At 69.4% G+C, this 57,671-nt stretch carries 43 protein-coding genes and 1 pseudogene (1 of these 44 running past the window's edge); 18 read left to right on the plus strand and 26 right to left on the minus strand.

Features of this window, described 5'->3' with window-relative positions:
• Positions 1 to 4,940, minus strand: the 5' portion of a protein-coding gene (locus tag ACFYZZ_RS38450) for an RHS repeat-associated core domain-containing protein (protein WP_389186587.1). Its footprint begins 2,191 nt before the window's first position; the window shows 4,940 of its 7,131 coding nt (coding positions 1-4,940); the start codon lies at positions 4,938 to 4,940; its stop codon lies beyond the left edge, outside the window.
• 372 nt (positions 4,941 to 5,312) lie between these two features.
• Here ACFYZZ_RS38450 and ACFYZZ_RS38455 point away from each other — a divergent pair, with 372 nt between their 5' ends.
• Positions 5,313 to 8,519, plus strand: coding sequence for an FG-GAP-like repeat-containing protein (locus tag ACFYZZ_RS38455; RefSeq protein WP_389186590.1), 3,207 nt, complete (start codon positions 5,313 to 5,315; stop codon positions 8,517 to 8,519).
• Positions 8,520 to 8,621: 102 nt separating this feature from the next.
• Here the strand turns inward: ACFYZZ_RS38455 and ACFYZZ_RS38460 are convergent, their stop codons facing one another.
• The gene (locus tag ACFYZZ_RS38460; protein ID WP_389186593.1) at positions 8,622 to 9,026 is read right to left on the minus strand and encodes an ATP-binding protein; all 405 of its coding nucleotides are present in this window, start codon (positions 9,024 to 9,026) and stop codon (positions 8,622 to 8,624) included.
• A 201-nt stretch (positions 9,027 to 9,227) separates the two neighbouring features.
• Here ACFYZZ_RS38460 and ACFYZZ_RS38465 point away from each other — a divergent pair, with 201 nt between their 5' ends.
• Both ACFYZZ_RS38465 and ACFYZZ_RS38470 read left to right on the plus strand, forming a co-directional pair.
• Entirely contained in the window at positions 9,228 to 10,079 is an 852-nt protein-coding gene (locus ACFYZZ_RS38465; RefSeq protein ID WP_389186596.1) for a helix-turn-helix domain-containing protein, read from the plus strand.
• Positions 10,076 to 10,273 (plus strand): DUF397 domain-containing protein, encoded by a 198-nt coding sequence (locus tag ACFYZZ_RS38470; protein WP_389186599.1) that lies wholly within the window; start codon positions 10,076 to 10,078, stop codon positions 10,271 to 10,273. Before ACFYZZ_RS38465 ends, ACFYZZ_RS38470 begins: the two co-directional genes overlap by 4 nt.
• On the opposite strand, the gene ACFYZZ_RS38475 is transcribed toward ACFYZZ_RS38470, so the two are convergent.
• The 4 genes from ACFYZZ_RS38475 to ACFYZZ_RS38490 form a co-directional block, all read right to left on the minus strand.
• A complete protein-coding gene (locus tag ACFYZZ_RS38475; RefSeq protein ID WP_389186602.1) occupies positions 10,270 to 11,418 on the minus strand; it encodes a hypothetical protein in 1,149 nt (382 codons plus the stop codon). The two genes, ACFYZZ_RS38470 and ACFYZZ_RS38475, sit on opposite strands and share 4 nt — an antisense overlap.
• A 74-nt stretch (positions 11,419 to 11,492) precedes the next feature.
• Positions 11,493 to 12,431 (minus strand): N-acetylneuraminate synthase family protein, encoded by a 939-nt coding sequence (locus ACFYZZ_RS38480; protein WP_097252789.1) that lies wholly within the window; start codon positions 12,429 to 12,431, stop codon positions 11,493 to 11,495.
• A 12-nt stretch (positions 12,432 to 12,443) separates the two neighbouring features.
• Positions 12,444 to 13,661, minus strand: coding sequence for a cytidylyltransferase domain-containing protein (locus tag ACFYZZ_RS38485; protein ID WP_389186605.1), 1,218 nt, complete (start codon positions 13,659 to 13,661; stop codon positions 12,444 to 12,446).
• Positions 13,662 to 13,681: 20 nt separating this feature from the next.
• A complete protein-coding gene (locus ACFYZZ_RS38490; protein ID WP_389186608.1) occupies positions 13,682 to 14,992 on the minus strand; it encodes a DUF6716 putative glycosyltransferase in 1,311 nt (436 codons plus the stop codon).
• A 198-nt stretch (positions 14,993 to 15,190) separates the two neighbouring features.
• Between ACFYZZ_RS38490 and ACFYZZ_RS38495 the strand changes: the two genes are divergently transcribed.
• Together ACFYZZ_RS38495 and ACFYZZ_RS38500 are read left to right on the plus strand one after the other, a co-directional pair.
• A complete protein-coding gene (locus tag ACFYZZ_RS38495) occupies positions 15,191 to 16,168 on the plus strand; it encodes a glycosyltransferase family 2 protein (RefSeq protein WP_389187022.1) in 978 nt (325 codons plus the stop codon).
• Complete coding sequence (locus ACFYZZ_RS38500) at positions 16,165 to 17,499, plus strand: alpha-2,8-polysialyltransferase family protein (RefSeq protein ID WP_389186611.1); 1,335 nt, start codon at positions 16,165 to 16,167, stop codon at positions 17,497 to 17,499. Before ACFYZZ_RS38495 ends, ACFYZZ_RS38500 begins: the two co-directional genes overlap by 4 nt.
• Before the next feature lie 54 nt (positions 17,500 to 17,553).
• Here ACFYZZ_RS38500 and ACFYZZ_RS38505 read toward each other — a convergent pair whose 3' ends face one another.
• Positions 17,554 to 19,866: a glycosyltransferase gene (locus tag ACFYZZ_RS38505; RefSeq protein ID WP_389186614.1), complete on the minus strand. Its 2,313-nt coding sequence runs from the start codon at positions 19,864 to 19,866 to the stop codon at positions 17,554 to 17,556.
• Positions 19,863 to 21,320 (minus strand): glycosyltransferase family 29 protein, encoded by a 1,458-nt coding sequence (locus ACFYZZ_RS38510; protein ID WP_389186617.1) that lies wholly within the window; start codon positions 21,318 to 21,320, stop codon positions 19,863 to 19,865. Before ACFYZZ_RS38510 ends, ACFYZZ_RS38505 begins: the two co-directional genes overlap by 4 nt.
• 262 nt (positions 21,321 to 21,582) lie before the next feature.
• On the opposite strand from ACFYZZ_RS38510, the gene ACFYZZ_RS38515 reads away from it, so the two are divergent.
• Both ACFYZZ_RS38515 and ACFYZZ_RS38520 read left to right on the plus strand, forming a co-directional pair.
• Positions 21,583 to 22,755, plus strand: coding sequence for an acyltransferase family protein (locus tag ACFYZZ_RS38515; RefSeq protein WP_389186619.1), 1,173 nt, complete (start codon positions 21,583 to 21,585; stop codon positions 22,753 to 22,755).
• Between the two features lie 100 nt (positions 22,756 to 22,855).
• A complete protein-coding gene (locus ACFYZZ_RS38520; RefSeq protein ID WP_389186621.1) occupies positions 22,856 to 23,794 on the plus strand; it encodes a class I SAM-dependent methyltransferase in 939 nt (312 codons plus the stop codon).
• Between the two features lie 8 nt (positions 23,795 to 23,802).
• Here the strand turns inward: ACFYZZ_RS38520 and ACFYZZ_RS38525 are convergent, their stop codons facing one another.
• Positions 23,803 to 24,453: a TetR/AcrR family transcriptional regulator C-terminal domain-containing protein gene (locus tag ACFYZZ_RS38525; RefSeq protein ID WP_389186624.1), complete on the minus strand. Its 651-nt coding sequence runs from the start codon at positions 24,451 to 24,453 to the stop codon at positions 23,803 to 23,805.
• A 79-nt stretch (positions 24,454 to 24,532) separates the two neighbouring features.
• On the opposite strand from ACFYZZ_RS38525, the gene ACFYZZ_RS38530 reads away from it, so the two are divergent.
• Positions 24,533 to 25,903: an FAD-dependent monooxygenase gene (locus ACFYZZ_RS38530; RefSeq protein WP_389187025.1), complete on the plus strand. Its 1,371-nt coding sequence runs from the start codon at positions 24,533 to 24,535 to the stop codon at positions 25,901 to 25,903.
• Between the two features lie 6 nt (positions 25,904 to 25,909).
• Here the strand turns inward: ACFYZZ_RS38530 and ACFYZZ_RS38535 are convergent, their stop codons facing one another.
• Both ACFYZZ_RS38535 and ACFYZZ_RS38540 read right to left on the minus strand, forming a co-directional pair.
• Complete coding sequence (locus ACFYZZ_RS38535) at positions 25,910 to 26,491, minus strand: Uma2 family endonuclease (protein WP_389186627.1); 582 nt, start codon at positions 26,489 to 26,491, stop codon at positions 25,910 to 25,912.
• Positions 26,492 to 26,583: 92 nt separating this feature from the next.
• Complete coding sequence (locus ACFYZZ_RS38540; protein ID WP_389186630.1) at positions 26,584 to 28,164, minus strand: methylmalonyl-CoA mutase; 1,581 nt, start codon at positions 28,162 to 28,164, stop codon at positions 26,584 to 26,586.
• A gap of 80 nt (positions 28,165 to 28,244) precedes the next feature.
• Here ACFYZZ_RS38540 and ACFYZZ_RS38545 point away from each other — a divergent pair, with 80 nt between their 5' ends.
• Positions 28,245 to 29,066, plus strand: a complete 822-nt coding sequence (locus tag ACFYZZ_RS38545) for a L,D-transpeptidase family protein (RefSeq protein ID WP_389186633.1) — start codon at positions 28,245 to 28,247, stop codon at positions 29,064 to 29,066.
• Positions 29,067 to 29,285: 219 nt separating this feature from the next.
• Here the strand turns inward: ACFYZZ_RS38545 and ACFYZZ_RS38550 are convergent, their stop codons facing one another.
• The 13 genes and pseudogenes from ACFYZZ_RS38550 to ACFYZZ_RS38610 all read right to left on the minus strand — a co-directional run bounded on the left by ACFYZZ_RS38550 (position 29,286) and on the right by ACFYZZ_RS38610 (position 39,581).
• On the minus strand, positions 29,286 to 30,371 hold the full coding sequence (locus tag ACFYZZ_RS38550) for a hypothetical protein (RefSeq protein ID WP_389186636.1): 1,086 nt from the start codon (positions 30,369 to 30,371) through the stop codon (positions 29,286 to 29,288).
• Entirely contained in the window at positions 30,371 to 31,033 is a 663-nt protein-coding gene (locus ACFYZZ_RS38555) for an RNA polymerase sigma factor (RefSeq protein ID WP_389186640.1), read from the minus strand. The genes ACFYZZ_RS38550 and ACFYZZ_RS38555 overlap by 1 nt, the downstream gene beginning before the upstream one ends.
• Before the next feature lie 277 nt (positions 31,034 to 31,310).
• The gene (locus tag ACFYZZ_RS38560) at positions 31,311 to 32,099 is read right to left on the minus strand and encodes a hypothetical protein (RefSeq protein ID WP_389186643.1); all 789 of its coding nucleotides are present in this window, start codon (positions 32,097 to 32,099) and stop codon (positions 31,311 to 31,313) included.
• 108 nt (positions 32,100 to 32,207) lie between these two features.
• Positions 32,208 to 32,840 (minus strand): RNA polymerase sigma factor, encoded by a 633-nt coding sequence (locus ACFYZZ_RS38565; protein WP_389186646.1) that lies wholly within the window; start codon positions 32,838 to 32,840, stop codon positions 32,208 to 32,210.
• Positions 32,841 to 33,030: 190 nt separating this feature from the next.
• A pseudogene (locus ACFYZZ_RS38570) lies at positions 33,031 to 33,217 on the minus strand (hypothetical protein); the annotation flags it as partial.
• Positions 33,216 to 33,602: an ArsR/SmtB family transcription factor gene (locus ACFYZZ_RS38575; RefSeq protein ID WP_389186649.1), complete on the minus strand. Its 387-nt coding sequence runs from the start codon at positions 33,600 to 33,602 to the stop codon at positions 33,216 to 33,218. The pseudogene ACFYZZ_RS38570 and the gene ACFYZZ_RS38575, both read right to left, overlap by 2 nt.
• Before the next feature lie 195 nt (positions 33,603 to 33,797).
• Positions 33,798 to 34,172: a hypothetical protein gene (locus tag ACFYZZ_RS38580; protein ID WP_389186652.1), complete on the minus strand. Its 375-nt coding sequence runs from the start codon at positions 34,170 to 34,172 to the stop codon at positions 33,798 to 33,800.
• 176 nt (positions 34,173 to 34,348) lie between these two features.
• The gene (locus ACFYZZ_RS38585; RefSeq protein ID WP_389186655.1) at positions 34,349 to 35,590 is read right to left on the minus strand and encodes a hypothetical protein; all 1,242 of its coding nucleotides are present in this window, start codon (positions 35,588 to 35,590) and stop codon (positions 34,349 to 34,351) included.
• Positions 35,591 to 35,684: 94 nt separating this feature from the next.
• The gene (locus ACFYZZ_RS38590) at positions 35,685 to 35,927 is read right to left on the minus strand and encodes a hypothetical protein (protein WP_389186658.1); all 243 of its coding nucleotides are present in this window, start codon (positions 35,925 to 35,927) and stop codon (positions 35,685 to 35,687) included.
• 34 nt (positions 35,928 to 35,961) lie between these two features.
• A complete protein-coding gene (locus tag ACFYZZ_RS38595) occupies positions 35,962 to 36,348 on the minus strand; it encodes a hypothetical protein (RefSeq protein ID WP_386578454.1) in 387 nt (128 codons plus the stop codon).
• Positions 36,349 to 36,495: 147 nt separating this feature from the next.
• Entirely contained in the window at positions 36,496 to 37,053 is a 558-nt protein-coding gene (locus ACFYZZ_RS38600; RefSeq protein WP_389186661.1) for a hypothetical protein, read from the minus strand.
• Positions 37,054 to 37,144: 91 nt separating this feature from the next.
• Positions 37,145 to 37,846, minus strand: a complete 702-nt coding sequence (locus ACFYZZ_RS38605) for a DUF4328 domain-containing protein (protein ID WP_389186664.1) — start codon at positions 37,844 to 37,846, stop codon at positions 37,145 to 37,147.
• A gap of 79 nt (positions 37,847 to 37,925) precedes the next feature.
• Complete coding sequence (locus ACFYZZ_RS38610; protein WP_389186667.1) at positions 37,926 to 39,581, minus strand: glycoside hydrolase family 20 protein; 1,656 nt, start codon at positions 39,579 to 39,581, stop codon at positions 37,926 to 37,928.
• Positions 39,582 to 39,735: 154 nt separating this feature from the next.
• Here ACFYZZ_RS38610 and ACFYZZ_RS38615 point away from each other — a divergent pair, with 154 nt between their 5' ends.
• The 8 genes from ACFYZZ_RS38615 (at position 39,736) to ACFYZZ_RS38650 (ending at position 45,830) form a co-directional block, all read left to right on the plus strand.
• On the plus strand, positions 39,736 to 40,308 hold the full coding sequence (locus ACFYZZ_RS38615; protein WP_389186670.1) for a 2-oxo-4-hydroxy-4-carboxy-5-ureidoimidazoline decarboxylase: 573 nt from the start codon (positions 39,736 to 39,738) through the stop codon (positions 40,306 to 40,308).
• Between the two features lie 191 nt (positions 40,309 to 40,499).
• The gene (sdhC, locus tag ACFYZZ_RS38620; RefSeq protein WP_043406142.1) at positions 40,500 to 40,880 is read left to right on the plus strand and encodes a succinate dehydrogenase, cytochrome b556 subunit; all 381 of its coding nucleotides are present in this window, start codon (positions 40,500 to 40,502) and stop codon (positions 40,878 to 40,880) included.
• Between the two features lie 5 nt (positions 40,881 to 40,885).
• A complete protein-coding gene (locus tag ACFYZZ_RS38625) occupies positions 40,886 to 41,368 on the plus strand; it encodes a succinate dehydrogenase hydrophobic membrane anchor subunit (RefSeq protein ID WP_386578449.1) in 483 nt (160 codons plus the stop codon).
• Between the two features lie 19 nt (positions 41,369 to 41,387).
• The gene (sdhA, locus tag ACFYZZ_RS38630) at positions 41,388 to 43,142 is read left to right on the plus strand and encodes a succinate dehydrogenase flavoprotein subunit (RefSeq protein ID WP_389186673.1); all 1,755 of its coding nucleotides are present in this window, start codon (positions 41,388 to 41,390) and stop codon (positions 43,140 to 43,142) included.
• Positions 43,142 to 43,903: a succinate dehydrogenase iron-sulfur subunit gene (locus tag ACFYZZ_RS38635; RefSeq protein ID WP_389186676.1), complete on the plus strand. Its 762-nt coding sequence runs from the start codon at positions 43,142 to 43,144 to the stop codon at positions 43,901 to 43,903. The genes sdhA and ACFYZZ_RS38635 overlap by 1 nt, the downstream gene beginning before the upstream one ends.
• Before the next feature lie 156 nt (positions 43,904 to 44,059).
• The gene (locus tag ACFYZZ_RS38640; RefSeq protein WP_389186679.1) at positions 44,060 to 44,668 is read left to right on the plus strand and encodes a Uma2 family endonuclease; all 609 of its coding nucleotides are present in this window, start codon (positions 44,060 to 44,062) and stop codon (positions 44,666 to 44,668) included.
• 88 nt (positions 44,669 to 44,756) lie between these two features.
• Entirely contained in the window at positions 44,757 to 45,344 is a 588-nt protein-coding gene (locus tag ACFYZZ_RS38645) for a hypothetical protein (RefSeq protein WP_389186682.1), read from the plus strand.
• A gap of 87 nt (positions 45,345 to 45,431) precedes the next feature.
• Positions 45,432 to 45,830, plus strand: a complete 399-nt coding sequence (locus tag ACFYZZ_RS38650; RefSeq protein WP_389186685.1) for a VOC family protein — start codon at positions 45,432 to 45,434, stop codon at positions 45,828 to 45,830.
• A gap of 79 nt (positions 45,831 to 45,909) precedes the next feature.
• Here the strand turns inward: ACFYZZ_RS38650 and ACFYZZ_RS38655 are convergent, their stop codons facing one another.
• Both ACFYZZ_RS38655 and ACFYZZ_RS38660 read right to left on the minus strand, forming a co-directional pair.
• On the minus strand, positions 45,910 to 46,323 hold the full coding sequence (locus tag ACFYZZ_RS38655) for a hypothetical protein (RefSeq protein WP_389186688.1): 414 nt from the start codon (positions 46,321 to 46,323) through the stop codon (positions 45,910 to 45,912).
• A 40-nt stretch (positions 46,324 to 46,363) separates the two neighbouring features.
• Positions 46,364 to 53,611: a polymorphic toxin-type HINT domain-containing protein gene (locus ACFYZZ_RS38660; protein WP_389186691.1), complete on the minus strand. Its 7,248-nt coding sequence runs from the start codon at positions 53,609 to 53,611 to the stop codon at positions 46,364 to 46,366.
• A 482-nt stretch (positions 53,612 to 54,093) separates the two neighbouring features.
• On the opposite strand from ACFYZZ_RS38660, the gene ACFYZZ_RS38665 reads away from it, so the two are divergent.
• Entirely contained in the window at positions 54,094 to 57,567 is a 3,474-nt protein-coding gene (locus ACFYZZ_RS38665) for a DNRLRE domain-containing protein (protein ID WP_389186694.1), read from the plus strand.
• Positions 57,568 to 57,671 lie beyond the last annotated feature (104 nt).

Below are 57,671 nucleotides of genomic sequence, written 5' to 3' on the forward strand. Positions count from 1 at the left end.
GTGCCCCCGGTGTCGGTCCAGGCGTCGGTGAGGCGGTTGAGGTAGTCGTACCGGTAGCACTGCGTGTCGGTGTTCGCGGTGCCGCCGGCGTCCTGGACGTCGCTGGCGGAGGTGATCTGCCCGGCCTGGTTGTAGGTGTAGTTGACCTGGTCGACCGGGCTGGTGCCGTCCTCCTTGTTCACCGTGTGGGTCAGGAGCCGTCCAGTGGCCTGTTCCCAGGCGTCGGTCGTGACCACCTGGCGGGGCATCACGCCCATGGTGGTGCGGGTGGTCTGGCCGAGCGGGCTGTAGTCGATGTAGGCGGTGTAGGTGTCAGTGCCGCCGTTGGAGACAGGCAGGCCGACGCCGTTGTAGGAGTAGCCGACCTTTTCGTCCGCGATCAGGCTGCCGGTTCCGGTGGTGGCGATCTGGACGGTGTCGGGCAGGTCCTGGACGGACGTGTACTTGTTGGTGGTGCCGTAGGTGACGGCGTTGGTGTTGCCGTAGGCGCCGGCCGGGATGCTGATGCTGGTGCCGGTGGGCTGGTAGGCGGTGGTGTAGCCGGTGACCGTGCTGGTGTAGACGGTCTTGCCGCCTTCGTAGACGGTGACGGACTTCGGCTGGCCCAGAGCCGTGTCGGTGGCAGCGTCGTAGTAGGCGCGGTGGCTCAGCTTCACCTTCTGCGACGTCTTTGCGTCCCAGCCCCAGGTGTCGGTGACGCGACCCAGGCTGTCGTAGGTGGTGAAGAGGTGGCCGGTCTCGTCCAGGCCGTCCGTGGAGGTTTCGGTCGCCTCGCCGTCGTCGTTGTAGCTGATACGGCTGGTGCCGGTGTCGGGGTCGGTCTTGGCCGTGACGTGACCGAGGAGGTCGTAGGTGCTGGTCCAGGTGACCTTCTTGGCCGCGTCGTCATTCGTTGCGGCATCCGCGGCGAGAGGGCCGACGGTCCGCAGCATCTCTCCTGCGGCGTCGTAGGCGTAGACCGTCTTGTCGTAGACACCGGTGGGCTTGCTGCCGTGGAACTGGTGCAGTTCGGTGGTCTTGCCGCGGGCGTCGGTGATGGTCGCGGTGGGGGTGCCGCCGGTGGGCGGGGTGACGTCGGTCTCGTCGGCCCCGGGGTAGGCGGTGGTGGTCTGCCACTGCTTCTGGCCCAGCGAGTACAGGGTGCCGACGACGGGACGGCCCTGACCGTCGTAGGTGGTGCGGGTGGTGGAGGGCACCTGGGCGTCCACCGGGGTGACCAGGCTGCCGGTCGGAGTGGACGCGTCCTTGTTGAAGTAGGCCGCGTTGGCGGCGGTCGTCCAGCCGTGGGAGTCGTAGTCGGTGTCGGTGATCAGCCGGCCGGTACCGCCGTCGAGCGGTGTGGCCTGGGTCTGCCGCAGCTGCAGCATGCCGTCGTAGATCTGGTACGAGGCGGTGTAGTCGCCGCCGTCGGTGTACTTCTGCGACTCCACGTAGCTCGGGGCAGACTGTGTCACGGAGTACGTGAACTTGTCGTTGGGCGTGGAGGGGTTGTCGGCCTTGGTGTGGTCGGGCAGCCACACGTTCGTGAGGCGGCCGAGACCGTCGTAGGTCTCGGTGGTCACCCGCTTGCTGGGATCGGTCACGGTGAGCGGGAGCTGACGGCCCGGATCGATGGTCGTGGTCGTCGACCAGCCCTTGCTGTTCGACGAGACGGTGGTGACCGGCAGGTACTTGGCCTTGGTGGCCTTGGTGCTGCTGTTGTCCGTGTAGGCGGTGGTGGCCCAGCGGCCCAGCGGATCGGTGGTCTTGGTGGCACGGCCGTAGGTGTCGTACTCCGTGCTGGAGGGCTTGGCCCAGGTGAGCTTGCCCTGGTCGTCGACGCTCTTGGCCTTCTGGGTGCTGGTGGCGTCTCCTGCACCGTTGGCAGGCAGGCTGCCCAGCGTTGTGGACTTGTCGTACCAGGTCATCGTGTCCGACAGCGTGTGGGCATCGGCCTTGGTCACACACTCGCCGGCCTCGGTGATCACCTCCGCCGGGAACTCGTACATGTTCCGGGACGCGTCCGCGGCGTAGGTGGTGGTGGTGCAGTTCTCTGGGGTGGTCGTGCCGGAAACGGGCTTGCCGTCGCTGCCGACTTCGCCCTTGTCGTCGACCTGGGTGGGCAGACCGGTGGCGCTGTCGAACGTGGTGGTGGTTTCGGAGGTGCGCCACGCACCATCGGCCTTCAGGGCTCGTACGTCCACCCGGTCGGTGTCGGTGAAGCGGGCCGTCAGGTCCGGCAGCTTGCCTCCGCGGGCGTGAGTCGCCGTGACCGGTGACATCCAGGGGTGGTTGACCGTCTGGGACTGCGGGCTGCCGCCGTCCTTGTCATAGGCGGTGGTCTGGTAGCCGTATCCGGACAGGGCGTCGTCGTCGGTGATCGTGTCGCCGACCGCGTCGGTGACCTTCACGGACGCGGTGCCACCGCTGGAAGTGGCGTTGCCGTCCATGCCGCGCAGGTAGTCGGTGACTTCCTCGGTGACCGGATCGGAGCCTGCGCCGGTGCGCGTGATGACCTGTGCGTAGCCGCGGAACTGGTCCCAGGTGCGGTACTTGTCGACGATCGTCTCGCTGTCGTTGTGGTGCCAGGCCGCGCCGCCCTTGTATTCGTAGGTGGTCACGTGAGGCGCGGACTTGGCGGTGGTGGCGTCGCTCTCGTCGATCTCGGTGACGGGGTAGGTGTAGAACCAGTCCAGGATCGGGGCCGTATAGCCGGGCGGGGTCCATCGAACGGGGTAGCAGGCCTGGGTGTCGGCGTCTTCCTTGGGAAGGCTGGTCCGTGAGCAGGAACTCGTCTTGTAGGAGACGGTGATGACCGAGCCGGCTTCCGTCTTCAGCGACTGGAGGCGGTAGCGGTTGATCGGCGGGACGTTCTGCGGTTCCTCCAGGCCGTCCACGCGGTTGGGCACGGTCGCCTTGCCCTGCGTGGTCAGCGTCGGCAGCGTCTGGGCGGTGCCTCCGCCGCGCGTGTCGGCCCCGGTGTGCTTCACCGAGGACAGCCACATGGCCGGCTTGGTGCCGTCCCCCGGATCGGGGTAACTCTGGCCGAGGCTGTATGTGTCGACCGTGGACCAGGCCGGGGTGGACAGCGACTCGTCCCACACCTTCGTGGTGATGGTCGCGAGGCGCATCGTGGACCAAAACGTCGGCGAGTAGTTGGTGCACGTGCCGGTGGAGGCGCAGTTCTGGTCGAACGGGGTGTCCGGCCAGTGCGAGGCAGTCGACGTCGTCGGCGCCTTCGTGCAGTCCACGCTGTTCTTGCCGTCGCAGCGCTGCGCCACGGTGAACACCACCTGCGCGGCGGGAGTGTTCTTGGTGACGTAGTCGGCGACCTGCTGACCGTAGGAGATCGTGGACGGGTAGCCGCCCCGCACGTAGGAGGTCAGGGTGTGGGCGGAGCCACGGCCGTAGTAGTTCGTCTCGGTCTTGTAGGCGTAGGTAGTGATGTTCTGGTGCGTGTCGACGACGAAGTCCAGGTTCCATCGCCAACCCTGGGTGCACTCCGAGGCCGTGAAGGTGGATCCGTGGCAGGGCTCGCCGGAGTCGTCTCCGTAGACCGGGGCGCCCCAGGCGGCGTTGGTGCTGGTGTCCTTGCCGTCGCCGCCCGCGCTGCTCGGCAGGTGGTCCGCGCCGAAGTAGTACTGCGTGCCGTCGTTGTCCGTCAGCCGCCAGTACGTGCCGTCCTGCAGGCCGTTGGACGCACCGGAGATCTCCTCGACCACCGATCCGTCGTCGTCGGACAGTCGCCACACCGAGTTTCCGTCGGCGTTCTTCTTCCCGGTGGGCACCAGTTCGCCCGAGTGTCCGGCCACGGAGATCGTCGCGTTGTCCCCGGCCCAGCACTGGTCGTAGTCACCGGAATGGCCGTCGTCCGCGCAGGACCTGTAGGACTGTTCGACGAAGCCGGGCGAGTAGTCCCAGCCGTCACCGATCCAGGAGGCCTGGTTGTTCGTCGCCGAGGTCCGTCCGTCGATCGAGGCGGAGTTGTACGACAGTGCGACGCCCGGAGCGTCACCGCCGACTGCCGGCGGCACCGAGATCGGATACGAGTAGGTGAAGGCGCCGGTGTTGCCGGACGTTCCCCATTTCCCCGAGGGTGACAACGAGGTCGCGGAGTACGTTCCCGAGGTACCGGAGGCGGCTGCGGTCACGGCGAGCACGACGGCCGCCGGAGCCGAGGCCACCGAAGCGCCCGGCTTCACCTGGCCGGAGGAGTTCGCCGGGGCGCCAGGCAGGGTGATGTCGGCGACCAAGCGGTGCTTGTCATAGTCGTTGGCCGACGCGGCAACCGGCTTCTGCGTCCGGCAGGCCGTCCTGTCCGGAGTGGTCAGCGCGCAGGCAGGCAACTCGACCATGCGTAGGCGGGTGGCGTAATCACCGCCGAACGCGTCCTGGATCGCGCCGTAGCCGAGAGCCACCGACACACTGCCCTCGTCGGCTCTGGGGCCGGTACGGCGCAGGGCCACAGCGAGACCGTCGACGCCGGCTTTCTGCGCCGTACGGTGGCCCGCCACCGTGATGTTCACACCACCCGTGGTGGCCTTGCCCGCTGCATTCCCTGCGGATGCGAGCTTCTTGGCGACCGCCGGGGGCAGCAGCCCACGGTCGAGGACTCCGGGTTGGCCGACGGCCACAGGCGTACCGGTGACATTCACACTGCCCGAAGGCTTCTTCGCGGTCTTCGATTTGAGCGCCTTGTCCGCAGCCTTGGCGTCTCGCGCGGTCCCGGTCGGCAGGTTCAGGGTCGTCGACGTGGCTTTGGGCCACGTCGGATGCACCGATCGGAACGGCTTCATCGGCGTGGACCGGAAGCTGTTCGGCCGGCCCTTCGCCGTGCTGACACTCACCGACCGCATCGAGGACAGCGGGAACGGCGACCACAGTCTTGGCTTCTTCACCGCGTCGGCGACGGTGGCGTCAGCCAAAGAACCGGCCAGCAGTGCCGCCGAGGTCAGTGCCACCACCCCGAGCCGCGCTGCCCGTGCCCGAAACCGCTCTCGCCCCAACACGCCGGTCCCCCACCACAGTTCTCACAGGATTTTTACAACCTCGGCAATCTATCCGCGTGTTGAGTCCCACAAGTCAAAGGACTGCCATGATCACGTCAAATCGCTCGGGTGGACGCAAAGCCTCCATGTGTATCCGAACCGAGATCGGATCCAGATTCCCCAGCTCCGGCAAGGTGATCAGCACAGCAAGGGGCGCGGGAGCCACCCATGGGCGCGTAAAGAGTGGTTCTTTGCCCGGCCATAACCATCGGATCGCACTAACGTGCGACGCGGCTATGCCCTGAAGCGGGCATCACAGACAGAAGCAGACAGAGACGAGGCCGCATGATCCGCGCAGGAACGCCCCGCCGACGGCGCAGACCCTCCCCCACGCTGGTCACGAGCGCGGCCGTGTTCGGGTTGGTTCTCGGACCCGCCACAGTGACTGCGCACGCCGACACATCCGCGCCGGATCCGGCAACCACCCTGGAGCAGGCCGAGGCAACCGCCTCGGCCCAAGCCGCCGCAACGGGCAGGCCGGTCCCGGTGGACCAGGCCACCACCATCGACAGCACTCTCACAGCCCAGCCGGACGGCACCTTCACCCAGCGCGTCAGCGCCGAGCCGGAACGTCTGAAACGGGATGGACAGTGGGTTCCGTTGGACGCCACCCTCCAGCGCAACGGTGACGGCAGCTACTCCCCGGCCACCTCCAGCAGCGGTCTCACCCTCTCCGGCGGTGGCAGCGGGTCCCTGGCAACCCTCGACAACAACGGCAAGCGGTTGTCGCTGTCCTGGCCGACTGCTCTGCCGACGCCGACCGTCAACGAGGACAGCGCCCTCTACCCCGACGTACTGCCCGATGTCGACCTGAAGGTCACCGCGGACGAGCAGGGCGGATTCTCCGAAGTCCTCGTCGTCAAGACCGCGCAGGCGGCCTCCAATCCCCGCCTGGCCACCCTCACTCTGGCCACGGACACGCACGGTCTGGACCTGGCCACGGATCCCGGCGGCAACCTCACCGTCGCCGACCCCGGCACGCGCGTTCCCGTCTTCCATGCCCCGGCACCCTTGATGTGGGACTCCACCGGAACCGGCGGGAGCGCCCAGACGACACGAAGCGCCGATTCAGCCTCACTGCAAGAAAGCAGCCCTCGGAGAGCGGCCGTACGCACGGCCGGCCTCATAAAAGCGGCCAAGGCCCGGTCCGATGATGCCGGCGCGCCCCAGACCGACTTGAGCGACGGACCCAGCCCCACGTCGCAACAGGCCCCCGTCCACACCGACGTCACCCCTGACGGTCACCTCCGGCTCACGCCCGATCCCGGCCTGCTCAAGACCGCCAGCTTCCCCCTCTACATCGACCCCACCTGGATATCGGTCAAGGGAGAAGAGAAGGGCTTCACCTACGTCCAGCACGCCTACCCCGGAACCAGCCACTGGAACGATAGCGACGCCAAACTCGGCGTCGGCTACCAGGGCTACACCTCACCCACCGGCGCAGAACGGACGTACTACCAGTTCAACATCGGCACCAGCATGGGTGACAAGCACATCCACCATGCCGAACTCGACGTCAACGAGACCTACTCCGCCGACTGGGGCTGCACCAAATACCGGGTCACAGAGACCAACGTCGCCCACATCAGCAGCTCCACCTCCTGGAACAACCAACCCGACGCCTACTCCCAGTCCGACACCTACGACTTCACCGGCGCCAACAACAAGGACTGCCCCGGAGGCGACGCGGGCGGGTTCGACGTCACCAGCTCCGTCAGCAATGACGGGGACGGCACCGTCACCTACCGCCTGACCGGCAGCGAATCAAACGAGACTGCATTCAAACGCTTCTCCACCAAGGCCACCCTCGCCATCACCTACAACACCCCGCCCCGCACTCCCACCAGCACCACCTCCAGCCCGAAGCCCGCCAGCCCGGCGACCTACGGCTGTGGCAACACCCCCTACGGCTGGATCTCCAACACCGATGCCTCCGGCGGAGTGAAGCTGTACGCGCACGTCTCCGACCCCGACGGCGACAAACAGAACGTCCGCGGCCAGTTCGCGTTCTGGGACAAGGGCGGATCGGGAACCGCCGACGCCGTCAATCTCATCTCCACCGGCGACTCCGACGGCAACTCCAGCACCGTCCCCGGCAGCGGCGGCACAGCCCAGATCACCGTCGACCCCAAGGAGCATCCGCTCAAGGACGGCCACCTATACGGCTGGCATGTACGAGCGAACGACGGCATCGACGCCTCCGGCGAGGCGGACAACTGCTACTTCTGGTACGACGCCACCGCCCCGAACCACCTCGCCATCACGCCGAAGGACGACACCTCCGACCTGCACACGGGCGACGCCATCCACTTCGCCCTGTCGGCCACCGACCCCAAGCCCACCGGTGCCGCGGCCAGCGGCCTGGACCACTTCATCTGGTCCCCCACTTCATCGGCCGCGCTCGACAACGACGGAGGCACCTCCATCACCGCCGCGGCCGACGGCACCACCTCCCTGACCTACACACCCACCGCCTGGGGAAGCACCACGCTCTGGGTCGCCGCCGTCGACAACGCGGGCAACCAGTCCCAGCCCGTTCACTTCACCTTCTACGTCCCCGACGACGTGAACGCCACCGTCGAGCCAGGCGACATCGACAACGACCACATTCCCGACCTCGTCGCCGCCGACTCCGCCACCGGCAACCTCGACCTCGTCCCCACCCACACCGACATCCCCACAGCCAACGGCCGGCCCGCGCCCGTCACCGCCTCCGGCCCCGACGACGCCCCCTCGGCCGCCGACGGCACCACCACATGGGCCAACACCCTCCTCGCCCATCGCTCCAGCAACGAGCACAGCTCCAGCGGCAACCGGGTCGACGATCTGTGGGCCTACAAGAACAGCCACCTGTGGCTCTACACGAACAACCTCAACAACAACGGCGGCCTGGCCGGCAACGGCAACCTCTACTTCACCCGCGATCACCGCATCGCGGTCGCCAGGCCCGACTGCACCAAAGGAACGTGCTCGGCCTACAGGACCGACTGGTCGGCGGTCAGCCAGATCACCGCACCCGGCGATGTGAACGGCGACGGCCACCCCGACCTGGTCACCGTCGAGAGCGACCACCTCTGGCTCTTCCTCGGCTCCACCGCCACCGGCCAACTCGCTGAAGCCCACGAGATCGGCACCGCCGCCTGGAACGGCTACACCATCACCTCGCCCGGGGACACGAACAACGACGGCCATCCCAACCTCTGGGCCCGGAACAAGAACTCGGGCGTCATCTACGACTTCCCCTTCGGCACCGACAGCCTCGGTATCGGCACCGCCATCACCAACGGCGCCTTCACCTCCACCGACCGGCCCCTCATGACCTCGCCCGGCGATGCCAACGGGGACGGCATCGCCGACCTCTACACCATCACCGGTGACAAGGAACTGTGGGCCAACATGGGCACAGCCCCCGACGCCAACGGCTACCGGCTCGGCGCCCACCACATCGCAAGCGCGGGCACACTCTGGAAGACCATCACCAACATCGCATAGCCCACGCCAACAGTCGGGATCACCAGGCGCCGAGAGGCGGGCCTGGCTTACCTCTCATCGCAGAGAGAGCCAGGCCCTGTTCTCGCTGACGATCACAGCCGCTCACGCCGCCCTGAGTTCGCACCACACGTACTTTCCCCGGTTCCCGAACCGGGCCGAGGGCTGCCAGCCCCAGTAGTCCGCGCAGGCCCTGACCAGGCCCAGCCCCCGTCCCTCCTCCACCTCGCCCACCTGTTCCAACGGACGCGGCGGATCCGGCGGCTCAGGGTCCGTGTCCCAAGCTCCGATCCACACCACCCCCTCCGCCGACCGACGCACCCTCAGCGCAGCTGGCCCCTTCGTGTGGCGTACGGCGTTGGAGACCAGCTCCGTCGCAAGGAGTTCGGCGGTGTCGACGAGCCCGATCAGGCCGTGCAGGGTCAGGATCAGGCGCAGGGTGCGGCGGCAGACGGTGACGGCTCTGAAGTCGTTAGGGATGTAGAGGGTGTAGTCCCAGGTTTCGGGCATGCGTCAGCTCCGGTTCGGTGGTGGGGGATTTCACGCGAGGTGGCTTTGTCGCAGCCGTCATGGCAGGACGGCACGGTGCACTTCCGCTGCGTGTGCGTCGCATCACTGACGGTAGACCTAGATTTTTAAGTTTCGCAAGCTGGCCGCGTAACCTGAGCCCCGAACGAGTCGCGCCTACTGGCGTGTTGGGAGGAGAAGGGCATGGCACTGAGGAGCGAGCCGACTGCACGTCAGATGCGGTTGGCGGTTGAGTTGCGCAGGCTCCGCGACGCCGCAGGCCTCCCGGCCCGCGAGGCAGCGGCACTGCTCGGAGTGAGTTCGGCGCAGATCAGTCAGATCGAGACCGGCCTCACGGGCGTGAGTGAGAAGCGGCTACGCCGTCTCGCCGCCAACTACTCCTGCTCGGACGACGAGTTGATCGACGCTCTGGCGGTCATGGCGACCGACCGAACGCGGGGCTGGTGGGAGGAGTACCGGGAACATCTGCCCACACCGTTCCTGGATCTCGCCGAGCTGGAACACCACTCCACATACCGACGCGATGTTGAGTTCCTGTTCATTCCCGGCTTGCTTCAGACACCCGAGTACGCTCGCGCCGCGTTCTCCTCCAGGATTCCCGAACTCCCCGAAGAGGAACTCGAACTGCGTGTCCGGCATCGCATGCAACGCAAGACGATCCTGGTGCGACCCGATCCCGCTCCCTACGAGGCGGTCATCCACGAGGCGGCACTACACATCAGACTCAGCGACCGAGCCAATGCACGGGCCCAACTCTTCCGCGTCCTGGAACTCTCCGAGGCTGACCACGTCACCGTGCGTGTCATCCCCTTCGACCTGGACGGCTTCGGCGGAGCCTGGAGCCCCGTGATGCTGGCGGGCGGTGCGGTGCCCAAGCTGGACACGGTCGTTCGCGACGCACCTCACGGCACCGGCTTCATCGACTCCGAGGCTCAACTCAGCGTCTTTCGAACGCTCTTCCGTAGGGTAGAGGCTGTATCACTCGACCCCACTCGTACGCGTGACTTCATCCACAGAGTGGCCAAGGAGCTGTGAGACCGACCGTGACCCCCGACATCTGGCGGAAGTCGTCCTACTCAGGCGGCGGCGACGGCAACAACTGCGTAGAGGTCGCCAACCGCCCCACCCACATAGCCATCCGCGACTCCAAAGACCCGGCCCTCGGCACCCTCACCATCCCAGCCGAAGCCTTCGCCCCCTTCATCGAGGCCCTGAAAGCATCAAGCTAGGCCAACCCCACAGCCGCCAGCCGATGCACATCCTTCGCCGTCCCCGTAACCCCCGACAGGAACCCCTGCGCCCGAGGTGAGGCGTTCTCCGTCAGCCAGCTCGGGTCGATGTCGCAGACGGCCACACGGACGCCCGTGCCCGCCAGCGCCAACGGAAGGGTGTGCACGACCGTCGACGGAAAGCTGAGGATCGTACGGCCGATCGGACCTCGCCGGGCGATCAGCTCCAACGGCAGATCCGGGCGGACTATCTCCAGGCCCGTCTCGGTGGCCAGGCGGTGCAGCTTGTCGGTGTGCTCGCGGCGGTGAGCGAAATACCGCGTCGCGCCGTGGGCCCTGGCGAGGGAGCGCACCGCCTCCAGGTAACGGTCGCCGTCCACCACGCCCGTCTCGACCAACGACGTACCCACCATGTCGGCGCCCTTGGTGATGCGCGGCGGCCCGAAGCGGGCGCGGGTCCAGGCGAAGTCGTTGGTGGTGACCGTGACGCCCTCGGGAGTCTCCGTCACGGGCATGGAGGAGAAGACCTCGACGCGGCGGCGGTCGCTCGGTGTGAGGCGGCGGCGGGCCGAGGAGGAGACGGGGGCGAAGAGCAGGTCCCTGGCTCCGGGGCGGCCGCCCTTGCGGTGCCAGCGGACCAGGCGCTCGCCGCGGGCGAGCTGGGCGACGAACTCCATCGTCGCCGTGCCGTCGTCGACCACGACCAGGTCATCGGCCCGGGTGATCGTCAGCAGCAGTTGTACGTAGCGGGAGAACGGGTCTCCCATGACGATGCGGTCGGCCCGGCGGAGGGAACCCGCCAGGCCGCCGATCGTGTGGAAGGGCGCGGTCGTACCGCCCCGCGCCTCCTCCCAGCGCACCCGGTACCCCTCGTCCCGGGCCAGATCCGCCATGCGGCGCAGCTGGCCCCGGGTCATGGGGTCGGTCGGGGACAGGACGACGACGGTGAGCTCCGCGCCGGCGGGTGCCTGGGCACCGTCCGGCGACCGCCGTGCCTGTGCGGGCACGGACAGCCGGGCCGGCTCGGGCGCGCCGCGCAGGCCGTGGAGGTGAGCCCACTCCAGTACGTTCAGCAGCTGTACCGGGCTCTCCACGAAGGCGAGCGTGTGAGCAGGGTGGCCGGCCTGACCGGCGCGGGGGCTCATCGTCGTACGACCGTCCCGTCGTAAGGCACGTATGGCACGTGAGGCACGTAAGGCGAGTAAGGCGAGCTGGGTGCTCAGACCGCGACCGGCTCGCCCGCCGCCGCCGCGATCTCCGCCTCGGCGACGACGCCGGCGACGCGGCGCAGCTTCTTCATCGGGCCCAGCTCGGAGTCGTAGACCTTCTTGACGCCGTCACCGAGGGAGGCCTCGATGGTGCGGATGTCACGGACGAGGCGCGTGAGGCCCTGCGGCTCCACGGAGGCGGCCTGGTCCGAGCCCCACATGGCGCGGTCGAGGGTGATGTGGCGCTCGACGAAGGTGGCGCCGAGGGCGACCGCGGCGAGGGTGGTCTGCAGGCCGGTCTCGTGGCCGGAGTAGCCGATCGGGACGTTCGGGTACTCCTCCTGCAGGGTGTTGATCACGCGGAGGTTGAGCTCCTCGGCCTTCGCCGGGTACGTCGAAGTGGCGTGGCAGAGGAGGATGTTGTCCGAGCCCAGGACCTCGACCGCGTGCCGGATCTGCTTCGGGGTCGACATGCCGGAGGACAGGATGATCGTGCGGCCCGTGGCGCGCAGGGCGCGCAGCAGCTCGTCGTCCGTCAGGGAGGCGGAGGCCACCTTGTGGGCGGGGACGTCGAACTTCTCCAGGAAGGCGACGGCCTCGGTGTCCCACGGGGAGGCGAACCAGTCGATCCCCTTCTCCTTGCAGTACTCGTCGATCTGGCGGTACTCGTCCTCACCGAACTCCACGCGGTGGCGGTAGTCGATGTAGGTCATCCGGCCCCAGGGGGTGTCGCGCTCGATGTCCCACTGGTCGCGCGGGGTGCAGATCTCCGGCGTGCGCTTCTGGAACTTCACGGCGTCACAGCCGGCCTCGGCGGCCACGTCGATCAGCTTGAACGCGTTCTCCAGCTCACCGTTGTGGTTGATGCCGATCTCGCCGCAGATGTAGACGGGGCGGCCCGGGCCGGCCTCACGCGTACCAAAGGTGCGGATACGGGAGTTGGTGCTCATCAGGAGATGTCCTTACTTGGGGAGGGAATCGAGAGAGGGGCCGAGGATCCAGCTGGCGATCTCTCGGATCGCGCCGTCACCGCCGGGGACGGTGGTGACCGCGCGTGCGGCGCCGCGTACGACGTCGTGGGCGCTCGCGACCGCCACGGGCCAGCCGACGAGGGCGAAGCACGGGAGGTCGTTGACGTCGTTGCCGACGTAGAGCACGCGCTCCGGCGCGATGCCCTGCTCCTCGCACCACTGCTTGAGGGCGAGGTCCTTGCGGTCGATGCCGTGCAGCACCGGGAGCTTGAGCTTCCGGGCGCGGGCGGCGACCACCGGGTTCTGTTCCGTGGACAGGATCAGCATCTGCAGGCCGCTCTTGCGCAGGGCGGCGATGCCGAGCCCGTCTCCGCGGTGCACGGAGACGAACTCCCGTCCGTCGGAGTCGATCAGCACCCGGTCGTCGGTCTGGGTGCCGTCGAAGTCGAGGACTACGGCGTCGATGTCGTCGTAGGTGGGGAGCGAACCGGGGCGGTCCGCGTCGAAGAAGGGGGCCAGCGCGCGGGCGCGGGCCAGGTCGTGCGGGTCGTCGATCTCCAGGACCCGGGCGGGGTCGGTGCGGACGAGTTCCGTACGGCCGAAGAAGCGGTGCTGGTGCTTGCGGAAGCCGGCCGCGTCCATCGCGTAGGCGGCGCCGGTCTCCAGGAAGTCCTGGGGGCGGTCCTGGCGGCGCGGGCGGAAGGACTTGTCGTGGTTGACGCCGAGGCCGCCCTCGCCCGCCTCGTCGGAGTGGCGCCAGACGAAGCCGTGGAAGGGGGCGACGGTGACGGCGGTGTCCGCTCCCTGCTCGGCCACCGCGCCGGCGACGCCGTCGACGTCCTCGCGGACCAGGAAGGGGCTGGTGCACTGCACGAGCAGGACGACGTCGACGGGGGCTCCGTGCAGGGCCTCGTGGGCGTCCATCGCGTGCAGGACGGCCGCCTCGGAGGTGGCGGTGTCGCCGGCGATGGCGGCCGGGCGCAGCACGACTTCGGCGCCTGCCTCACGCGCCGCTGCCGCGATGGCCTGGTCGTCGGTGGAGACCACCACGTCCGTGACGAGCCGGGCGGCCAGGCACTCGCGGACCGCCCGGGCGACCAGCGGGACGCCGCCGATGGGAGCCAGGTTCTTGGCGGGCACTCCCTTGGAGCCACCACGCGCGGGGATCACCGCCAGGACACGGCGCACCGCAACTGCTTTGTCGGACACGGGATTTACTCCTTGGAAGGTCACAGCTCCCCCATCCGTCGGATCACGGGGGCCACGCGCTGCACGCCGTGGCGGTAGGCGCCGCGTGCGGCCCGGCGCACGATCTGGCGGACGGGTCCTGGCTCCTTGTCGGCGGCGGGCGCGCCGGGCAGCGGTGCGCCGTCGGGGCCGAGGTGGTGGCGGGCGAGGATGCCGGGCAGGTAGCCCGGCGCGGTCTCGGGTGTGTAGTAGGGGGCGAGGGGCGGCAGCCCCCCTGGCCGGTCGAGCAGCTTCGCGATGCGTTCGCGGGCCGCGTCGAAGGCGGTGTCGTAGGAGCCGTCGGCGGCGACTCCCTGCCGGGCCACCCACTCCTCGTTCGGTGCCGGGCGGTGTCCGGCGTCGAGCTGGTCCCAGGAGGCGAGGCACCCGGAGCCGGTGAAGTGGTGGTTGCCGAGCACCTCGCGCACGCCGAGGTCGGTCAGGACGACCGTCGGGATGCGGCGGTGCAGGGCTTCGAGGGCGGCCGTGGAGCTGACCGTGACCAGCAGGTCCGTGCGGTCGAGCACCTCGCCCATGTGGCCGTAGACCAGGCGGAAGTTGGCGGGCACGTCCTTGCCCTGGACCAGCTTCTGGTACGGCAACTCCTCGATGTGGGTGGTGTGTTCGCCCGGCTTGGAGCGCAGCTTCAGCAGCACCTCGCGCTCGGGGTGCCTGCGGGCGTGCTCGATCAGCCGGCCCAGCAGGTACGTACGGTCCTTGCGGCTGTCCGGGACGGAGGGCTGGGCGGCGAACACGACCGTGTAGGGCTCGTGTTCACCGGTGTACAGCTCTCCGCCGAGGAACGGCAGCGCGACCTCGGTCACCGCGGAGGCGTCGGCGCCGACTCCCTCGTACACGGCGCGGAAACGGTCCGCGTCGTGACGGGAGTTGGCGAGGACGAGGTCCGCGCCGTGCCTGAGCAGCAGGCCGTCGGCGAGCTTCTCGTAGACGACGCCGACATAGCCGGTGACGACGACGGGACGCTTCCCGGAGGCCCAGGCGCCTCGCAGCCCGTGCAGCATCGCCTGCACACCGCCGCCGACCAGGGCGATGACGAGGACGTCGTAAGACTGCTCGCTCATGGCGCGCAGGAACTCGACGCCGGTCACCTCGCGGAGGGAGTCCGCTCGGACGCCGACTTCTTCGAGCTGGCGGGCGGTGGGGGTGGCTCGTCCCCGCAGGAGGTAGCCGTCGAGCCGGATCTCGGCGCCGGTGGGGGTGACGCGCTGCGCGGTGAGCGCGCCCCACTTCCACCGGGTGTCGGAATCCGCGAGGACGGCGACCCGCAGGGACTTCGTTGCACTGGCTGGCACGTCGAAGACGCTAGGAAGGCATTCCGAGGTTCCGCCCAACCCGAATGCAACAAACGGTTAACAGCACATCGCCGAATGGCGAATCAGGCCATGATCGGGCCGGAAAATAGCCCGGTTCACAGCTTCGCCACGCGTCGTTCACCTGGCATCAAGGCGACGGTCAAGACACATGACGGGCTTCGCCCTAACGTCCGTGACGTGGTCAAGCTCTCCGTCATCGTGCCGTTCTACAACGTGCAGCAATACGCGCCCGACACCCTGAGGAGCCTCAGTGCGAACGCGCGTGAGGACTTCGAATTCATTCTCGTCGACGACTGCTCCCGCGACGGGACACCAGACATTCTCGCGCGCGCGGAGCGCGAGCTGCCAGGCGCGGTCTTCGTCCGGCACGAGCAGAACGGAGGGCTGGCGACCGCCCGCAACACCGGCATCGACCGGGCGCGCGGCGAGTACCTGACCTTCCTGGACGGCGACGACTGGCTCGCCCCGGGCTACTACCCGAAGCTGGTCGACGCCATCGAGGATCTCGGCTGCGACTTCCTGCGCACCGACCATGTGCAGTGCACGGCGCGGTCGCGCACCGTGCACCGGGTGCCGGTCGGCCGGCGGAACGTGGTGCTGAACCCGCGCGAGGCGATCCTGCCCGCGGACCGCTCCACCTCCGTGGACTACGCCTACGCGTGGGCAGGGATCTACCACCGCCGCCTTGTGGACAAGGGTCTGCTGCACTTCACCGACGGGCTGCGCACGGCCGAGGACCGGCCGTGGATCTGGAAGCTGCACCGGGAGGCGGAATCCTTCGCCGCAGTCAGCATGCTCGGTGTGTTCTACCGGCGCGGCGTGGCCTCGTCACTCACCCAGATCGGTGATGTCCGGCAGCTCGATTTCATTCGCGCGTTCGATCAGGTGATCGCGGAAACCGCCGCCGACCCGGACGCCGACGCGCTCCTGCCGAAGGCCGTGCGTACCTATTGCGCGATCATTTCCCATCACCTGGGATCCATCGAAAGGTTCGAGCCCGCGGTGGCGAAGAAACTGAAATCCCTGAGCGCCGGGGCACTGCGGCGCATGCCGCAGGACGTGCTGGACGAGGCGCTGGACTCCATGGACCTGCAGCGCGCCACCAAGCTGCGCCGGCTGCGCCGCCGTCCCGCCTCGACGGGGGTCGCCGCGTGACCACCCAGATCTTCCAGGCGTCCACGCTGTACGGCACGGCGACGCTCGCCGCCGCCCTGGACTCGGGCTGCTTCGGCCCGGCCGGCCGGCGCGTCCTGCTGGTCTGCAACAACGCCGCGACGCCCGAGACCACGCCCGGCCTGGACGAGATGCCCGGCTTCGAGCGGCTGCGCGAGCGCTTCGACGACGTGATCTCGTACAACGAGACGATCTTCCCCTTCCACCCCGGCGGCTGGGCGCCCCGGGGGGACGACATGCCGCTCTGGGAGCGGTATCTGCGCCACGAGTGGCAACTGGGCGACGACGACGTGGAGCTGGCCGTCGAGTCGATCCAGGTCAACCCGTCGCTGGCGCTCGCCCAGATCTTCACCGGCGCCCCGGTCACCGTCTACGCCGACGGTCTGATGAGCTACGGCCCGACCCGCAACAAGATCGACCCGCTGGTCGGCACCCGGGTGGACCGGGTGCTCCACCTCGATCTGGTGCCGGGCCTGAAGCCACTGCTGCTCACCGAGTTCGGTGTCCCGGGCGAGATCGTGCCGACCCAGGCGTTCACCAAGGTGCTGGCCGAACTCGCCCCGCTCGGCGACGACCTGCCCGAGATCGAGGAGCCCGCGCTGCTGCTCGGGCAGTACCTCTCCGCGCTGGACATCCTCACCGCCGAGCAGGAGGAGAACCTGCATGTGCGGATGCTGAAGGGCGCGGTCGCGCTCGGGCACACCAAGGTGGTGTTCAAGCCGCACCCCACCGCCCCGGCCCGCTTCACCCGCACCCTGGAGCAGGAGGCGGAGAAGCTCAAGGTGGAGCTGACCGTGCTGGACACGCCGGTCCTCGCCGAGGTGGTGTACCAGCGGATGCGTCCCGCGCTGGTCGTCGGCTGCTTCTCCACCGCGCTGCTCACCGCCTCCGCGCTGTACGGCCTGCCGGTCGCCCGGGTCGGCACCGATCTGCTGCTGGAGCGGCTGACGCCGTTCGAGAACAGCAACCGGGTGCCGGTCACCGTGGTCGACGCGCTGCTGCCCGAGCTGGGCGACCGCGAGGCGGTCACCGAGCAGCGCCGGGGCATGGACGTGGAGGCGCTGGGCGCGCTGGTGCGTGCGGTGGGCTTCGCGATGCAGCCGAAGATCCTGCCGAGGCTGCGCGAGGAGACCGAGCGGTACCTCGCCCGGAACCTGAACCCGCACACCCTGCGCTACTTCAAGCGCAAGCGGCTGACCTCGCTGGCGCTGCCCGGCGGGGTGCCCGCCCAGCTGTCGTTCATCCCGCGCAACGCCACGGTCCGCCGGGTGGCGCGCAAGGCGCGCAATCTGCGCCGGGTCGTACGTCGCTGACCCCTCCCTCACCTGTGGGGCGGGCCCGGCACCGGGCCCGCCCCTTTGGGCTGCTCAGCGGCCCAGGATCGTGCGGATCCGGGTCGCGTTCTCCTGCGTGGTCTTCCACAGCAGCTCCTGCCGGTCGTGCACGTCGGCGACGGTCCGGCTGTGGTGGTCCAGGATGTCCAGCGCACGCTCGGTGAGCTGTGCGCCCAGATCCTTCTCGTGGACGGAGACACCCCACTCGGGGCGCTCGATGTCGCTGAGGAAGTACGCCATCTTCGGGTGCGAGATCAGGCTGATGATGGGCGTGCCGACCCCGAAGGGGATCATTCCGGCGTGCCCGCGCATGCCGATGACCAGGCGGGTCCTGGCGTACGTCTCGCGGATCTCGTCGTTGGAGAAGTCGTACATCGGGATCACCGGCAGCGAGATCCCGTGCTCGCGGCGCAGGTCGAAGGCGATGCGCTCGTCGTCCAGCGAGTGGGCGACGCACCGCACCTCGGTGTGGGCGCCGATCGCCCGGACCGCCTTCGCGATCTCGGCGAGGAAGTGCCCGTAGTCGTGGCCGAAGCGCAGGCCCGCGCGGTCGTAGGCCGCGTTCAGCAGGACGGTGTCCTCGCGGTGCAGCGGGTCGCTCCAGCCGGGGACCAGCTGGCGCATGACCGTGGTCGGGCAGGGCTGGAAGACGACCTTGTCGTGCAGCTCGGGCGGGAGCAGCGAGCGGACCTTGGCGATGGAGCCGTGGTTGCGCAGGCCGAAGAAGGAGGCCTTCTCCACCAGCAGGCGCAGGCTCTCGTTGAACCGCTGGGCCCGGTAGGACTGCCCGTCGAAGGCGTTGAAGCCGACGGCGAACACCACGATGGGCACGTCGATGGCGCGCAGGTGCTCGTCCGGGACGTTCCACTGCCAGGCGCTGTTGCCGTTGGGCATGGTGTCCGGGATGAACAGTCCGCCGCCGCCGATGACCAGTCCGCGGCGGGCGTTGACCCGCTCCAGGGCGGCCTTGTCGAACAGCCGGTGGGCGTGGACGGAGTGCCAGCGCCGGGAGGTGAAGTCGGGGCCGAAGGCGAGCCGGACCGACTCGGGCAGCAGCTTGTCGCCCGCGTTGCCCTGCCGGTCCATGTAGAAGGCCACGTGCGCGAGCTGGTCCTCGGCGGCGCCCTGCTCCTGGGCCGGTACGGCGGCCGCGCGCTGCGCCCACAGGCGGCTGGAGCGGTGGGTGGGGTCGACGGTGAGGCCGGCGGTGGCGTACTTGAGGGCCTCGGCGTTGTCGCCGTGCACCCAGGCCATCTGGGCGAGGCGGGCGTAGGCGGTGGCGGCCCGGTTGGGGGCGGCGGTGGCCAGCAGCAGCTGGGTCTTCGCCTCCTCGTGGCGGGAGACGCTCATCAGGGCGTGCCCGAGGATCTCGTGCGGCCAGGCCTCGTCCAGCGGGATGCGGACGCCGCTGAGGATGTCGACCGCGTCCTGGTACTCGCCCGCCGCGATGTGGGCGGCGGCGACCTTGCGGGCGGCCTCCACGTCACCGGTGCGCCGCACGTGCGGGGTGCCGTAGTGCACGAGCAGGTCGTGGTGGAGGTTGCCCTTGGACAGGTAGGCGGCGTGGAACTCGGCGTCGCCCATCTCGAACTCGCGCCAGCGCTCCTCGGCCTGCGCGTACCCGGCCTCGCCGCCCTGCCAGGGCTTGTGCCGGCCGGTGAAGTGCAGGATCGCGGTGTCGTCGGGGACCGGCAGGTCGCCCGAGAGCCGCCGCTTCACGAAGTTGTAGCGGGAGTCCAGGCGGACGAAGTCGCCGTCGAGGACGGCGTTGAGGATGCCCTGGTCGTGCTTGTCCAGCTCGTAGCCGCCACTACGCCCGACCTGGTCGATCTTCGCGCAGAACGCGTCGGACAGGTACTCGCGCTGGATGACCAGCAGCCCGGAGTTGAGCTTGTGCTGCCCGTAGAAGAACTGCGGTACGGCCGCGAGACCCTCGCGCAGCTGGAGGAGTTCACCGAGGTCGCCGAGGACGACCATGTCGGTGTCCAGGGTGATGACGGTGTCGTAGTCGCGCAGCTTGAAGATGTCGAGGATGAAGTACGCCTTGCGGACCAGGTAGTTGTCCTGGTCGCCCTTGACGTAGGAGTCGTAGTGCTCTGCGTCGACGCGGCGCAGCACGATGCGGGGGTGCAGGGCGCGGATGCGGGCGATCGAGGAGGGCTTGAGGTCGTCGTGGAGGACGACGAAGTCCTCGCAGACGCCCGGGTTGGACAGGGCGAGGCTGCGCAGCAGGGCGAGGAAGCCGGGCAGGTAGTTCTCGTCGACGAAGCTCGCGAAGGCGATGCGTCGCTTGCCGGTGAGGACGTGTGCGGAGGTGTCCGGTATGGCCGGGCTGATGGTCGTCATCGCAGGGATATCCTCATGTCGGTCACGCTCTGGGCCCGCTCCATGACCCATGCCTTCTCGCTGGTGTATTCGTGCACGGAGGTGATGGCGAGCTTCATGGCTTCCTGGACGCGGTAGGCGCCGCTCTCGTAGAAGTCGAACCCGATCAGGTCCAGGGTCGGGCTGACGTCCAGGAAGTCCAGCAGCCACAGCATGTTGAAGCCGGTGGTCGGGATGGAGGACCAGACGTCGTTGCCGAGCCGGCCGATGTTGCGGACGGGCCAGCGCAGCGACTCGTCGCCGAGGTACCGCTGGGCGCCGGGCACCAGGCGGTTGCGCAGCGAGTGCTTCCAGTCGCCGGAGACCCCGCCGAAGACGAGCCGGGTGGTCACCGGCCGGTCCCAGTTGAAGCCGTGCTTGTGGATGGTGGCGTGGATGTCGGTACGGCTGCCGGTGTGCTTGGGGTCGATCCGGTACGAGTTGAAGCGGACGACCAGGTCGTAGCCGTCGATCTGGGCGCCCATCGAACTCTCGCCCACGCGGCCGGAGTTGGCGATCAGGCAGATCGACTTGCCGGCGATCTGGTTGCGGAACTCGCCGAGGCTGATCCACCCCACTCCGCCGACGGTGGGGTCGGCGACCGGGCCGCGCATGCGGATGCGGCGCTGCTCGGCGTAGAGGGCGACGGCCTCGGTGAGGTCCTCCCCCGGTATTCCGGTGCGCAGGTCGAGGTACTGGCTGAGCAGTTCCTGCCGGTCGGCGACCGGGGCCTCGTCGGCGGCGAGCGTGAGCAGGGCACCGACCAGCCGGGGCTCGGCCGCGTCCCAGTCGCCGAGGGCGTGCAGGGCCAGGCCCTCGGCCCACACGTCGGTGGCGGGGCCGCGGGCGAAGTCGGCGGCGCGCGGGCACTGGCGCTGCAGCAGGGCGAGCAGTTCGCGCTCACGCTCGGCGGCCCGGCGCAGGCCCGTGATCCGGGCGGCCACGCCGAAGCCGTCCTCGTCGGTCAGCTCCAGGTAGCGCTCGTAGGCCTGGACGGCCTCGCGCTCCTCGCCGAGGGCCTCCAGGACCCGGGCGCGCAGCCGCCAGCCGGCCCGGGAGTTCTTGCGCTCGGCGAGGACGGTGTCGCTGATCTGCAGGGCGAGGTGCAGCTCGTCGTCGTAGCCGCACTCGAGGGCCTTGTTGCCGACGGCCAGCAGGGCGTCCAGCAGGTCGCCCGGGATGCTGCCGGTGGGCGCGGCGGCCCCCTTGACGGCACGCTTGAGCAGGGCGGTGGCGCCACCGGCCGGGGCGGGTGCGGGAGCGGACGTACCGGTGGTGCTGAACACCACGAGCAACTTGCGCAGTTGCTCGGCCAGTTCCGTGCGACGGCGGTCGAGACTGCCCACGAGTTTGCCGCTGTGCACGGCGCAGGCTCGCAGGCAGTCCTCCAGCTCCCCTCCACGCGCAGGTGCCCGCCGGTTCTGGACCCTCGTCATAGCTCTCCTGATTTTGCCAAGCAAATACGGTGTTTACGGCGGCATGCCGTGGGTTTGCGAAAACGTGGGGGTGGATGGAGAAACTAGGAAGCCAAAGCGACCAACGGGTTAACGAATCCGGACAGGTAAGAGAATGGTTAGACGGTCAACCACGCCTTTCCTGTGATTCGCCCAGGTGCCGGTGAATCGATCATTCCGCTTCGGGTACTTTCACAAAAGATTCCGAAATGATCAACGACTCTCCGGGTAGGCGCCGAGCACCATGTCTGCTTCATCCCCCACCCTCACCGCACCCGCCCCGTCGGGTACGACCTCAGCCAAGGCAGGCCCCAGCCCCGACGCCCGGGCCCGCCGGGGTGGCCGCCTGCTAGCCCTGGACGGCCTACGCCTCCTGGCCGCGCTGATGGTCTGCCTCTACCACTACGCCGGACGCGGCGGCACGGTCTCCGCGTCCTGGCACCAGACACCGGCCCACGTCTTCCCGACCCTGTCCCAGGTGGCCACCTACGGCTGCCTCGGCGTCCAGTTCTTCTTCGTCATCAGCGGTTTCGTCATCTGCATGAGCAGCTGGGGCCGCACCCTCGGCGACTTCTTCCGCTCCCGCGTCGCCCGCCTCTACCCCGCCTACTGGGTCGCCCTGGCGCTCGTCACCGGCGCGGCCCTCGCCCTGCCGGCCGTCGTGCACCCGGTCCGCCTGGACGAGTTCCTGGTCAACCTGACGATGCTGCAACAGCCCATGGGCGCCCCGCGGGTGCTGGGCGTGTGCTGGACGCTCTGGGTCGAGGTCCGCTTCTACGCGCTGTTCGCCCTCCTCGTCGTCGTGCGCGGGGTCACCTATCGCCGGGTGGTGCTCTTCTGCTCCGTGTGGACGCTGGCGGCGGTGGTGTGCCGCACCTCCGGCAACGCGCTGATCGACCAGCTGGTCATGCCGGACTACGCCCCGTTCTTCGTCGGCGGTCTCGCCCTCTACCTGATCCACCGCTTCGGCGGTGACCTGCTGCTCTGGGGCATCGTGGCCGTCTCCTGGCTGCTCGGGCAGAGCAACGCCACGCGTGGGCTGTGGCACGCGGGCGCGCACGGCGACTTCGTGCGCGACCCGTACGTCATCCTGCTGGTCGTCACCCTCGCCTTCGCCGCCGTGGCGGCCGTGGCGCTGGGCTGGACCCGCCGTGCCGACTGGCCCTGGCTGGCCACGGCCGGCGCGCTGACGTACCCGTTCTACCTGGTCCACGAGCATCTGGGCTGGTTCGTCATCCGGGTGCTGCACCGGGGCCTGGGCCTGCCCGCGTGGCCGACGCTGGTGGCGACGGTGCTCGGCATGCTGCTGCTGGCGTGGCTGATGCACCGGTTCGTGGAGAAGCCGCTCGGCCCGAAGCTGAAGCGAGCGCTCCGTGGCCGGAAGTTGGGCAGTCGTTCATCTCGCCTTGGGTTTTGAACCGGCCCCGGGGGCAGGCACCGTAGTGCCCCGCCCCCCGCGCCACAGGCTTTCCGCAGCAAACCCACAGACTGCCGTACCGAGGGAGTGCCCCCGCCTCATGGCCACCATCCAGGAAGCGACCCGCCCGCCCCACCGTCTCGACGACGTGCCCGGCTGGTTCCCGGTGCTCGACCAGCTGCTCTTCGACTGGTTCCTGAACCGGCAGGAGGGCGGGGGAACCCACGGCGACCTCCTGGAGGTCGGTGTCTACATGGGCAAGAGCGCGATCTTCATCGGCCGGCACCAGCAGCCGGGCGAGAAGTACACCGTGTGCGACCTCTTCGAGGGCGACGCCCCGGACGACGCCAACCGGGCCGAGTCGACCAAGTCCTACAGCGCGCTGACCCGGCGCGTCTTCGAGGACAACTACCGCTCCTTCCACGACGAGCTGCCCCGGGTGGTGCAGGGGCCCAGCTCCGTGGTGCCCGACGAGGTCGAGGCCCACTCCTGCCGGTTCGTGCACATCGACGCCTCGCACCTGTACGAGCACGTGCACGGCGACATAGGAGCGGCCCACGACCTGCTGCTGCCCGACGGCATCGTCGTCCTCGACGACTTCCGCTCCGAGCACACACCCGGCGTGTCCATAGCCACCTGGGAGGCCGTGCTCAACCGGGGCCTGCACCCGATCTGTCTGAGCACGCAGAAGCTCTACGGCACCTGGGGCGATCCCGAGCCGGTCCAGGAGGCGCTGCTCGCCATGGCGCGGGAGCGGTCCGACTGCCATGTGAGCGTCCAGGAGGCCGCGGGGCACCGGATCGTCCGACTGAAGTCCAAGGGGATGGCCGCGCCGGCGTTCCCGCCCTCCAAGCACGCGGTGTCGGCCGAGGCGCCGGCATCGACGCCGGCCGCGGTGTCCGCGTCGGCGCCCGCTCCCGCGGCACGGCCCGCCCGGCCCGCGCCCCGCCGCGGCAGCCGGGTCCGCCGGGTCGCGGTGGACCTGTTGCCGCCGGTCGTCACGCGGGCGATCCGCAAGGCGCGCGCGGCCCGGAGCTGACCGCCCGCTCAGCCGATCCCGTAGCGGGCCTCGATGCCCGCGATCACCAGCGCCAGCCCTTCCTCGAACTGCCCGTCGTAGTCGTCGAAGAGCACCTTCCCGGCCTCGGCCGCGAGCGGGAAGTCGGCCATGCGCCGGGCGCGTTCCTCGATGTCGTACCCCTCTCGGCGCTCGCCCGGGAGGGGCTGCACGCCCTGTTCCTCGGTGACGAACCCGATGGTGAACATGCTCGCGGTCCGCGCCGCGTTGACCGCCTGCGCCAGGGTGAAGCCGGCGTCCGTGAGGACGCGCAGGTGCGCCTCCATCTCGTGGGCGTGGTCCGTGCCCGTGAAGCGTGAGCCGCTGAAGACCTTGGCGCCGTCGCGGTAGCCGAGCAGGGCGGCACGCAGCCCGCGGCTCGTCCCGAGCAGCCGCTCCTGCCAGCTGTCGGCGGGATCGAGCGCCGTGTCGGCGACCATCCGCCGGTACATCTCCGTCGCCATCTCGTCGAGCAGCGCCTGCTTGTCCTTGAAGTGCCAGTACAGCGCCGGGGCCTTGACGTCCAGCTCCTTGGCGATGGCACGCAGGGTCAGCCCGTCGAGGCCGACCTCGTTCAGCAGTCGCAGCGCCGTGTCCGCGACCCGTTTGCGGTCCAGGGGTGCGCGTCGTTCCGTACTCACGCTTGACAGCTTGACAGCTTAACGGCGTTAAGGGCACTCTCATGGGTGACGGCACTTAACAGCGTTAAGGAGAATCATGATGGATGTCCTGATCGTGGGGGCCGGCCCGACCGGCCTCACCCTCGGCATCGACCTGGCCCGGCGTGGCGTGGACGCGCTGGTCGTGGAGCGGGCGGAGGGGCTCTTCCCCGGCTCGCGCGGCAAGGGGATCCAGCCGCGCACCCAGGAGGTCTTCGACGACCTCGGCGTGCTGGACGCGATCCGCGCGGCCGGCGGCCCCTACCCGGCGCGGATGATGTGGAAGGACGGCGAGCGGCTCGGCGAGCAGCCGATGTTCGAACCGGTGGAGGCGGACGAGGGCGCGCCGTACACCGAGCCGCTGATGGTCGCGCAGTGGCGGACCCAGGAGGTCCTGTACGCGCGGCTGGTGGAGGTGGGCGGCCGGGTGGACTTCGGGCGCGAGGTGACGGGCCTGGAGCAGGACGCGGAAGGTGTGAGCGTGCGGTTCGCCGACGGCACGACCGTCCGTGCGCGCTACGTCGTCGCGGCCGACGGCGGGCGCTCGGCGGTACGGCGCGCGGTGGGCGTGGGCATGGCCGGGGAGACGGTCGACCCGAGCCCGTTCCTGGTGGCGGACGTGCGGGTGAAGGGGCTCGACCGGGAGTACTGGCACACGTTCCCCGGGGCCGACGGCACCGGCGTGGCGCTGTGCCCGCTCGCCGGCACGGACGTCTTCCAGCTGGGCGGGAAGCTCGCCGAGGGCACGGAGATCGACCTGTCCCTCGACGGCATCCGGGGGCTGGTCGCCGCGTACACGCACCTCGACGCCGAGGACGTCACCGAGCTGCACTGGGCCTCGGAGTTCCGGCCGCGCACCGGACTGGCCGACCGGTTCCGGGTGGGCCGGGTGTTCCTCGCGGGCGACGCGGCCCACGTCCACTCACCGGCCGGCGGGCAGGGCCTGAACACCAGCGTCCAGGACGCGTACAACCTGGGCTGGAAGCTGGGCGCGGTGCTGCGCGACGGGGCTGAGGAGTCCCTCCTCGACACCTACGAGGAGGAACGGCGCCCCAACGCCGCGGCCATGCTGGGCCTGTCGACGGGCGTGCACCGTGGGGAGGTGCAGCGCGGGAAGGCGACGGTGCAGCTCGGGCTGGGGTACCCGCAGTCGTCCCTGAGCGAGGAGCGGCGCACCACCCCGACCGGGGTCCGAGCGGGCGACCGGGCCCCCGACGGCACGGTGGACGGCGTACGCCTCTTCGACGCGTTCAGGGGGCCGGGCTGGACGCTGCTGGGCGCGCCGGCACCCGTCGCCGGGGTCCACGCACTCCCGGCGGCCCCGGAGTCGTACGGCCCCGGTGTCTTCCTGGTCCGCCCGGACGGGTACGTGGGCTGGGCGGGCGAGTCGGCGGAAGGACTCAAGGCGTATCTCGGGCGCTTCGTGGGGTGAGACGGGTCAGTCGTCGCCGTCGAGGAGGGTGTCCACGGAGAGGTCGAGGGTGATGCCGACGGACTCGGGGACGGGGATGGACTGGCCTCGCTTGTAGCGGACGGGGTCGGGGTACTTGCCATCGACCGGGTCGGTGTAGAGGAGTACCTCGTCGTGTTTGCGGTCGGCGATGAGGTAGACGGGGAGGCCGGCCTGGGCGTAGCACTCGACCTTGGGACCGAGGTCGTCGGACCAGTTCGAGGACGTCACTTCCACGACCATGCGGAAGACGTTCGGTGCGTAGTAGTTCTTCGTGACATGGGCGTCGCGGAAGTCCGGGTCGACGACGGAGAAGTCAGGGATCGCGAAGTCTTCGGGCAATGTAGGCAACCACAGCCCGACGCCCTGGACGTACTCATACCCCGCCTCAACGAGCCCCGCCCGATCGAAAGCCCTGCCCAGTTTCGTCAGCGACAGAGCGTGCGAACCATCCGGCGGCGGTGTCACAGTGAGCCTCCCCTGGAGAATCTCCACGCGGTGGCCAGGCAGTGCACGGGCAAGCTGGTCGGCAGCCTCGCCCAGGGTCAGCTCCTGCTGCAGTACGGCCATGGCGTCCTCCTTTGCGGGGCCCACTTTTCACGAGCGTAACCGGGGACATGCCACTTCCGCTCGTGATCACTCATACGGAGTAATCGCCCAGTTCAGAACGCATCCGACGGCTCGTAACTCCCCCAAACCTCCCGCAGCGCGTTGCACACCTCCCCCACCGTCGCCCGCCTCCGCAGCGCCTCCTTCATCGGATACAGCACGTTCTCCTCGCCCTCGGCCGCCTTCTTCAGCGCGGTCAGGGCCGAGGCGACCGCTCCCTGGTCCCGTTCGGAGCGCAGCCTGGTCAGGCGTTCCCGCTGGCGCGCCTCGATGGCGGGGTCCACGCGCAGGGGCTCGTACGGCTCCTCCTCGTCGAGCTGGAAGCGGTTGACGCCCACGACCACCCGCTCGCCGGAGTCCGTCTCCTGGGCGATGCGGTACGCGTTGCGTTCGATCTCGGCCTTCTGGAAGCCGCGCTCGATCGCCGCCTCCGCGCCGCCGAGATCCTCGACCCTCCGCATCAGGTCCAGCGCGGCCGCCTCGACGTCGTCGGTCAGCTTCTCCACGGCGTAGGAGCCCGCGAACGGGTCCACGGTCGCCGGTACGTCCGTCTCGTACGCCAGGACCTGCTGGGTGCGCAGCGCGAGGCGGGCGCTCTTGTCCGTCGGCAGGGCGATGGCCTCGTCGAAGGAGTTGGTGTGCAGCGACTGGGTGCCGCCGAGGACGGCCCCGAGGGCCTGCACCGCGACCCGGACCAGGTTCACCTCGGGCTGCTGGGCCGTGAGCTGGACCCCGGCCGTCTGGGTGTGGAACCGCAGCATCCAGGACTTCGGGTTCCGCGCGCCGAAGTCCTCCTTCATCACCCTGGCCCAGATCCTCCGCGCCGCACGGAACTTGGCGACCTCCTCCAGCAGCGTCGTACGGGCCACGAAGAAGAAGGACAGCCGGGGTGCGAAGTCGTCCACGTCCATGCCGGCCGCGACCGCCGTGCGGACGTACTCGATGCCGTCGGCGAGGGTGAAGGCGATCTCCTGCGCGGGGGACGCGCCCGCCTCGGCCATGTGGTAACCGGAGATCGAGATCGTGTTCCACTTCGGGATCTCGGCCGTGCAGTACTTGAAGATGTCGGCGGTCAGGCGCAGGGAGGGCTTCGGCGGGAAGATGTACGTTCCGCGCGCGATGTACTCCTTCAGGACGTCGTTCTGGATGGTGCCGGTCAGGCGGTCCGCCGGCACGCCCTGCTCCTCGGCCACCAGCTGGTAGAGCAGGAGCAGCAGGGCCGCCGGGGCGTTGATCGTCATCGACGTCGAGACCTTGTCCAGCGGGATGCCGTCGAACAGCACCCGCATGTCCTCGATCGAGTCGATCGCCACGCCCACCTTGCCGACCTCGCCGTGCGCGAGGGGCGCGTCGGAGTCGTGGCCCATCTGGGTGGGCAGGTCGAAGGCGACGGACAGCCCGGTGGTGCCGTGCGCGATCAGCTGCCGGTAGCGGGCGTTGGACTCCACCGCCGTGCCGAAGCCGGCGTACTGGCGCATGGTCCAGGGGCGGCCGGTGTACATGGTCGGGTACACCCCGCGGGTGTACGGATACGCCCCCGGTTCGCCCAGTTTCCCGGCCGGGTCCCAGCCGGTGAGGTCCGCCGGCCCGTAGACCGGCTCGATCGGCAGCCCCGACTCCGACTCTCGCGCCATGGATGCCTCCGCAGTACGGTTTGTCCCTCCTCACCATGCCCCGTAGTTCGGCGGCGGTCACGCGGGGAAGCATCCCCTGCATGAGGATCCCGGGCAGACCAGCCGTCCTACTCGTCTCGGCCGCCGCCCTCGCCGCGCTCTGCGGCTGCACCGTGCAGCCCCCGGACGCCGACGGCAAACACCGCCCGCCGGTGCAGGTGCGGCTGCCCTCCAGCCACGCCCCAGATCCCACCCGGACGGCCCAGAGCACGCCCGCGGCCAAGCCCGCGCCCCGGGTGCTGTGGTCGCGCGGGGACAGCGGCCCGGGCGTGCGCGAGCTGCAGGCCCGCCTCCGCCAGGTCGCCTGGCTGTTCGACGGGCCGACGGGGACGTACGACGATCTGACCGAGCGGGCCGTCCGGGGCTTCCAGGGCAAGCGCGGGCTGCCGCGGACCGGAGAGCTGGACACCGTCACCTGGCAGCGGCTGCTGGCCATGACGCACCGGCCGGGGCGGTGGGAGCTGTATCTGATGGGCGGTCAGCCGGCCGCCGCGCCCGACCGGCGGTGTCTGACCGGCCGGGTGCTGTGCGTCAGCAAGACCAGCCGGACGCTGCGCTGGATGATCGACGGACGCACGGTCGAGACGGTGTCCGTCCGCTTCGGCACCCAGTACACCCCCACCCGCGAGGGTGAGTTCCACGTCTACTGGAAGTCACGGCACCACGTGTCGACCCTCTACCACTCCCCGATGCCGTACGCGATGTTCTTCAGCGGCGGCCAAGCGGTGCACTACTCCTACGACTTCGCGGCGCGGGGATACGCGGGTGGTTCGCACGGATGCGTCAACGTGCGGGACGAGGCGGCGATCGCGCGGCTGTTCGCGCAGGTGAGGATCGGCGACAAGGTCGTCGTGTCCTGGTGAGGAAGTTTGGGGCGCGGGCGGGACCGGGGGAACGTGTCCCGCCCGCGCCAGGTGCACGAGCCGCGGGTACGGGGGGAACCCCGGCTCAGTGCTACGGCCGATGACCAGTCGGCTCACTCAGTACTGCGTCGCGGGGCCCGGAAACGTCACACCCCTCGCGGAAAAAATTTCGCGATTTACAAAACCGCAGGTCACAGGTGGGGTAGGCGACGGCAGAACTCAGAACGCGGTGTACGACGGGCTCGGCGAGAACGCCGGTGCGGCAGCCTTCCGGTCCGGGCCGAGGGGCACGGAGGCCGAGGGTGCGGGGTCTGCTCCGCGGCCCCGGCGGTCGTGGCGGTGGCCGTGACCCCGGCCCGGGTGACCGTCGTCGTCACCGCCCTGGCCGCTCCCGTCGCCCTTGTCCTTGCCGTCGCCGCCGTTGCCGCGGCCCTTGCCGCCCTCGTCGTCGCCGCCGGTGCCCTTGCCCGTACCGCCGGAGCTGTAGTGGCCCGCCAGGACGGACTTGCAGTAGGTGGTCACCCGCGAGGAGCCGCCCGCGAGGCTCTCCAGGACCCGCCTGCGGTCGGAGCCCAGCTCCTTGCCGTCCCTCAGGTCGCGGCAGGCCGCGCCGGCGACCTGCCACCAGGTGCCGGGGGTCCCGGAGGCGTCACCGGAACCGGGCGTGGCGCCCGGGTGCGTGCCCTGGTGGGTGGCCCCGCCGGAGGGGTCGAGGGACCCGCTGGTACCGCCGTCGGGCGTGTCCTTGCTCGGGAGGATGCCCTCGGGGGAGTGCGGCGTGGGCGAGGTGTGCGGCTGCCCGGGGCTCTGGGCGGCGGAGACGGAGGAGGTGGGATCCGGGTGGTCGTCGTGGAACGGGATCGGCAGCACTCCGCTGCCGGCCATGGCGACCCCGCCGAGCGTGCCCACGGCCAGCGCCGCGGCGAGCGCGAAGCGCACCGGGCGGGCCCAGCGCGGGCGACGGGTGCGGATTCCGGTACGGGTCGGGGCACCGATGCGGACCAGGCCCGCGTCGGAGACGCTCGCGGGTCGGCCGGAGCGCCCGCCGGGGGTGCCGTCGCCGAGCGCGGCGGCGGTCCGTTCGGCCTCGGCCGCCTCGCGGGCCTTGCGGAACGCGGCCAACGCGCCCTGTTCGCCGGGGAGTTCACCGGTCGCGGGAGCCGCCTCGGCGGAGAGTGCGCCCAACGCCTTCGCAAGCCGTTCCGCCTGGTCGGATGAGGGGGCGTCGACGGCTTCCAGCGACTCACCGCGCAGCAGACGTTCCGCCATATCACGGGTAAGCCACTTGTTGTGCTCGTCGGCCATCACATGTCCTTCTGCGTCCTCGCACGCGTATGCGTCACAGTTGCGGACGTCACCGCGCGACCACGCGGTTCTCGCTGGGGAGGGAGTGCGTCGAGCGCACCCGCCGATTCCGGATCGTCACCGAGCAGCTCCGCCAGCCGCTTCAGACCGCGGTGCGCGGCGGTGCGTACGGCGCCCGCGCGCTTGCCGAGGGTCTCGGCGGCGGACTTGGCGTCCAGGCCGACCACCACGCGCAGCACCACCGCCTCGGCCTGGTCCTGCGGGAGCCGGGCGATGAGCGAGAGGGTGCTGTCGGTGGCCAGGGCCTCGATGGCCTCGCCGGCCGTGTCGGACTCGGCGGCCCGGCCGGTCAGTTCCGTCTCGTCGCCGCCTATCGCGGGGCGGCGGCCGCGCATCCGTATGTGATCCAGGGCACGGTTGCGGGCGATCCGGGCGGCCCAGCCCCGGAAGCGGTCCGCGTCACCGCTGAACCGGTCGAGGTCCCGGGCTATCTGCAGCCAGGCCTCGGACGTCACGTCCTCGGCATCCGGGTCGCCGACCAGCGTGCGTACGTATCCGAGCAGCCTCGGGTGCACCGCGCGGTACACCGTACGGAACGCGGTCTCATCCCCGTCCTGTGCCGCACGCACCGCGGTGGTCAGCTCCGCGTCGTCCCCCAGCACCGCACTCCCTTTACGCCCGTCTTCGGTCGGCGCGAAAGGCACGTTACGGCGTGAAACCGCTCGCGTCCAGGTCGGTAGAAGATGCAACTAACTCGTGACACGCCCAGGTGTGACAGAAAACGCACTCACGACGCTGAAGGAAGTACGGGCCGCACGGCGGCCCGTGAGCGCGACGGCCGGGGCCTCTCCTGTGGGGGGTGGCGGCCCCGGCCGTTGCCCTGACGCCTCACGGGGCTGTCGAGCTGACGTCCGACGGGACCGGCAGCGGGGAACGACGTTACTGCTTCTCGCCGGATTTCCCAGAGTTGGTGGTATTGGCCGAGTTGGTGGGCTTTTCGCCCACCTTGCCACTGTTGTTGCTATTGCCACTATTAGTGCTACTGCTGCTGTTGCTGCCGCTGTTACGCGTCTTGTTGCCCTTGTCGCTGTTCGCGCCGTCGGCGCGTGCGATCCGCTCGGCGCAGTAGCCGGCGACGTTCTCCTTGCCGCCCGCTGCCGCGACGAGCCGCTGCCAGGCCTTCGCGTCCAGGGCCTTGCCGTGCTCCTTGACCTGCTCGTAGGCACGGCAGTGGGCCAGGGTGTCCTTCGCCGTGGCCGGGTGGTGGGGGCGCGCCGAAGCACCCGCGGACCCGGGAGCGGCCGGATCCGCGGTCGACTGTCCCGGGGCGCTCGACGAGGGCCGCTTCTGCTGCCCGTCGTCGTCCTTCCCGGATCCCACGGAGTCGATCGCGGCGAAGGCGACGCCGCCCAGCGTGACGCTCGCGAGGAACACCGAGAGCGTGGCCTTCAGCGAGAGCCGGGCGCCGCGCGCCTCCCGGGGCCGCCAGTCGTCCCGGCGCCGGGTCCGCAACGCATGCGCACCCGAGTCACGGGCGGCACGGAACGCGGCCACGGCGCGCTGCTCGGCCTCGGGGTCGATGCAGCTGGAGGTTCCGTCCAGGCTGAGCACGGCGCCGAGCCGCGCCTCGAAGGCGGCGTCCAGGTCGGCTGGGGCCGGCCCGAGGACGGTGCCGCCAGGGTGCCCGCGCCGGCGGCCGGGCACGTCGCCGCTGTGCCGTTCACCCATGTCCGTTCACGATCCTGTTCCTAGTGCGGCTCGCCCGGCGTTCCGGATCTGCCGGGGGCCTCGCCCCACTGTCTCTGCAGAATCCATACGGCTGGCGGCCGTCAGCGTTCATTTCGACTCCCCCAGCGTCCGGGAGCCGTCATCCGTCACACCTGCGTCCGCCGCGTCCTCGACGCCCAGCTGGCGGGCGAGCCGTTTCAGCCCCCGGTACGCGGCCGTACGGACCGCGCCGGGGCGCTTGCCGAGGACGCGCGCGACGGAGGGGCCGTCGAGGCCGACGACCACCCGCAGCAGGACGGCCTCGGCCTGGTCGCGCGGCAGCGACCGCACCAGGTCCAGGGCGCGCTCGGTGGAGATGGACTCCAGCGCCTGGTCGTGGGTGCTGTGCGGCCCCGGCAGGTCCAGTACGTCCTGTTCGAGCGCCGTCCCCCGGGGCCTTACCCGCTGCCTGCGCAGGTGGTCCAGGGCCCGGTGCCGGGCGATGGTCGCGGTCCAGCCGCGGAACCCGGCACCGTCTCCCCGGAACCTGCCGAGGTCGCGGGAAATCTCCAGCCAGGCGTCGGAGGCCACGTCCTCGGCGTCCTCGCCGACGAGGCCGCGCAGATAGCCGAGCAGACCCGGCTGCACGATCCGGTAGGCCACCGCGAAGGCGTTCTCGTCACCGTCCTGGGCCCGTGCGACGGCCGCGCCCAATTCCCCGTCGTACGCCTGTGCGCGGCGGGGTTCCCTTCCGTGGCCCAAGAACCGTCCTCGTCCGTACCGAGCCCGGGCCGTGCCCGTGCTCGCCTCGAATCCCCATCGTGCGACACGGCCGCCCGTGTCCCACGCTCCACGGTCATCAGCGCCGAAGCTCACAGATTTGTCACAGTCGACGGCGGGCCGCTCGTCACAGCCCGCAGCGGCCCCGCCGGTCACCTCCGTGGCTGCGCCGTCAGCCGATGGCGATACGTGGATGCGCACCGGGCCGTGGCGCGCGGCACGGACACACAACCGGCGGTCGCACCGTTCCCGTTGACGTGCAGGAAGATGCCGACGCCACGACCGGGCGTGGCGGGCCACCGGTTGAAGTTGATGACGAACGCCTTGGCGTACTGGGTCGGGTAGTTGACCAGATGCTCACGGTGTGGGCTTGAGACGTGGTCCCGTGACTGCCGCTGTTGCCTGTGGCGGGGCGATGTCGGCCTGCTGGAGTTCCGCCAGGAGCTGGTTCCGCCCGGCCAGAAGCTCAGTCAGGATGCGGCGGGCCGAGCGCAGGAGTTCGGCCACATCGCCGCCGGCGAGTTCGTACTTGACGGTGGATCCCTCTCGTGTGGACACGACGATGCCTGAACGGCGCAGGACCGCCAGCTGCTGCGAGAGACTCGAAGGCTCGATTTCGATATCGGCGAGCAAATCCCGTACCGCGACCGGGCCGTGCTGCAGCAGTTCCAGGACCCTGATGCGCGCCGGGTGTCCGAGCATGCGGAAGAACTCTGCCTTGGCTTGGTAGAGAGGGACTTGCACAGCACTCTTCCTGCCTGTCGGGGTGGCTTCTCGTATCGCGGTGGCGCCCCGAGGACACCACCGCGATGCGTGTCGTGCCTGCTCATTCTTCTCGGTCCGGGTGCCTCTCGTTCATGAGTTGTCATCCTCTCCATGTGATGGCTTGAAGAAGTATTCAATTCATGGGTGCGTGTCAGCCCGGTCCTCGGGAGCGGCCTAGACCTCGAGTTGTTCTTCGATCCGTTTGAGTTGATGGCGGGCCATGGCCAGGTTCGAGCGGGCCTTGTCGATGACGAGATAGACGAACAGGCCGTTGCCGCTGCGGCCGGTCACCAGCCGGATGAGGTGGTACTGCCCCTCCAGCGTGATCAGGATGTCCTCGATGTGGCTCTCAAGGCCCAGATGCTCCATCGTGCGCACCTTGGCGCGGATCACGTCCGTGTTCCCGGCCGCGGCGACCGTCAGATCCAGGTCTCTGCCCCCGCCCAAGGTGCCGAGGGCCATGCCGCTGGTGTAATCGACGACGGCCGCCCCCAGCGCGCCCTCGACCCCGGTCATCATTTCCTTCAGGGACACTTCCACACTCGCCATCGGCGCCTCCCCTTGATTGTCGGCTGCGGCGGGCTCCGGTTCCTCACCCGCTCGCAATCGCACCGTAGGGGCGCCGGCCAGGCCGGCGATAAGTCTGCGCGGAAGCGACCCAAGATGATCGGACAGCCTTCTAATGCGGTTGTCCGATGACCCGACTTGATGAGCCGTCCGAAGCTTCAGCCGTCAGCGCCGGGTGAGCGGGGGGCCGACCTGGCGTCGGCGAACCCGCACACAGCCACCGTCGCCACCAGGAATGCCGCCGCCGACGACAGCAGCGTGACCTCGTAGTAGGACCGGGGCGTCAGCGAGGCGGCCAGGCAGGCAGCGCCCGTTCCGGCCAGGACGGCGCATCCCAGTCCCCGGGCCAGCAGGAGGCCTGCGGGAGGTCGTCCGTCCTGAGGCCCGACGGACCCGCCGTCCGCCGTCCTCCGCGCCTCGGCCAGAACATCGCGTGCCGCCAACGCGCATGCCGTCGCAGCCGTCACCAGGGCCACGCCCGCCGCCAGTTGCGGTGTCCCGAACAACACGCCGTACCGCACGGCCAACGCCGGTACGAAGAAGAGGCTCAGCCAGTAGCGCAGCACGTGCCGCAGGAACGCGAGCGTCAGTCCGCGTCGGGCAGGCCTTCCCTCCAGCCGGGAGGCCACCCGGCGCAGGCCCAGCAGCAGGACGGCGGCCGCCAGCGCCAGCGGCAGGCGCTCGGGCAGTCGGCCCAGGCTGTAGAGCAGAGCGGTGTCGTACACGACCAGGACGAGTACCCCCAAAGCCCCCAGGGAGCCGATGAACACCAGCAGCCCGGGCACCGAGGCGGGAGTCCGGGCCGCTCCTCTGTCACGGGCCGCGCAGAGAGCGAGAAGGATCGGCGTGAGGACGGCCGAGACAGACCGTACGACAAGGTCGTCGACCGTGTACGGATTGCGCAGATCCCACTCGACCAGACAGAACACGGCCGTGTACGACACCGACGCCAACGGCAGCGCGGCGGAGCGGGCGATCCGCCGGTACAGGTCGGCGTCCAGCCAGCGCATCACGGTGGCGAACACCAGCAGCACGAACGGCAATTCCAGAAAGGCCTGCACCCGCAGCACGCTCGGCGCGAGAAGCCCGGGCGCGGGGAAGTGCCCTGCCAGATGGCGCAGGGCGGGGTTCCGCGACGCCAGATCGAACCACCCGGCGGGCAGATACCGCGCGACGAACGACGGGTCCCCGTCGTGGACGCGCAGGACGTAGACGGTGAACAGCACCTGATTGACGTAGATCAGACCGGTCACCAGCGCCAGCACGACCGGCGGCGAGAAGACGGAGCGGCGCGCCGCTCCGACCGGGTCGGAGCGGCGGGCCAGGACACGCGGGGTGACCGCGAGGGCCGAGACGACCGACGCGACCACCATCACGTCCACGAGTGTCCGTACGTTCATCACGTGTGGAGATACACCTTGCATTCCGTGCTCGTCCGGTGAGTCAGTCCGCGCGGCGGGGCCGCACTCACATCGGTGTGCGGCCGAGGAGCGTTCACTCGTCGTAGTACTCATCGTCGTCGCCCTGGACGCGGGCGCCCAGCACTCCGGCGATCTCCCGCATCTTCTTGAGAAGCAGCTCATCGGGGTGCTTCACCACGATCCGCCCGTCTCGCCAGTCCAACCAGGCGCCGTGACTGTCCCGTTCGGGGTGGGTCACCATCTGCGCCAGCCAGACATGCCGGTACTCCAGCACCGCGTCCTGGCCTCGCGGAGAAACCCGAGCCACCTGAACCATCTCCAGGTACGGTCGCGGCGCCGCCGCCGGGTGTTCATGCCGAGGCGGTCGCGTCGCGGCAGAGCAGGCGCAGGGAGCCCTGGCCGGCGAAGCAGCGGCGGGCCTCCTCGATGGGGTCCCACAGCTTGCCGTCGGGTGTGCGGACCCAGTGGTCGCCGCCGGTCGACCACCACTCGGCGCCTGCCTGGCGGACGATGACCTCGCCGGCGTAGGCACCGAGGCCGCGCAGCACGTTCTCGACCGCCGCGTACGGCGGATCCTCGCGGCGGATGTCCTCGATCATCCGGTCCACTCGCCACAGGCTCTGCGCCGAGTAGTCGAGCCGCACCCGCGCGCCCTCGCGCATGGTCGCTACCGCGTCGGCCGCCCACCGGACGGGCTTCGCCGCTGCGTGCGGCCTGGTCTCCTGCTGTGCTGTCACGTACTGCGCTGTCACATAGGGAGAAGCGGCAGGGGCCTGGTATCCGTCACCCGGATCGGGCCCGGTTCCCCAACCGGTGCAGGACCGCCCCACCGCCACCGCACGACAGCCACAGGACTCCCCCAGAACCAGGGGTTTGAATTCCGGTCAGCCGCGGCTGCGGGCCCGGCGGGACACGACCGCCTGCAGCACCCGGCGGCCCTCGACCGAGACGTCCAGGGCGCGGCGCAGCCCGTTCGAGCCGTGCTCGGCGAGGAGTTCCAGGACGACGACCTGGCGGCGCAACTCGGCGGCGACGAGCGGGGACGCGTCCGCGGCGCCGCCCTCGCGCCCGCTCTCCGGGCCGTCGGCCGGAGAGCTGCCGCCCGCGGCCGGGTCGAGGAGCCGGTGGATGCGCAGGGAGGCGACGGAGCAGGCGTCGGCCCAGGCCCGTATCGCCTCGGCGGTGCGCTCGGCCGGGGCCGCGTCCAGCATGCGGTGGGCGAGCTGCTCGGCCTCGTCCTCGCCGGCCTGCGCCGGACCGAGCGCGCCCCGCGCCTTCTCCAGGCCTGCGACCCACTCGGAGCCGTCGGCGAGGCTCGCCCACAGCGGGCGCAGCACCTCGTCGTCACCGCCCAGCAAGGGCACGCACCGGTCCAAACAAGCCAGCCCACTGGCAGCCAGTCCGCGTTCGTCGGCCTGAGCGATCAGTTCCACCAGGCTCATGAAAGCCTCCCTCGCCAGGGCGCCGCCTTTACGGAGCCCGCACTTCCCCTAACTGCGTGCGACGGCGAGAGAGTGTCACAGCAGTGGGTTTTCAGCCAAGAGCTGGGACAAACACAGGTCCGGCGAGGGCCTTCTCGTGCTGTATGCGGGTCAGCCGCAGCACAAAAAGGACGGCGAGCACGGCGGCCAGGATGTCGACGCCGTCGGCGATCATGACGTGCAGCGCGGCGTCCCGGATCGCCGGGGCGGTGCGCGCCGCGTCGTACTCGCTCTGCATGAGCCGGCCGGTGAGGGTGGAGATCAGCCAGCACCCCCACCAGGCGTTGATCAGCCCGTGCCGCGCCCGCACGCCGACGGGGTGGCTGGCGTCCCAGACGTCCAGGGCGATCCGCCGCGGGAAGTAGAAGTTCGCGATGGGCACCACCCAGCCGGCGATGGTCCACGCGCGCGCCTTGCTGTGCCCGTCGGGGCTGAACACCTCGGCGTTCACCCGCACCCGGTAGAACCAGACCAGGAACACGACCCCGCAGACCAGCCAGAACACGGCCTGCGCGCCCCCCGCCGCCGAGTACAGGGTGTCCGCCTGGTCGGCGCGCCCGGTCAGGTGCTGGCCGAAGGGGCCGGTGCCCGCCGCGAGGTCGTCCGCCACCCGGTACACGTTCAGACCGGCCACGACGGCCGCCAGATCGGTCAGGACGACCAGGCCGAGAAGCACGGCGGTGGCCCTGCCGAGCCCGACCGGCGAACGCAGCCGGGCGCCCTTCGTGCCGGCTCTCATGACATCCGTGCTCATGGTGAATCCCCCGTGTCCGCCAGGTGCTTGGTGCACGCGGAAGATACGGTTCACCGGCCTGGCATGTCCACTTGAAGAATCAGCCCAGCCGGTCCGCCAACTGCCTGAACTGCGCCCAGGACAGGGCGGGCGTACGCGGGTCCCACAGCTTCTGCACGGTGGCCCGCAGCGGCATCCGGATACCGGCCGCGACCTGGTCCTGCGTCTGGGCGCCTGCGATGTCGCTCCACACCGCGAAGGACCCGCCGAGAATCTGCCCGTCGTAGCTCGCCGGTACGGCGGTCGTGCCGCGCAGCACCCGCGGGTTCCACTGCTCGTAGATGCGCTGCCCGGTCGGGTAGACGAAGGTCTGCGGCTGCCCGAGGACGTAGTACAGGAACTCGTCGTTGTAGTTGAGCACCTTGCGGCCCGCGCTCAGGTACTCCACCGGCTGCCGGGCGCCGATCTCCTTGCCGGTCCAGTAGGCGACCTGGAGGTCCTTGGCGGGCTGCACCGACGTGTTGCGGAAGAAGCCGTCGTTCCAGGCCCGCATGGTCCGGTCGTGGGCCCGCACGGTGGCGGCCCGGTCGTTCAGCCAGCCGGTGGCGAAGTCGGCGACGGTCGCGCCGGTGCCGTACTTCTGCCGGGCGGCGGCCGCCAGCTGCGGATACGACGCCTGCGGGTTCGCCACGGTCAGCGCCTGGTACTCGTCGCCGCCGAGATGCCACTGGTCGCCGGTGAAAAGCCCGGTGTACTCGCCCAGCAGGTCATCGACGATCTTCGCGGAGGCGGGCTTGGAGATGTCGATCGCGCCCCGGGTCGGCACCCCGTTCACGTTGCGCAGCTGCAGGTCGGGGTGGGCGGCTATGACCGCGCCCAGATGCCCGGGCGAGTCGATCTCGGGCACGACGGTGATGTGCCGGGCGGCCGCGAGGCCGACGATCTGCTTGACCTGCGCCTTGGTCAGATGGTCCTTGGAGACGATCTCGGGATGGGTGCTGGACTCTATCCGGAAGCCCTGGTCGTCGGAGAAGTGCAGCCCCAGCTCGTTGAACTTCAGGTCCCCCAGCTCGCGAATCCGGTCCTCTATCCAGGACGCGGTGTACGGCTTGCGCGCGATGTCCAGCATGAAGCCGCGCCGCGGCTTGGCGGGCTCGTCCCGTACGACACCCTCCGGCGCCGTACCGCCGCCGTGGACCTCCTGCTTGAGGGTGCGGGTGCCGTAGAAGACGCCCGCGTCGCCCGGCCCGCTGATGTCGACCCGCCCGTCGCGCACGGTCATCGTGTACGACTCCGGGTTCCCGCCCCCGCTGCCCAGGGTCAGCCGCAGATCGCCGGCCCGGACGTCGTCCTTCTCCCCCGCGTACGACAGTCCCAGCTCACCGGCTATCAGCCGCCCCTCGTCGGCCAGTTCCGGATCGCTCACCACCACCCGCTCGCTGCGCTGCGCCCGCCAGCCGGGCCCGCGGGCCGGGGTGTGGGAGCGCACCGCGGGTATGGTGCGCGGCGCCTGGGAGAGCGGATAGGACCGGCTGGGCGAGGGACTGCTCGGCGTGGCGGCGCGACCGGGCGCGGCACCGGAGGTGCGGTCCGACGGCGCCTGCGCCGCGCTCCCCGCCGGTTTCCCGCCACCGTCCGCCGAGGCCCACACGCCGACGCCCACGCCGAGTGCGACGGTCCCCGCGAACGCGGCGGCCACGACCGCCCGCTTCCGCCTCACCTGCTGCGCCGAGGCCCGGCGCCTGTGCTGGCTCACCCAGCCAACGTACGTCCGATCGAGGGTTCATCCGTCACCGAGACGTTCCGAAACTCTCCCGTTGGAGTGAAATTCGGGCATCCGACGGACACACAGTGACCACTCTCGATAACGTGACGACACACCTTTCACGGCATCCCCTGCCACACCACATGTGACACGAGGACCCACGCTGCCTGCGCACCCTCTCCCGTACCTCCCCAAACCGCTGGACGCCTTCAACGCCGCACCCGCCGACGAAGCCCGCGCCCTGCTTCTGCACTGTCTGCGCAGCCTGCACTGGTCCCGCCGTCTGGCCGAGCACCGCCCGTACCCCGACCTGGACTCCCTCCTGGCAGCGGCGGACGAGGCGGCGTACGACCTGTCGCCGGGGGATCTGTCCGAGGCGCTGGCGAGCGAGTCGCTGCCCGAGCTGCCGGAGGACACGTACTCCGCCGCCCACACGGCCCTGAGTGCGGCCCACGCGGCCTACGAAGCCCGATTCGGACACGTTTTCGTCATCTATCTGGGTGATTGTCCGCGCGAGGAGACCCTCGACCGCATCCTCGAAGGCATCCGATCACGATTGACAAACGATCCTGAGGAAGAACGGGTACTAGCGGCAGAGGAACTCCGGCGCCTTGCAAGGCAGCGGCTGGAGCAACTCCTCAGGGGCGCGGGGCCGCATCTACCAGCGGCTCCGCCGCGGGGCGCGACCAGCCACAACGGCGCCGCACCCGGCAGATAACAGGACACCCCACCCCAGTAGCCGCAAGGCAATAGCCCATCCGATGCCAGTTTGATCACACAGGTAGGCCCCCCGTAAGCGGCAGCGCACCGCATGGATACGATGCTGAGGGCCGGTGGACCGTACCCGGCCGGGCCCGACCGACACCGAAGCCGGCGCGGCCCTAGTCCCCGCTCCCGGAGGGTTCTTCCGTGCCGGCTGGAACGCTGTACCGCGGCCGGGAAGGAATGTGGTCCTGGGTGGCTCACCGAGTCACCGGCGTCCTCATCTTCTTCTTCCTGTTCGTTCACGTGCTGGACACCGCACTCGTCCGTGTCTCCCCCGAGGACTACGACAAGGTCGTAGCCACGTACAAGACGCCGATCGTCGCGCTGCTGGAGTACGGCCTCGTCGCCGCCATTCTCTTCCACGCGCTCAACGGCCTGCGCGTCATCGCCGTCGACTTCTGGTCGAAGGGCCCGCGCTACCAGAAGCAGATGCTCTGGACCGTCGTCGGCGTCTGGGTCGTCCTGATGGCCGGGGCGATCTACCCCGTCCTCGGCCACGCCGCTCGTGTTCTGTTCGGGAGCTGACGCCCATGTCCACGACTGAAACCACCGCGTCCGGAGTCGGCCCCGTCGAGGGTGCCCCCGTCTACACGGTCGACACCCCGGCCCCGCTCATCGAGGCGCCGCGCAAGCGGACCAAGAAGACCCCGAAGTCCACGCGGGGCAACTTCGAGATGGCGGCCTGGCTGTTCATGCGCCTGTCCGGCGTCGTGCTGGTCGTCCTCGTCCTCGGCCACCTGCTGATCCAGCTCGTGCTGGACGGCGGCGTCTCCAAGATCGGCTTCGCCTTCGTGGCCGGCCGCTGGGCGTCCCCGTTCTGGCAGGTCTGGGACCTGCTGATGCTCTGGCTCGCCATGCTGCACGGCGCCAACGGCCTGCGCACGGTCATCAACGACTACGCGGAGCGCGCGAACACCCGGCTGTGGCTCAAGGGCCTGCTCTACACCGCCACGGTGTTCACCATCCTGCTGGGCACGCTGGTGATCTTCACCTTCGACCCGAACATCCGCTAGGCACGGGGCTGCGAGAATCATGAAGATCCACAAGTACGACACCGTCATCGTCGGCGCCGGTGGCGCGGGCATGCGCGCCGCCATCGAGTCGACGAAGCGCAGCCGCACCGCGGTGCTGACCAAGCTCTACCCCACCCGCTCCCACACGGGCGCCGCGCAGGGCGGCATGGCCGCCGCGCTGGCCAACGTGGAGGAGGACAACTGGGAGTGGCACACCTTCGACACGGTCAAGGGCGGTGACTACCTGGTCGACCAGGACGCCGCCGAGATCCTGGCGAAGGAGGCCATCGACGCCGTCCTCGACCTGGAGAAGATGGGCCTGCCGTTCAACCGCACCCCGAACGGCACCATCGACCAGCGCCGCTTCGGCGGTCACAGCCGTAACCACGGCGAGGCGCCGGTCCGCCGGTCCTGCTACGCCGCGGACCGCACCGGCCACATGATCCTCCAGACGCTGTACCAGAACTGCGTCAAGGAGGGTGTGGAGTTCTTCAACGAGTTCTACGTCCTGGACCAGCTGATCACCGAGGTCGACGGCGTCAAGAAGTCGGCCGGTGTGGTGGCGTACGAGCTGGCCACCGGTGAGATCCACGTCTTCCAGGCGAAGGCGGTCATCTACGCCTCCGGCGGCACCGGCAAGTTCTTCAAGGTGACGTCGAACGCCCACACGCTGACCGGTGACGGCCAGGCCGCCGTCTACCGCCGCGGTCTGCCGCTGGAGGACATGGAGTTCTTCCAGTTCCACCCGACCGGCATCTGGCGCATGGGCATCCTGCTGACGGAGGGCGCCCGTGGTGAGGGCGGCATCCTCCGCAACAAGGACGGCGAGCGCTTCATGGAGAAGTACGCGCCGGTCATGAAGGACCTCGCGTCCCGTGACGTCGTGTCCCGCTCCATCTACACGGAGATCCGCGAGGGCCGTGGCTGCGGTCCCGAGGGCGACCACGTCTACCTCGACCTCACGCACCTCCCGCCGGAGCAGCTGGACGCCAAGCTCCCGGACATCACGGAGTTCGCGCGCACCTACCTCGGCATCGAGCCCTACACGGACCCGATCCCGATCCAGCCGACCGCGCACTACGCGATGGGCGGCATCCCGACGAACGTCGAGGGTGAGGTCCTGGCGGACAACACCACCGTCGTCCCGGGTCTGTACGCGGCCGGCGAGGTCGCCTGCGTGTCCGTGCACGGTGCCAACCGCCTCGGCACCAACTCGCTGCTGGACATCAACGTGTTCGGCCGCCGTGCGGGCATCGCCGCCGCCGAGTACTCCCACACGGCCGACTTCGTCGAGCTGCCGGAGAACCCGGAGGCCTTCGTCGTCGAGCGGATCGAGCAGCTGCGCAACTCCACCGGCACCGAGCGGGTCGCCCAGATCCGTCGCGAGCTGCAGGAGACCATGGACGCCAACGTCATGGTGTTCCGCACCGAGCAGACGATCAAGACGGCCGTCGAGAAGATCGCCGAGCTGCGCGAGCGCTACAAGAACGTGGCGATCCAGGACAAGGGCAAGCGGTTCAACACGGACCTGCTGGAGGCCATCGAGCTGGGCAACCTGCTCGACCTGGCCGAGGTCATGGCGGTGTCGGCCCTGGCCCGCAAGGAGTCCCGCGGCGGTCACTACCGCGAGGACTACCCGAACCGCGACGACGTCAACTTCATGCGCCACACGATGGCGTACCGCGAGGTCGGCGCCGACGGCTCGGAAACCGTCCGTCTCGACTACAAGCCGGTCGTCCAGACCCGCTACCAGCCGATGGAGCGTAAGTACTGATGGCAACTCCTGTTCTGGACAAGGCGGAGGCGGAGGCCGCGTCCTCTCCCTACATCACCGTCACCTTCCGGGTCCGCCGCTTCAACCCGGAGGTCTCGGCCGAGGCGACGTGGGAAGACTTCCAGCTGGAAATCGACCCGAAGGAGCGTGTCCTCGACGGTCTCCACAAGATCAAGTGGGACATCGACGGCACCCTCACCTTCCGCCGTTCCTGCGCGCACGGCATCTGCGGCTCGGACGCGATGCGGATCAACGGCAAGAACCGCCTTGCCTGCAAGACGCTGATCAAGGACATCAACCCCGAGAAGCCGATCACGGTCGAGCCCATCAAGGGCCTCACGGTCCTCAAGGACCTGGTCGTGGACATGGAGCCGTTCTTCCAGGCCTACCGGGACGTGATGCCCTTCCTGATCACGAAGGACACCAACGAGCCGACGCGCGAGCGTCTGCAGTCCGCCGAGGACCGTGAGCGCTTCGACGACACGACGAAGTGCATCCTCTGCGCCGCCTGCACGTCCTCCTGCCCGGTGTTCTGGAACGACGGCCAGTACTTCGGCCCGGCCGCGATCGTGAACGCCCACCGCTTCATCTTCGACAGCCGTGACGAGGCGGGCGAGCAGCGCCTGGAGATCCTCAACGACCGGGACGGCGTGTGGCGTTGCCGCACGACCTTCAACTGCACGGACGCCTGCCCGCGCGGTATCGAGGTCACGAAGGCGATCGCCGAGGTGAAGAAGGCGCTGATCACGCGCCGCTTCTGACGTCGTCGTCCGTACGTCGGTGAGGGGCCCCGTTTCCGCTGGAGACGGGGCCCTCTGACGTGCGGAAACACGATCGGGTGAACATAATCGCGCAGGACGCACGGCATGCTCCGCCCTACGATGATGGTCTCGGCACCAGCCCACGGGAGGCACGTGATGTCCGCTGCAGCCGTCGAGCGGCCCTCTGGAGACCGTCCGCTGATCGCGGAAGCCAACCGGATCATGGAGCGCTTTCCGGGCTACCGCGTCGAGATCATCGGAGGCCAGATCCTCGTGTCCCCGCCCCCGGACGGCGCCCACGCCCGCGCCCTGACCGACCTCATGGTCCCCTTCCTGACAGCCGGGCTGCACGGACCGGAATCACAAGTACTCCAGGGCATCGGCCTCTGGCTCCCCGCCGGGGTCGAGGATTACGCAATTCCGGACCTCGTCGTCGTGGACGCCGACTTCGAGGAACACTTCGTCGAGAACAACTGCTACGACCCCGTCTGCTTCCGCCTGGTCCTGGAGGTCACCTCCAGCAACTACCGGACCGACCTGCGCACCAAGGTCGCCGCGTACGCGGAGGCGAAGGTCCCGGTCTACGTCATCGTCGACCGCAAGCACCAGCGCCTCCACGTCCTCACGGACCCCGCCGGGGACAAGTACGAGAATCACCGCCCCCACGCCCCCGGCGAGATGGTCGCCCTCCCCGACTCCCTCGGCGCCAAGGTCACCCTGGACGTCGCCGAGATCCTCGAAGCGGGCCACCCTCGCCGCCCGTGAGCCCCTGAGGCTCGCTGCGTATCCGGGGCCGGGAACTGGCAGGATGATCCTTCCAACCGACAGATGCGGCCATCAGGGGGACGACAGCATGACCGAGCCGAATCCGCAGACCGGCGCGAACCAGTGGGGCCCCGGGCACACTCCAGCGCCGCCCGCACAGCCCCCGGCCTTCCCCGCACAGCCGCAGGGGACGCCGGCCTACGGTTACCCGGCCCAGCCCCCGAGCGCGCCCGGCTACGGCTACCCCGCGCCCGTGGGGCAGCAGGGGTACGGGTTCCCGCACCAGCCGGCGGCTCCGGGCGCACCTGGTGCTCCCGCGCCGATGGGCGGCGCCCCGCTGCTGACCCTCGGGGACATCACGGTGCTGGACGGACAGATCATCACTCCGGCCGGGCAGCTGCCGCTGCGGGGCGCGGTGTGGAACGCCACCGACATGTCGCACACCGAGGAGAAGATCCCGACACACGCCGTCGTACTGGCGATCGTCTTCTTCCTCTTCTGCCTGCTCGGCCTGCTCTTCCTCCTGATGAAGGAGAAGAAGACCACGGGCTTCATCCAGGTCACCGTGACCAGCGCGGGCCGACACCACTCCACGATGATCCCGGCGCACGGCCCGGACTCCTTCCCGGCCGTCATGGCACAGATCAACTACGCCCGCTCACTGAGCAGCATGTAGACCCGCCCCACCCTTCCAGAGGAGCCCCGCCGAGCCCGCCTCGGTGGGGCTCCTCGCATCCGGACGCATTCCACTTAGTCTGACGACATGTCAGACAAAGAGTCGTACGAACTGCTCGGCTTCGACAACGTGCTGCTGCCCGTCGGGGACCTCGGCGAGGCCGTCGGGTTCTACGAGCGGGCCGGATTCGCCGTCGGATTCCGGTTCGACGAGGCCGGGATCGCACTGCTGAAGGTCGGCGGCGAGACCCCCGGGATTCTGCTGCGCGTCGAGGACGGGCTGGGGCACCGGACGCCGCTCTGGCCCTCGCCGCGCCTGTGGCTGGAGGTGCCGGACGCGCGGGCCGCGGCGCGGGAGCTGGCCGCCGCCGGAATCCCGCCGCTGGACGAGGTGTTCTCGGTGGCCACCGGCTGGACCGTCGAGATCGCCGACCCCTGGGGGGCGATCCAGGAAGTGAAGCGCGCGCTGATCACGCGTCGCTTCTGATCTTCCAGGCCAACGCCGGGGGCCCCGCTCCTTCAAGGAGCGGGGCCCTCGTGCGTGCAGCGGCCGGCCCGGCGGACCGCTAGTCGACGACCTCGATCGTGACGCCGAACCAACGCCGCACGTCTTCAGCGAACTCCTCGCTTCCCCGTGGGGGAATCACGTGATGCCACCAGGCGAGCGCCTCCGGATCGGCGAGCTGGATCCCCACGGTCGCGATCTCACGGAACCGTTCGTCCACGGTCTGCACCGCGGCCGAGAAGTCGGCGAACCCCGGCAAGCCCCGCAGCGACTCGTCCGCGAGAGCTCGCTCGATGTCGTCGCGCACCCCGATGTCGAAGACGTACTCGGGAAACACATCGTCGTACCCCGCCGCGCACGCGTTCACGAATCCTCGCCAGGACGCCAGATCCCGCAGGGCGGAAACCCCCTCACGACGTCCTGTTGCGAGCTGCACGCGCTCGTACGCCTGAAGGAACTCGGTTCCGATACCCAAGGTCCCTCACCACCTTCCGAAGAGACTGCCCGGCGTCCTGTCACTCGATGAAGACACCGCCGAACCTCTCCTGCTGCTCCTGCATGTAGGCGTCCAGATCCCTGTCCGGGCGGAAGAAGCTCATGATGTTCCCCCGGTTGTCCACGATTCCGAAGTAGCCGGTCTCGCGGTCCATTCGGAACAGCGTTCCCTCCTCCGACACCAGGTCACCGCTGCGCGGGCCTCCGGACATGAACCTGCTGGCTGCTGCCTTGTACGCCTTGAATCCCCCAGGACCGTTGAACTCGGGCAAGTCCGGCTTGTGGTGGCCCTTCGCTCCGGTCCACCTGCCCTTCCCGTTCAGCTGCACACCGAACGTGTGCTTCATGTAGTGCGTGAAGGCCTGCATGGAACTGCGGAATGTCGGTATCGGTCCGCAGGTCGAGTTGTGGACCAGTACCGGAGTGTCCCCGGCCAGCACATAGTACGTGTGCAGGTCGTCGACGGTGAGGTTGTACGTCCGCGCCCGCTGGGTGAAGGCACGGTTGGCTGTGACGACGACCGTGTCGCCCTTCTCGGTGCGCAGGGTCATACCCGGGGTGAGCTTCCCTGCCGGGACCCAGTCGTGCCGGGACGGGGACCAGAAGGGGTGCTCGTGGGTGGCGGTGAGCTTCTCGATGCCGTCCTCGGTGGCGATGGACAGTTCGTTGAAGTACTTGTCGCCGTCGGTCCGGATGAGACGCGTGACCTTCTTCGGCTCGGTCCTGCCGGTCTCGGGGTCGGTCGCCAGGACCTTGTCGCCGAGCTTCACGTCCTCGATGTCCTTGGTGGAGCCGTCGGCCATGAGGACATCCGTGCCGGCCAGGAAGCACTTGCAGTCGACGGCCTTCCCGATCTCCGCGACGTCGTCCGCGTACTTCTCGTACTTGCCGTACTTGCCGAGCTTCAGGAGCTTGAAGACCTTGCCCCAGGGCAGGTCCAGAGCCATCGGGCCACAGTTGCCCCAGCTCACGTCGTCCTTGCACTCGGCCGCCTGGTCGGTGTCGAAGACGAAGAAGTTGAACAGGTCCTTGGCCTGCTGCTTCCTCCGGTTCTCGCCCAAGGGGGCGATGCCGTTGTAGATGCCGTACTTGCCGACCGTGACATAGGTCTTGGCCCTGAACCGCCCGGCGGTGTGCGTGTACGTGAACAGCGTCGAGCCGTCGGAGCGGGAGGTCATCTTCTGCTGGACCATGTGCTGGGTCCAGTGGCCGTTTCCGTCCTGGGTGAACCACTCCTTGGTGCCCGGCGGGCAGCCGCCCATCTCGCAGACGCCCACCGGGCGCTGGCCGTCCGGGTCGGAGGTGGAGACGGGGCTGTTGCGGGCGTAGGCGTAGCCGTTGATCTGGAGCGGGTCGGCGATGTCCATGACCGGGTCGGCGGACAGGAAACGGCCCGAGTTCTGGTCGTACTCGCGCGCCCCAATGTGGGTCAGGCCGGTGGCCGCGTCGTCGATGCCGGTGCCGAGGTAGCCGCGCTTGTTGGGCCAGGCGGACGGCTTGGTGCCGCGGACCTCGCCGTATGGCTTGAAGGCACGGCGGATCACAGTCTGGCCGGAGGCCACGTCCACGGACGTGTTGGCCGTGCCCACGTGGTCGGCGAGCAGGACGCTGAGCTTGTGGCCGGTGGTCGCGCCGTTGGTCGTGGAGCGCACGACGGTGGGTGCGCCTTCTTGGGTGTAGGAGCGCGAGGCGCGGGTGATGGTGCCCGTCGCGTCCGTCGTCAGTTCCGTCTCGTCCAGATACAGGGTCGAACCGGAAGACGAGTTCTCCAGGATGCGGTTGCCGTCGGCGTCGTAGACGTAGGTCGTCTTCTTGCCGTCGTCGGTGATCGACTCCAGCCGGTTCTCGGGCGTCCAGACCAGGTTCTGGGTGGTGTTGGAGAGGTCCCGCACCTCGGTGTTACCGGCCGCGTCGTACGTGTAGACGCTTCCCTTGCCGGTGGGGGTGGAGGTGATCGAGGTGGCCGTGTGCGGCTGTGTCCTGGCACCGCCGCTGTCCGTCTTGCCATAGCCGTACCTGAACGTGACGTTCTTCGTCGCGTCGGCCGTGTCGTGCTCGGTCAGGGTGGCGCGGTTGCCGAGCCAGTCGAAGGTGAACGACTGCCGGTAGGCCGTGCTTCCGGTGGAGACGGTGCTGGTGTCCGGTGCCGCGGCGGCAAGCGTCGAGGTCAGCGCGGAGTCGGGGCCGGCTGCGTCCGTGGCCTCGTCGGGGGCGTCGGCGACCGGGCCGGAGGAGGCCGCGTAGTCGGTGCGGTAGCCCCAGGTCGTGCCGTTCGATGCCGTGCAGCCGGTGCCCTTGCCATCGGGCGTGACCTTGGACGTCCAGGCGTGCACCAGCTCGCCGAGGACGTCGTAGGTGAAGCACTGGGTGTCCCAGGTCTCCCCCGCCGCGTCCGCCAGCGTGCGGGCGTTGGAGGTGATGGTGCCGGAGGCGTCGTAGGAGTAGTAGCTGTCGGTGATGCGGTGCGGTCCGGCGGTCTCGCGGTCGGTGACCGTGCGCTGGAGCCGGCCGGTGTGCGGGTCGACGAAGTTCGTCGTCCACACCCGGTAGGGCTGGGTGGCGGAGACGGTGCGCAGCACCTCGCCGTAGGGCGAGTAGGTTGCGTCGGACGTGTACCAGGTCAGGCCGGAGGTCGACTCGGGAAGTCCGTCGGCGTCGTAACGGGTGACGACCTTCTCGCTCGCCAGACCGCCCTTGGCCGGCAGGGTGACCGACAGCGGCTTGCCCGTCGGCGTGTACGTGTAGGTGTACGCGTACGTGCCGGACAGTCCCGTCGTCATCGAGTTCGCCGGGATGACGGTCTCGGTGCCGGTGACGTGGTACTCGGAGTCATATCCGGTGACCCGGTTGACGTAGTCGCCGTCGGCCGTGTGCCGGATGGAGGAGCTGGGCTTGCCGATCCCGCCGGGCGCGTCGTCGTAGGTGTACTCACGGACCGGGCTGGCGGTCGCGGAGCCCTGCCGCACATAGCGGGGCCGACCTAGCGGATCATACTCGGTGAAGGTCTCCTGCTTGCGGGCGTTGTGCAGACGGTTGGGACGGTCGGCTTCGTCGTACCAGGTGTCGGTGGTGCCGGTGTCGGGGTCGGTGGCGGAGGTGATCCGGCCGCGGGCGTCGAAGACGTACGACCAGACGTTGCCGGCGGGGTCGGTGACCTTGCTGCGGTTGCCGCGTGCGTCGTACTCGTAGGTGGTGCTGCGGCCGGAGGTCGAGCCGGAGTCCTCCTTGCTGTAGTGCTTGACGGAGGTGACCCGGCCGAGGGCGTCGACGTAGGTGCGGGTCCGGGGGGCGGTGGAACCCGGCGGGTTCACGTACGTGCTGGTGTCGCCGTAGCTGGTGTACGTCGCGTACTTGTAGTCGCCGCTGTGGTACGTGGAGGCGCGGACCTCGCGCTCCAGGCCGTCGTAGCGGTGTTTGATCCAACCCGGGATCACTGACTTGGACTTGGGGGCGAACAGCTCGGTGGTGGGCTCGCCCTTGGCCAGGTAGCCGCTGGTCGTCTCGTCGACGAGGCCGTGGTCGTTGTAGGAGGTGTCGACGACGATCCGGCCGGCACCGTGCGCCTCGCTCTGCTTCTGGACCTCGCGCTGGAGACCGTCGTAGAGGGTCACCTCGCGGGCGTAGGTGCCGTCGTCCTTGAGCGTCTGGACGGTGACCGCCGCCGGACGGTTCTCGTCGGAGGTGGCGATGGCCAGCTGGTAGGAGATCTGCACGGCCGGCGACTGGCCGACGGCCGAGCGGGAGGGGGACCAGCCCTTCACCAGGCGGCCCAGCGCGTCGTACTCGTCGCGGGTGACACGGCCGTTGGGGTCCGTGACCGTCAGGGCGAGTCCGCGTCCGGGGTCGTAGGTCGTGGTAGTGGTGTGATCCTTGGCGTTGATGGACTTGACCTCGGTGACCGGGCCGCCCTCGTCGCCGGGGGTGTACTTGGTCTCCGTCGTGCCGGTGCCGGGGGCGGTGACCGTGCGGACCCGGCCCAGCGGGTCGTAGGTGGTCTTGACGACGAAGGAGTACGCGGTGCCGGCGCCGTCGATCTCGGCCTTGGACGTGACCAGGCCCTTGGTCGGCGCGGCCCCGTAGGCCAGGTCGTCGTAGGTGTTCCGGACCGCCGACTTCAGCTTGGTGGCGGGGTCGGCCGTGGCCTGGGCGGCACAGCTGGTTCCGGTGACGCGCTGCTGCTGGGGCAGACCGATGAGCCAGGCCGAGGTGTTGTGCACATACGTCGTGGTGGTGCACGTCTGGTCGGAGAGGGTCTCGCCGGTGCCATCGGGTCTGACGACGGACGTCTCCACCTGGAGCGGCAGACCGTAGGTGTCGTCGTACGTGGTCAGCGTGCGCACGGCGCGCCAGCTGGTGTCGACGGTCTGGATCACGTCCGTCCGCTTGACGCCGACGCGGTGCGCGAGCAACGGCTCGCCGGCCGTGCCGTCCTCGTTCTCCCGGGTCCGGGAGGCGGTCTGCTGGGACTCGGGGAAGTTCAGATCCCGCTTTACGGTCTTGCCGTCGGAGTTGAGGTAGGTGATGGTCTCGGCGGTCATGCCCGCGTACTGCGGGGCGTCGTCCGCGAGGAGCGTGTACATCTCCTTGGAGTCCTTCACCTCGCCGCCGACGCCCTGGAAGTAGCGCGTGACGGTGTACGATTGAGGGTTGACCTCGCCAGACTCGGAGACGGTCTTGCTGCCCTTGCGGACGGAGACCTGCCGGTAGCCCTTCCAGTCGCTGTAGGTGCGCAGCGACGGGCGGGTGAACTCGTCGTCGCTCCTGGCCCAGGCGGGCCCGGAGTACGCGTAGGTGGTGACGACGGGCTTTCCGTGCGAGGTGACCTTGTCCGTCTCGGTGACGGAGGCCACGACGTACTTGTTGAACCAGGACTTCTTCGGCGTGCGTTCGTCACCGTCGGGCGACCATCGGACGGGGTAGCAGGTTCCGTTGGTCTTGCCCTTGTCCTCGGCGGGCTCGCTCGCGCAGCCGCCGGTGTACTCGACCTCGATGTCACCGCCGTATTCGGTGGAGACGGTGCCGATGCGAGGGCGGGTGAAACCGGGGCGCTGGTCGCTCTTGCCGGTCATCACCAGGTTGGGCAGCTGGCGGTCCTTGAGGCGCGCGCGCAGCGGCGACGTCGCGCCGACGGTGTACGCGGAGAAGCTGACGCCGTCCTTGGACTGGAGGGTGCCGGTGGTGTCGCCGGGGGCGTACCCGGTGCGGGTGAGGGAGTTCAGCCACAGGCCGGGCGCGGTGTCGTACCAGTCCTCCGGGAAGGACTGGTGCAGCGTGTACTTGTCGACCGGGCCGAGGCCGGTCTGGCCGGCGCGGGCTGCTTTGGTCGTGACGGTGTCCAGGCGCAGCTGGGTCCAGAAGGAGGGGAACGCCGGGCAGAGCTTGGACGTGGACTTGCAATTGAGATTTCCAGGGGTGTCCCACCAGGGGCGGTAGGCGCCGGGGTCGTCGGTCTTGGCGAAGTTGGCGGGGTCGCAGGCCGTGGTGGACTTCAGACAGCGCTGCTCGACACCGAACTCGACCTTCGCGGACGGCTTGGTCAGGTCGCTGCGCATGCCGTACTCGATGACCGCCGGGGTGGCGTAACGGTCGTACTGCTCGGGCGACTTGAACTTCTTGCGGACGGCGTAGTAGTTGGTCTCCTGCTTCCAGGAGACCACCATCGTGTTGCCGTGCACGTCGACGACTTTGTCGAGGCCCCAGCGCCAGGCCTGCTGCTTGCCGGCGCCGCAGCGGGAGTCGGCGAAGGCGTCGACGTGGCAGGGCTCCTTGGGGTGGTTGCCGAAGACGGGCACGGTGGACACGGAGCCGGTGTCGGCGTGGCCGCCGCCGACCTTGTTGAGGCCGTAGTAGTACTTCGTACCGTCGCGGGTGGTGACGACCCAGTACTCGCCGTTGTTGTCGCCGTTGTCGCCGCCGACCTTGTGCTCGACACGAGTGCCGTCGTCCTGCTGGAGGCGGTAGATCTCGGTGTCGGTCTCGGGGTTGCTGCCGGAGGCGGCGGCGCGGACCAGCTCGGTGGTCCGGCCGTTGAGGGACATCACCGCGTTGTACGACACCCAGCACAGGTCGGACGTCTTGTCCTTCTTGGCCGTGTTGTTGGGGGCGCCGGCGTCGAGAGTCTTCCGGTCGTCCTTGCAGCTTCGGTAGCGGCGCTCGATGTAACCGGGGTCGTAGCCCCAGCCCTCGCCGATCCAGGAGGCCTGGGGCGAGGAAACGGCGGTACGGCCGTCCACGGTCTGGGAGTTGTACTCGAAGGAGACCTTGGGCGCGGGCCCGGCGGGCGGCTCCGGGACGGTGAGCGGGTAGGACCAGGTGAAGGCCCCCGAGGACCCGGCCACCTCCCACTTGCCGTCGGAGGCGAGCGGGGTCGCCGTGAAGGAACCGCCGTTGCCGGAGCCTGAGTCGACGGCGCCGACGACCGCGGTGTCACCGCCCGCGGCGGCCGGCGTCGCGGACGTGGAGGTGCGATAGGCGGCCTGGAACACCCCGCCGCCGCCCGCCGGGGCGACGGGGGCAAAGGCGGGGGTCACGGTGCCGTCGGCGGCCGGGTCGACAGTGGCGGTAAGGGACTTGGACGCCGTGTCGTTGCTGGTCTCCAGCTCCTCGTAGGTCTGGCACGCCTCGTCGTCGGGCGTGGTCAGGTAGCACTCGGGGAACTGCACGAACCGCAGCCTGGACGCCCAGTCGGCGCCGTAGAGGTTCTCGAACTTGGTGTAGTCGAGCTTCACGGAGACAGGCACCGCGCCGGTGGCAGGGGCCTGCACCTTGAGCACGGCACCCTCGACGCCCTGGCCGACGGCGGAGGCCCGGTCCGGGATGGTGACCTGCCAGGTTCCGGTCGGCGCCGGCTGGTCGGGAGCCTGGCCGAGGCTGACCGGCAGGGTGCCGACCGGGCTCATGGCGGCCGGCTCTGCCGAGGCGGTGGAGCGCAGGGAGGTCGGCGTGGTCGAGGCGGCGCCGAAGGTCACCGAGCCCGTCACGTCGGACGGGGGCGTCACGGTTCCGGCCGGGGCCTGAAGCAGGTCCTTGGGTATGTCACCCAGCAGGCTCTCCAGATGACGGGAGAACACCTTGCCCTGGACGGGCACTTCGCTCTCCAGGTGCTCCAACTCGACCGTCTCGCGCCCGGGCACGTCCTGGGTCGGGTTGGGGTCGGGCGGCAGCGCCAGCGACTGGGTGGGCAGGAGCCCCACCAGCAGGGCGGCTGCCACGGTCGGCAGCGCCGTACGGGCGAGGCGGCGACGGGCATGCGAAGGGCGGCCGAACACGACGAGGTCCCCCCGGACCACTTGAGGCGGGCCGGTGACGGACCACGCGCGATGGCATAAAGACAGCGTGAATTCTGTGGCCAGGCTGTGAAGAAACGCCAGGTTGCCGGCGTTCATGTGAAAACGATCACGGTGCGCAACGGGTGATCAGCCTATGAAGAGGCTGCAACTGACCTTTTTTGACTGCGAGTTGCCCTTACCTGTTTCTTGACGACTTCTCACCGGAAAGTCACGCCGAAGGATTCAAAGTCGCCGGTCGCTCGTCCGGTTTTGGGGATGTTCGTGCCTTCACGGGCTGAGAGGCCCCACTCACTTCGGCCGTCGTGCGTCCCTCACCGCCCGACGCCCCACAAGGCACACACGCCACGCGCACAGGATGACGACAGCACCTTCATGAGTCATCATCAGCTGCCCGGCGGGGGGCAGTTCCGTCCCGCTCGTCGGCTCCGAGGGGAAGCTTTGAGGGGAAGGGAACTCGCCCGATGACGCGCACCTGGCGTCTCAGGCCCGGTCGTCGGGCCACCGCGGCACTGCTCGCGAGCGCGGTCGCCGCGACCGGCATCGTCTGTGCGGGACTGGCACTCGACGGTGACGGCGCGTCGGACACGACCGGCCAGCACAGGCACACCCGGCCGGTCACCGAGTCCGCGGCCCTCGCACAGGCCGCCAGGACCAAGCGGAACGTCGAGGTCACCGCCGCGCGCACCACCCACTCCACGACCTGGGCACGGCCCGACGGCCTGATGGCGAAGCGGCTGTACTCCTCTCCGATCCGCGCCAAAGTGGACGGCGAGTGGCGGCCCGTCGACCCGAGTCTGCACCGCACCGACGAGGGCTGGGAACCGAAGGCCACCAACACCCGGATGGTGTTTTCGGCCGGCTCCGGAAAGCGCAAGGAGAGCGGGCGGGTCTCCAGGACACAGGTGCGGCGGGTCTCCCTGCTGAAGTCCACCGTCGACACCGGCACTCCGCTGGTCACCCTGTACGTCGGCGGGGGCGACGACGCGATCCAGCTGACCTGGCCGGGCGCGATACCGACACCGGTCGTCGACGGCAACCGCATTCTGTACCCGGAGATCTTCCCTGGCGGCGACTTGGTGCTGACCGCCGACGACGACGGCTTCGGTCAGGTTCTGGTGCTGAAGAACCGTCAGGCCGCGGCCGACCCGCACACACAGCAGCTCGCCTACGGGCTGCACTCGGCCAGTCTGACCTTCCGGCTCGACCCCGCCTCCGGCATGATCAGCGCCGAGAACGGCTACGGCGACGAGGTTGCGGTCTCGCCGACCCCGCTGATGTGGGACAGCAGCGGTCAGCCCGCCGTCACCGACGGCACGGTCGGTGCCAGCGCGCAGCCGACCGCCCCAGAGTCGCCGGATCCGACCGGCTCCGTGAGCGAGTCCCCGTCGGACACGGCGAGCCCGACCGAGGACGCCGCAGTGTCGGACGAGCAGAGCGACACGGACGTCGAGGTGCTTCCTTCGGCCAGCGACGGCCCCGAACCGACGGTGTCGGAGTCCCCGCCGCCGACCGCGCCTGCCGAGCCGACCCCGGGCCCCTCGCAAACCGGTTCCGCCGCGACCCTGAGCCTGGCCTCCCTGGACGGCCCGTCCCCCGACTCGCGCGGCGACCTCGTCGAGGCCGACCTCAGCGGCGGCCAGTGGACTCTCACCCCCTCCCGGGACTTCCTCGACGACCCGGCCACCACCTACCCGGTCTTCATCGACCCGGCGGTCAAGAAGCACGTCCAGAACTGGACCACCGCCTACAACCGGCATCCCAACGCCACGTTCTACAACGGCAAGGGCTTCAACAAGGGTGGTACGCACGAGGCCCGGGTCGGCTTCGAGTCCGACACCTGGGGCACCTCACGGTCGTACTTCAACATCAGCTTCGACAAGGACCTCAAGGGTACGAAGATCACCAGCGCCAAGCTGCGGATGCTGGAGACGTACTCCTGGTCGTGCCAGGACCGCTCGATGAGCGTCCACCTCACCGGTGAGATCGACGCACACACCAACTGGAAGAACGCTCCGAAGCTGCACGATGGCAACAAGCTGGCCACCAAGAGCTTCGCGCACGGCTACAAGTCCGGCTGCCGGGACGCCTTCGAGGCCTTCGACGTGAAGAAGGGCGCCCAGAAGGCCGCCGACAAGGGCGAGGACACCATCACCTTCGGGCTGCGTGCCCGGGACGAGAACGCCCAGTACGCGTGGAAGAAGTTCCAGGCCGACGGGGACTACCCGCCGGTGCTCGAACTCGTCTACAACCGCAAGCCGGCCATCGTGTCCAACTCCCTCGACCTCGGCCCCGACGGCAAGTGCACCACCAACACGCCGTACGTCCGCATGGGCTCCGGTGACCTGACGTTCACCGCGAAGGCCACCGACAAGGACAAGAACCTCGACTACTTCGACTTCGACCTGTGGGAGACCGGCCACTGGGACACCACCGGCGACCTGCTGAAGTCGACCGGCAAGGTCTCCGCGGGCGGCGACACCGACAGCGCGCTGCGCACCACGTCGAAGTTCTCCACCAGCGGTCTCAAGAGCGGCGCCACCTACTCCTGGCGGGTCCGGGCGATGGACGACGCCGGCTCCACCTCCCCCTGGTACCCGAAGACACCGTGCCGGTTCGTCCTCGACACCACCGCGCCCCGCCCGCCGAAGGTCAGCTCCGCCGACTTCCCCGACGCCGACGGCAGCGAGAACGGCTTCGGCAACGACGCCGAGGACGCCAACTGGTCCGCCAAGAAGTTCGGCACACCCGGATCGTTCACCGTCCGGGCCCTGAACACGGACGTCATACGGTACGAGTACGGGTTCAACTCGGCCAGCTACACCGGTAGCTTGGCCCGGACGAGCGGCACGGCCACCAGTGTCAGCGCCACCATCTCGAATGCCAAGCCGCCGACCGCCGGGCCGAACGTGCTGTACGTCCGGACCGTAGACGGTGCGGGCAACCCGTCGGAGCCCACGAAGTACTTCTTCTACGTCACCCCGCGGGACCAGGCCGACAAGCCCGGTGACTTCACCGGCGACGGGCTGCCCGACCTGATGACCGTCACCGAAGCCGGCAACCTCGCGCTCTATCCCTCCCAGGCCGACAAGGACGTGGTCAAGGGCACCGGTGACCTGGACTACTCCATGCCAGGGGCCTACCGGGACAACCCCGACAAGGATCCCAACGGCGACGATCTGCCCCCGTACGTGTCCGCCCCGAGCGGCCACTTCAAGGGTGCCCTGATCACCCACAACGGTGATATCTACGGTGGTGACGGCCTCCAGGACCTCGTCGTACGGGTCTCAGGCAAGCTCTGGGTCTATCCCGGCGACGGCTACGGAGCGGTCAACATCGACAAGCGCAGGGAAATCCTGCTGCCCGCCGACTCCCCGGATCCGGGCACATTCACGCAGATCGTGGCGGCCGGTGACGTCACCGGTGACGGGCGGACCGACTTCTTCGCCACCGTCCGAAGGAGCGACGGCACCGACGACGAGCTGTGGGCCTTCACCGGCTACCACGGCGCCACCGTCGACCAGGCGATCCGACTGTCCGGCTCGGCGTGGAAGGACCGTGACATCGTCCTCGCCCAGGACGTCTCCGGTGACAAGGTGGCTGACCTCGTCTACCGCAGCGACGTCTCGGGCAGGCTGCTGCTCCGCAAGGGCATCGCCGCGTCCGGCAGCGGGGTCGATCTCACCTCGCTGGCATCGGGCGCCAACTCCTCCGGGGGCGCTGACACGTACTGGACCGGCGAGGGCTGGCACACCACCTCGATACAGCACATCCTGGGCACCCCGGACGCCAACGGCGACGGCATTCCCGACGTGTGGACGGTGCGCTCCGACGGATCGGTGCGCTTCTACGCCGGCGACCGCGCCAGCCTGCCCGGCTCGGGGACCGAGATCATCGGCCCGTCCTCGTGGTGGAAGACACGCATCGCCGTCGGGTGAGGCCACTGCACAGCCGATATGGGCCCCGCCCCCGGTCTCACCCCGGGGGCGGGGCCCTCGGTATGGTGCGCCGCCTGAGGCAATCACGAGATCCGGCCGGGCGG

It is taken from the genome of Streptomyces sp. NPDC001816 (assembly GCF_042892235.1).
Taxonomy (GTDB): domain Bacteria; phylum Actinomycetota; class Actinomycetes; order Streptomycetales; family Streptomycetaceae; genus Streptomyces.

Bases quoted from the DNA above. Each gene is read 5' to 3' on its own strand.
- ACFYZZ_RS38455 (WP_389186590.1), top strand. From the start codon at position 5,313: ATGATCCGCGCAGGAACGCCCCGCCGACGGCGCAGACCCTCCCCCACG.
- ACFYZZ_RS38460 (WP_389186593.1), bottom strand. From the start codon at position 9,026: ATGCCCGAAACCTGGGACTACACCCTCTACATCCCTAACGACTTCAGA.
- ACFYZZ_RS38465 (WP_389186596.1), top strand. From the start codon at position 9,228: ATGGCACTGAGGAGCGAGCCGACTGCACGTCAGATGCGGTTGGCGGTT.
- ACFYZZ_RS38475 (WP_389186602.1), bottom strand. From the start codon at position 11,418: ATGAGCCCCCGCGCCGGTCAGGCCGGCCACCCTGCTCACACGCTCGCC.
- ACFYZZ_RS38480 (WP_097252789.1), bottom strand. From the start codon at position 12,431: ATGAGCACCAACTCCCGTATCCGCACCTTTGGTACGCGTGAGGCCGGC.
- ACFYZZ_RS38505 (WP_389186614.1), bottom strand. From the start codon at position 19,866: ATGACGACCATCAGCCCGGCCATACCGGACACCTCCGCACACGTCCTC.
- ACFYZZ_RS38510 (WP_389186617.1), bottom strand. From the start codon at position 21,320: ATGACGAGGGTCCAGAACCGGCGGGCACCTGCGCGTGGAGGGGAGCTG.
- ACFYZZ_RS38515 (WP_389186619.1), top strand. From the start codon at position 21,583: ATGTCTGCTTCATCCCCCACCCTCACCGCACCCGCCCCGTCGGGTACG.
- ACFYZZ_RS38520 (WP_389186621.1), top strand. From the start codon at position 22,856: ATGGCCACCATCCAGGAAGCGACCCGCCCGCCCCACCGTCTCGACGAC.
- ACFYZZ_RS38530 (WP_389187025.1), top strand. From the start codon at position 24,533: ATGGATGTCCTGATCGTGGGGGCCGGCCCGACCGGCCTCACCCTCGGC.
- ACFYZZ_RS38535 (WP_389186627.1), bottom strand. From the start codon at position 26,491: ATGGCCGTACTGCAGCAGGAGCTGACCCTGGGCGAGGCTGCCGACCAG.
- ACFYZZ_RS38540 (WP_389186630.1), bottom strand. From the start codon at position 28,164: ATGGCGCGAGAGTCGGAGTCGGGGCTGCCGATCGAGCCGGTCTACGGG.
- ACFYZZ_RS38545 (WP_389186633.1), top strand. From the start codon at position 28,245: ATGAGGATCCCGGGCAGACCAGCCGTCCTACTCGTCTCGGCCGCCGCC.
- ACFYZZ_RS38550 (WP_389186636.1), bottom strand. From the start codon at position 30,371: ATGGCCGACGAGCACAACAAGTGGCTTACCCGTGATATGGCGGAACGT.
- ACFYZZ_RS38560 (WP_389186643.1), bottom strand. From the start codon at position 32,099: ATGGGTGAACGGCACAGCGGCGACGTGCCCGGCCGCCGGCGCGGGCAC.
- ACFYZZ_RS38580 (WP_389186652.1), bottom strand. From the start codon at position 34,172: ATGGCGAGTGTGGAAGTGTCCCTGAAGGAAATGATGACCGGGGTCGAG.
- ACFYZZ_RS38585 (WP_389186655.1), bottom strand. From the start codon at position 35,590: ATGAACGTACGGACACTCGTGGACGTGATGGTGGTCGCGTCGGTCGTC.
- ACFYZZ_RS38590 (WP_389186658.1), bottom strand. From the start codon at position 35,927: ATGGTTCAGGTGGCTCGGGTTTCTCCGCGAGGCCAGGACGCGGTGCTG.
- ACFYZZ_RS38600 (WP_389186661.1), bottom strand. From the start codon at position 37,053: ATGAGCCTGGTGGAACTGATCGCTCAGGCCGACGAACGCGGACTGGCT.
- ACFYZZ_RS38605 (WP_389186664.1), bottom strand. From the start codon at position 37,846: ATGAGCACGGATGTCATGAGAGCCGGCACGAAGGGCGCCCGGCTGCGT.
- ACFYZZ_RS38625 (WP_386578449.1), top strand. From the start codon at position 40,886: ATGTCCACGACTGAAACCACCGCGTCCGGAGTCGGCCCCGTCGAGGGT.
- sdhA (WP_389186673.1), top strand. From the start codon at position 41,388: ATGAAGATCCACAAGTACGACACCGTCATCGTCGGCGCCGGTGGCGCG.
- ACFYZZ_RS38635 (WP_389186676.1), top strand. From the start codon at position 43,142: ATGGCAACTCCTGTTCTGGACAAGGCGGAGGCGGAGGCCGCGTCCTCT.
- ACFYZZ_RS38640 (WP_389186679.1), top strand. From the start codon at position 44,060: ATGTCCGCTGCAGCCGTCGAGCGGCCCTCTGGAGACCGTCCGCTGATC.
- ACFYZZ_RS38645 (WP_389186682.1), top strand. From the start codon at position 44,757: ATGACCGAGCCGAATCCGCAGACCGGCGCGAACCAGTGGGGCCCCGGG.
- ACFYZZ_RS38650 (WP_389186685.1), top strand. From the start codon at position 45,432: ATGTCAGACAAAGAGTCGTACGAACTGCTCGGCTTCGACAACGTGCTG.
- ACFYZZ_RS38665 (WP_389186694.1), top strand. From the start codon at position 54,094: ATGACGCGCACCTGGCGTCTCAGGCCCGGTCGTCGGGCCACCGCGGCA.